Raw genomic sequence first — 47831 nt, 5'->3', positions numbered from 1 at the left:
TTTTATGCGCGAGTGGCTCAGTGGTGGAGCACCACCTTGCCAAGGTGGGGGCCGCGGGTTCGAATCCCGTCTCGCGCTCTATTTTTTTATAGCGGAAGCCTTTAGTTTCAAAGGTTTCCGCTGTTTTTGTATGTCTTACAGGCTGTAGACAGTTGTAGACAGCTTACAAAGCTTTAGATATGAGGTCATAAGTTTCCTGTTCCGTCAGTGGATTGTAGATATATCCTAGAGTGGTGTTCAGGTTGCTGTGTCCGAGCAATTCACGAATACAATCCAGAGGAACGCCGTTTGCATTTAGGTTGCTGGCAAAGGTTTTCCGCATTTTGTGGGTAGATTTTGTAGCCACTCCCTGACGTTCTGCGTATTTTTCAAGAACATAGGCAATCTGCCTTGATGTAAGCCGTTCACCATCTCTCATAAAGATGTAATCGCCGATATGTTCCACCTTTTGCAGGATATGGATTGCTTTTGGAACCAGAACAACAAATCTGTCACGATTTGTCTTTGTGTGTTCCACTACCTCATATTGGTTTGTAACCTGATTTCTGACTTCCTCACGAACAATATGCAGATGGTTGCTATTGCAGTAATCTTCCCATTTAAGGGCTACCAGTTCACCGACACGCAGACCAAGCAGGAAATTTAATTTCACAGCCAGAAAAGCAGTATCGCTGGTTTCTATATACATACGGTCAAGATACTGGTTTAAGTCCTTTAGTTCATCTGAATTATAGGTTTCTGTTTTTCCCGTCTTTCTGACTACCTGTTTAAATTTGACAAGGATTTGAACTTTGTCCATGGGGTTCTCTGTGAGATACTTCTTTCTGACAGCATATTCAAACATACCATTCAAGATTGTTTTGATGTTGCACCATTCTTTGCGTGGGAGATGAAACTCCCTAACAATGCGATTACACTCCGTTTCCAGCAATAACTCATTCACCTGCCGGATTTTTTTATTATGCAGGGCGGATGGTTCAAAATATTTTTTATAATGCTGTTTATGTCGTTTAATGGTGTTAGGGCTGTTTGTTACCGTCTGTTTGTATTCCAGCCATTCCTCATACAGTTCGTAAAAAGTCAGTTTGTCAATGTGCGAATTTTGGAAGTAAAGCGGAATCAGCTTGTCCAGCAGTTCCTCTTCCGTTTGTGCTTTGATATTTTTTCTTTTTCCGTCTGTTCCTTTATAGCAGGTTTGCCACCGTCCACCCTCTTTTGCTGGCGGTGTGATAGCATAAGTATGTATTTTTCGGATTTGTTCTCTTTTTGTAGACATAAGCATATCAAGCACACTGTCTGCGTTGATTATACCGCAGTCAAATGCTTCTTTCAAGATAACAAAATCCTTATTTGTCATATGTTTCATAGTCCACCTGTATCATAACGGTGGTGTATGATTCATAAATTTTTTCTGAATTATTTTTCTGGGTAATTTTTGAAGTTTAGATATTTAGATAGATATATATTTTTATATTATATAGTTATTTTTTGTGTTTGTATTTTTCGTTTATATATGTTTGATTTTATATATTGTTTATGTATTTTTTGTTGAACCATTACACCAAGTAGGGTTAATATGTTGCTTGTAAATTTGGCTTATGTAGGTACTGGAAAAATCACGCTCTGGATCAACGATTTTAACAGCGGATTCATGTACTTTTTGATAATTGGCTTTTGATAACGTTTCTATCGCGTCTCCATAACTTATCTTTTCTATGGTGGGTTTTTTGATTCCGCGGCTACATCGGTAGATATTTAATCCTGGCGGTAACAGTTTTAAGCGGCTGCCTTTGATAATGTGCTTGCTATCTCCTTGTCCTGTTTGTACTGTCCGGAGTTCACCTTGCAGTAAATCATGAGTTAGTGGTATACCACTTTCAATATCCAAGTCCGATAGATATGCAGTCAGATAGGCACCTATATTATCAATATTACTATCCAATGCTTTAATACTAACAAAGCCATGCCCCCATATTTTTGCAAGTGTTTCGTTTTCAATGAATGGAGGGATTTTGGGAAAAATTGCTATCATATGGAGATGGAAAGCACCTCTTCCCTGACCCTCTACACAAACAATGTATTCATAGGACATATCGTATCTATTTTTAATGTACCGCCGTAATCGTTTGTTAAAATCACGAAAATCTGTATATAACAGTTTCGTATCGTGCATATTTTCGCGATATGTTAAAGTGATAAAACGTATCCGTTTAATATTCTGTGGGGTTACATTTGTGTTGATTAAATCCCGAAGATTTCGCATGGTCTTTTCGAGATTTCGCAAGTTTTCTGTTCGGTCATGTGCATGATGGATAATTTTTTTTATTTCTCCAGTGGAGACAATCATATATTCTTTTTTTGAAATTGGTTTGATAGTGGCACCTGTATTTTGTCTGTCAGAAATAGTTATTTGCTTAATATTTCCCATTGACTTTAAACAGACAGGACGTTCACTATCAATATGCTTTGGCATTTCAATTTTATTTCTTTTTATCATGGCATAATGTCACCTGTTAATCGAGTTAAAGGAGCACCCTGCAAGCAGGGCACTCCCAGAGGCCTCTAGGCTATTGCTCCGCACCGCCTGACGGCCTCCTGTTTACAGCTTCACATATAACTTTATGTAGTTTTGGGGTATTTCTGGGAAGTACAGAACGGATTTTCTTTATCTGAATATCCGATATATAATAACCGACACCCACAGGGCAAGGTTCAATAATGTCCTTGTATTCATTGGCTATCATGGCAACACTCTCTTTGTTATTAGCCATAGAACCCATTAGAAAGCGATGGTTAAAATTTTCCCGTCCTAATAGAACGTCTGCGGAGGGACGCTGTAGTGCAAAACAAAGGTGGATTCGAAAACTTCTTGATAGATTTAGCATACGGGCAAGTTTACCTTTGATTTCTTCCTGTTCTTTCTTGGAAAGAGACATTAAGAGCGAAGGAAATTCGTCCACCATAAGCAGTACGAAGTGATTGGATGGTACTCTCTTGTACAAGCGGTTTTCAAACAATTCAAAGAATGTATTAAATCCAGTAAGAGCATGATCTACAGCATAATAATTTGCCATTCCCTCACAATAGGTATAATCCATTCCCTTATAATCCACAATGTATATACAAATATTAGGTATATATAGACTTAATTTCCCCAGAAGGGAAGCGGTAAGCACCGTCTTACCACTTCCGCTAGGCCCACAAACAAGGCATCTTTGTCCCTGAACCCTAAAGTCAGAAAAGTTTAAGTATTTCATGATACCAAGTTGAAAATACTCTTCATCAAGACAAAAGGGAATTTCAGTTTTAAAAATCATCATCGAATACCTTTAGCTGTTGTGCATTATGATACATATAGGCGGTATTTTCTTTTGTATCAATGTAGTTAGCAGCTTCTGGCGTATCTACAATAACAAGAGAAATATGCCATGCACCTGAAACCAATATTACTTCGTCCACAAATATCCTGGGGTACAATCGGTTGTGATATTCGACCGTAGCACGTCCAAGGTTCATACTTCCGTCAGCAAGCTTCGACTCCAGTTTGGAGGTTAATATTTCAGAAAACAGATTTTCTTCCAGAGCTGCACCATCTGACATAATCTTGAAACGGTAAACGCTACAGCCTTTCGAAGGCTCGTATTGAGAGCCTAAATCATCCTTTAAATCTCCGAATGTGGTTGGCGGAATCACGTGGAATGCTCGATGATTTTCTTTAAAAATAAGAAAAATATTTCTCAATAAAATCTTATTAAAAAAGAGAATGTTATTTCCTGCATTTTTAGTGGCAGGTGTTTCAGCTTTTTTTGCGACAGACTTGCTTTGTGTGGAAAATCCAACAACGGCAATGATAGCTGCTGTAGCAATCATGAACGCATCAAAATTTTTCATAATAAAATTGACGAGTAATACAGCCCCGATGATGACAACGATAATTGGCGGAACAAGAATAAAACAGTACTTTGCAAAAGTTTTCCAATCACTGGCAAGGTATGCATCTTGTATATTTTCTATCAAGCGTCTTATCATTGGAGAATCACCTCCTCAGCTGTAGCGGAAATACCGACTTTTCCGTTAACATTGTAAATTTTTCCAACAAAGCCTTTAAACGTGACGGAAATATCTTTTTCAGAAGCTTCCAGCTGTTCAGGCGTGATTTTTGGTACTTTGTCATTAGTTTTGACGGTGATCTTATCGAAGCCGGCTCTTGATGCGACGATGTAATTCCAGCCTTCAATCTCTGGAGTCCAAGTGCCGTCCTTAATCGTATGGCGTTCCTTGACTTCGGCTAAATAGCCGCCTTTTGGGAATACCTGATCTTTAGTTAAGCTTACTTTTACCATGGGTAAAACCTCCTCAAAAAATAGTGAATGCCCTTTTCCTAACCTTGATTTTGCGGAAAAAGGGCATACAAAAAGCGCAACTATCAGGGCTCGGAAAATCGTACCACTATAGACCTATAATAGGATATAGAAGTGGTAAACAATTTATAATTCCTGTATATAGGAACTATTTCCTGTCTTACTTGAGACAGGAAAACCCTACATGGTCATAAAGTAACCATGCACCTGATAGTGCGCTTTACACTATATTTATTTTGTAACATACTTCTTGAAAAAAGTCAACAAAATTTGGAAGATATTTTTTCAAGAGAATTATGAGTTAATATTAACAGTTTATAAATTTTGAAAAAACATGAGAGAAAGTATCCTTTTATTTATTCTATTTCCTGCTCCAATTCATTAAAAAGAGAGGACGAAAAAAATTCAGATAATGTAATTTCAAAACCATCACATATTTTTTTGACAGTAGAAAGTGTAATATTTTTTCGTTTTGTATCAAATATGCTGTAAATAGTAGAAGGCGTTACACCACACAGATTAGCCAATTCATTATATGTAATTCCTCGTTCTTTACAAAGCATTTCAATTCTTTTGGCAGTTGCTTCTTTGACATACATAAAAGTATAGTTCCTCTTTCCCTAATATAATATGTCAAAAGGATAACAATTTAAGCGTAATAGCGTGTACGCAGTTGCGTATATTGTAAAAATGTGCTATGATTAATGTGAATGAAATGGCTATTTTGATTTAGATAGTATATTGGAAATAATGAAAAAATAGAAACTATAAAAATAGTAATCTATTGAGTTCCTTTTTGGGCGATGATATACTTTTAAAATAAAAGGATGGGATTTATCATGATGAAAAATATGAAAACTTTTGCACTTATGGGTTTAGCAGCAGCTTTAGCATTTGGACATCCAGTAGCTTCTTATGCAGGACAGTGGAACGCTGGAACAGGAGAAAACGCTGGACACTGGCAGTATCAGAATGATGACGGGTCTTATCCGGCAAATTGCTGGCAGTGGATCGATGGTAACAATGATGGTATTGCAGAAAGTTACTACTTTGATCAGAATGGTTGGACATTAAGTAATGTTGTAACTCCAGACGGCTTTATGGTAAATGCAGATGGTGCATGGACTGTATTTGGCCAGCCGGTTACTAAAGTTGTAAATTCCAACGGTAGTATTGGCGGTTATGCTGAAGGCAGCAATGGTAGCGGTGTAACTATTGCTGAAAGTAGCGACAATTATGAGGAGTCTGTATCTGACGTGGATGTAGACGACGATTCTCGCTGGAACAGAGAAATGGCAGAAGAGTTTGTAGAACTCCTTAATGAATATAGAGAGAAGAAAGGCAATGAGCCTGTGGAGTTGACTGACGATGCTCAATACTATGCAGAAATTCGTGCTATGCAGCTTGAGGATAATTATACGCATAGTGTTGATGAAAATGACTATATTGAGAAGAATTGGTATGGTAACGAGTATATTACAAAAAATGTATACTCAGCTGAGGATGCTATTAAGTCTTATAAATCATCTAGCGCTCACTGGTCTGGATTAACTAATACAGAGGATGTTACAGAGTGCGGTGTTGGTTTCTATAGGATGAATAATGGTAAATATGCAGTATCTGTGAATTTCAACGACTTTAATGATGAAGAATGCGTATTTGCAAACTTTATCAAATAAATTAAATAACTCAAATAAGATAACAGCTATCTGAGTGTAGGTAGCTGTTATTTTATTACAAAGAAATAGAGGAGGTAAATATGTTTAGGTTTAAAAACAAGAAACTTTATGCACTATTTAGATCGTGCTTATCGTTATTACTTGTATTCTCTCTTTTAGCTCCGACTGTAGTGTATGCTAATTCTGGTGGTTCTCAGGGTGGTGGTTCTAAGCAAACAAGGCTGGATTGTAAGCGTATGCTTCAATCCAACCTAAGTCCATTTTGGTTTTTAGGTATAAGCACATGAAAAGCAGTAAAGGGGCAAGATGTATCTGCTTCGCAGCCCCCTTGACAGCTTTTTTCCAAAATTTAAAGTTGTAGACAGCCTGTAGACACACGACAGACAGTGTGCTTTTCTCCTCGTATTTATTAGCTTTTTTGACGGTGGTAGAGTTCGAATCCCGTCTCGCGCTTTTAATTTTGCCCGGTTTTACCGGGCTTTTTTCGTGTCATGTTGCATTTCGTGTTGCATGGCATTTTCTAAAACCTTATACCAGCCATCCGGATTGCGTTCTTTAAAGAGTTTTATGAGCTCTTCCGGTGATAGATTTTCTTTATCATTTGCAGAGGACTTCTCCGAATTTACAATGCTTTCAAAGTAGTTATCTATGGTATTGTCAACGCGCACACGCTCATCTGAGAAAGTCTGTGTATAGATCCTTTTCATTACCTCATCGGTTTTCCATCCGCCGCGCTCCTGGGCATATTTGTCCGGAATCCTGAGCAGAGCCATAACAGAGGCGTTAAGATGCCGGAGGTCATGGAATGTGATGGGGGACATCCCATTATCATGCTGAAGCTTAATCCAACGGTGATACAGCGCCCTGCCGCTCATAGGTACAAGCACATCACCATCTACCTGGTTGATTAGATTCTGTATGTATGGCGGGATCTGTAAGCGGCGGTTACGTGTTGGGTTTTTAGCCAGTTCTTTCCGTACTGGCTTATTGTTAATGTCTACAACCACCTCATGGATTGTAATGTAGTTTCCTGAGATAGACTTGGATTTTGTCAGCCCTCGGACCTCAGACATGGAGAAGGACAGCCAGGCAGCCAGCAATACAGGTAATTCGATATCAGTCCCCTTAATGATGTTCAGGACGGTTTTTGCCGGCGGAAGTTCCACCAGTCGGGGTGTAACAGTGGGGAGTTCTATCTGTTCGAAGTCGAGCTCATTTACACCGTATTTGTTCAGCACAGGGCGGATCAGGCCCCACTCATTGCGTACACGCTTGGCAGATATGGGTTTACCCTTTTTAGAGGGGCTGTTGGCCGGTCTGCGGGCTTCTGCGCTTAGAGCTTCCTGAAGGATTGTTATATCAATATCTTTGATGGGAGTATCCATCAGATCAGGAAAAGCATTCTTCTGGATGCACCGATAGTCTTGGAGCGTAGTGGGAGAACGGTTCAGGTTCTCTCTGGATTCAATATATTTGTCGATTGCCTGGGATAATGTGAGCTTTCCATAATCCTGCCGTTTCCGGATCTTGTCAGGTGTTTTGGACGCCTGAAACTGTGCAGCAGCCAGCTCAGCCCGTTTCCGTCCTGCCGGACTGGGGTCGTCATCAGTAAAAGATTCATAGATCCGTTTATTTTTCCATTTCTGGTTTTTTTCATCATATATCCGTTCCGTGTGGCTGTAGGCCAGACAGCGCCATGAGCCGGACGGAAGTTTCTTTGCAGTTGCCATATATCATTCCTCCTTAAAAATGGGTATAAAAAATACACCTGTACAGGTGTAAGGAGGTATGGTACAATGTAGGTGTTCAAGCTATATTGTATTGGCCTCCGTGGCCTGTACAGAAAATTTATTTAAAGCCGTTCAGTGTCGGTAGCACTGGGCGGTTTTTCATATTTTAGATCATTCCGTTCTTTTTTGCAAAAGCAATATTATTAATAAGTACAAGACCAATGGCAGCTTCTAATATAAGATATGCAGGGGCAATTTGAAGTGAATGTAAAGCAACCATAAAGGACAATGCATAAAAAAGAGAGGAAAGTAATATTAAGGCCTTATTTATTTTTTTGAATGCTATTAGGAAAGATATGCTTCCCAGAATTAAGCACCAACTGATTATCGCGGCATTGATATTTTGCTGAATTCCTCCGGCACTTCTTAAGACTGCAAATGCCATTAATACTCCGAATATCAATAGTAGTATATTAAAAATTCGGTAATTACCTTGTTTTTTAGGGTGTGGGTGTCCACAATTTGGACAAGATTTTGCTTTTTCGCTAATTTCTTTACCACATTCAGGACACTTAATCATACTCATACCTATTTCCTCTTTTCTGTTGATTTTTATTAAAACGCCATAGGCTATTTTAATACATCACTTTCCCGATCACCTTTCCCATGCAGACTACATTATCCCCTTCATGTATGGGGATATTTTTATAATTCTTATTTCTGGAAATCAGTTCTTTTTCCCCTAATTCTTTGATAAAGGCATTCCCATTTACTACAAATACGCCAATATCACCGATGTGCATTTCTGCGTCCCGTTGCACCAGTGCAATATCCTCATGGGAAAAATCCGGTTCCATGCTGTCGCCGTTTACGTCGATGGCAAAGTCGGCTGATTCATATTCTGGAAGTGCTGGGAGTTCGATATCATCTTCGGCTTCATTTCCCAATATGAAGATTCCTGTTCCGGCAGATACTCCGGCCCGGAAGTAGGGGAGGACAAGAATTTTGCTCTTTGGTTTAGGGTGAAATTCTACTATAGTATTAGCTTCCAGAGAGCCAGTATATAGATAACCCTGTTCCTCCTCCATTTTTTGGGCTTTTAAAAGACTGTCAGAGTAATCAATAACTTTCTTTTTGTTAATATCGGAAAGTTGCTCATAGTTTTCCATGAGTTTATTGGGTTTCCCATGGAATTTTAGAAGGTTCTGCGCAAGTTTGATTACTTTTTCATCGGACGCTTCTTTGCCGGAGAAAGATTCATCGTATTTTATCCAGCCCATAAGATATGCAGGGGAAACATTTAATACTCTAGCAGCATCTTCTATTTTATCTGATGGAATATTGGTGATAATATCATTTTCATATTTATATAGGCTTTGCTTTGATACATTAATTTTACTAGCAAAATCAACTTGACTTATGCCAGCCTGTTCTCGTAACTGTTTTAATCGTTTTCCGACTGTCATACAGAATCCTCCTTTGAAGTAACTTTATAATAGCACAAAAATGTTATAAAAGCAATAAAAAATATCTTGACAAGTTACAAAAATGTGGTATCATATAAGTATCTTAAAAAGTTACCAAGGAGGTGATGTGCGGTGATAAGAACAGATGAATTGAGAGGGATTATAGCCAAGAACGGTCTCTCTCAATCAGATGTGGCATTAAAAATTGGTATAACTCCAAAAACATTTTATGAAAAAATGAAGATAGGTGTTTTTGGGAGTGATGAAATTCAGATTATGATAGATGAACTTCATATTGAAGATCCAGCAGCAATTTTTTTTGCCAAAAAGTAACTTTTAAAGATACTACATTAAAAGGGGTGAGAATATAATACCAGGATATATGGTTCTTGTAATTCTAATAGTTTTCTTTGTTACAGGCATTGTGTTCTTTTTTAAAGGATTATATATCGCAGTGAAAACAAAGTGCCGAGATATTGACGGTATGTGTTATTGCCTTATAGGGGCAGTATTTTTAAATGCAACAACACAGATTTTATTAGTGGTGCTCGCATAATCACATAATTCGTTCCGCGATTTCTTGAAGGGGATAGGAAACGTTCTTTATCTCATTTGATGCTATTCGTGGTTTAACCAATTTTCCATATTTTTCTACATCAATGACAAAATGTTCAGTGTAAGTGTGAGTTATTGATTTGTATACAATATCAAAAACAGCTAATCCGCCGTTATATTCATACAACTTGAATGGAGCCAGAATTTTTTGGTTAGGGGCAATGGTATTTCCAATAAGGCTATTAAATATGGCAGGTAAATTGGCTAGATTAGTAGGGTGATTCTTGATGGAATCGCTGTAGGTTATTGAAAGAATAGTTGCTGCTGATGCTCCAAAATTTTTGATTATAAAGTATCCGGTAGGTTGCCCCATGTGAGAGTAGTCAAAATAGATAGAAATAGTAGGCCGATTGGCTTCTTCAATTATTTTATTATTTTGTCGCAATGTAAGTATGGATATAACAATTGCAACTATGCTTGCAGCGGTAGAAACAATAATTCCGCATATCTGAATCCAGTCAGATGGGGACAGGGAAGAAAAAAATGAAGTGGTTTGAGGAATGGCTGATGAGGTAGTGGCAATGGTAGATAACATTTCTATAGTCTCCTTTGTAATTTATATGTGAGATTGTAGCACAGAAATGTAAAATCCACTAGGGTTTAAAGTTTAGGAAGGAGGCACATAAAATGCACGAGTTACAGATTTTTAGCAATGAGGAGTTCGGTCAGATCAGAACGGTCGAGATTGATGGAGAAATTTATTTTGTCGGTAAGGATGTAACAGAGATTTTGGGCTACTCAAATCCACGTAAAGCGATTATTGACCATGTAGATGAAGAGGACAAAACGGATGGGGTAACGATTCGTGACTCCATCGGAAGAGAACAAAATCCTGTATGTATCAACGAATCAGGTCTTTACAGCCTCATTCTTTCCAGTAAGATGCCAAATGCTAAGAAATTCAAGCGTTGGGTAACTTCCGAGGTTCTTCCAACGCTCCGCAAGACAGGCTCCTATGAGATGCCTAATATGTCCACTGAAATGAAAGCCATCCTGATGATCGATCAGAAGCAGGTGAAGATGGAACAGCGCATGGACAGACTGGAATATGACATTCCTCTGTACGGCTCCGAAGCGGATGAGCTGTCCAGTCATGTAAAACGCAAAGGCGTGTCCGTATTAGGGGGAAAGCAGTCGGAAGCTTATAAGGATACAGAAATCCGCTCCAAGGTGTATCGAGATATTTACGATCAGGTTAAGAGAGAGTTCGGTATCTATGATGACAGCGGTCGGCCCCAGTCATACAAAGCGCTGAAACGGAAGTACATAGCAGACGCCCATGAGCTGATTGACTGCTATGAGGTTCCCACTTATTTAGAGGAACTGATTAACGAAGCGAATTCTCAGATGAATTTAGGGATAGCGTAAGGTAGAGGAACTACTAAGGGAGACTGAGGATGGGAGGTGAGAATATAATGTCCTACAATTGGGAAGAAGAACATGAGCGAGCACAAAAACGAATCGAAGAACAGAATAGGAAAATAACGCATATGTTGTGGACAATTTTCCTGAGTATGATTACTTCCATTGTAGTTACCCTTTTATATAAAGGGTGATGACTGTAGTTATTACAGAAACCACAATAGGGACAACCACAGATTTGAAAAGGAAGCTTACCATTTTTTCAAATGTAAAGTACCAATAATGCAACCCCTTATATGTCAGGCACATATTTTGGTAATCAGCACCGTAAGTCGGCAGGAATTTAATATATTTTTTTGATTCTAAGTCATTTACCATTCCAGATATTTGACCTGAAAAAATTCGTGCATTAATGTTTTTATCTGTGTCATATAGGGAGAAACACTGATTATCAGGATCGTAGAAAAAAGTCTGCTCTGTTCGATCAGTTAAGATAGCTATAGTTTTTAATAATTGCTTTTGTTTGTAAGTCATATTTACCTCTTTTGTGTTTTTTAAAATTAAAATTATAAACAAAGTATAGGGCAGAAAAGAGGAAATGGCAAGGAAGTTTAAAGATTAAGAGAGGAGGTATCACCCATGACAGCAAGGGAGTACATGGCCTATAGCAGGCAGCGGAGTGATAACATTAAGGCTATTATCGCAGAGCATAAGCAGCGTAAGGGCATGACCGATGCGATGGTAGCCAAGGCGGCAGGCATCAATCCGGGGACATTCGTCCAACGAAAACGGAATCCCGGAACGTTCCGGCTGAATGATCTCTGGGCGATCTGCAACGTACTGGACGTGCCGCAGGAGCAGAGAAATACGATTTTATAGGAGGGAATCATGCAACCAGAAGCAATTAAATATGAGGCCCCAGTGGAGGGCATTGTAGTCACTCGGGAGGAGGAACAGCAGATCCTCAAGCTGGGCCAGATCGCCGGAGAGCAGCTCAGACAGAGCCATAAGGATGTGCGGATGTTTGGCAGGCTGTCTACCGTGATGGCGTTCCTGTTGGGCGCGGAGACGGTGCTGCTGTTGGTGGCTTCCGGGATGATAACACTGTGAGAGGAGGTGAGGAAGGATGAAGAAGGATGCTTGCGGTACTTGCCGTAATAAGAACCGGTGTATAGAGCGGAGCAGGATGTACCCGTGCCTGAGTTACAGGAAGAAAAAGGACCTGCACAGTTGCAGCTGTGGCAGGCCCAGAAACTAAAAATCAACACCCTCTATTATGAGGGAGAACAGGAGAAAAATCAATGGTAAACACAACAATTTTATATGAGGGAATCAAAAAAACAGTTGAAAGCGAGATTGCTTTTGCAATCTGTCTGACAGGCAATAAGGAGAAGAATGGAGTGGACACAACGGTGATCTGCATAGGTGAGAGAGAAAACATATCCTCAGATGACCTTACTAAATGTCTTGCCAAAAGTATGGTGGATGCAGTTAGCAGTATGGCTGTTGATGATTTGGGTGCTGTTCATGTATTGACAGAATTAGCTCGTATCGTAGGTGAAGCAGCGAAGGAGAAATGCCTGGAAAGGCTGTCCAAATGACCCGCCCCACTACATACCCCGGCAGCCAGGTCAGGATTACATCCCCGTTTTACTTCCTGGCCTGCTCCTGTGGTGTCTGGATGTGGTCCCTCCTTGGGGAGATCACACCATGTCCGAACTGCGGAAAGATTATGAGGAGGGAGGGTGCTGCGGATGGCAGTCACTAAGCATATATTTGCCAGCCGGGAGGAATGGCTTAAGGGCCGGAAGAACCATATCGGCGGGTCGGATGCCAGTGCCTGTGTAGGTATGAACCCGTACAAAGACAACGTGCAGCTGTGGGAAGAAAAGATGGGGCTGGTGATGCCGGAGGATATTTCAGATAAGGATTATGTCCGGTACGGCACAGAAGCAGAAAAACATCTACGGGCACTATTCTCCATGGATTTCCCGGAATATCAGGTATTCTACGATGAAGATAATATGTTCATCAACGACCGGTACCCGTGGATGCATGCTTCTTTGGATGGTGAGCTGGTGGATGAGCAGGGACGGCGCGGGATACTGGAAATCAAGACCACTAATATTCTACAGAGTATGCAGCGTGAAAAATGGAATGGTAAGATACCGGACAATTATTATTGCCAGGTGCTCCATTATCTGGCAGTGACAGAGTATGATTTTGCAGTTTTGAAAGCCCAGCTTAAGAGCGAATGGCATGGGGAACTGCGGATTACAGTCAAGCACTATTTCATCGAAAGAAAGGACATTGAGGAGGATATCCGGTATCTGGTGGAAGCAGAACAGCGTTTCTGGACTTGCGTAGTGGAAGGCCACAGGCCGGATTTGCTTCTCCCGACGATATAAAGGCAGAGGAGGAACGTATGGAATTAAAAATCTATAATCCGCAGGAAGGCGGATATTTAAAGAAGATCGAATGGAATTTCGAGGAGCTGAAGGAAGAGGTTACAGCCAAAGCTAAGGAATATGCGGCAACCGTCTACACAGATGAAACCATCAAGGCAGCCAAGGCCGACCGGGTCACGCTGAATAAGTTTGTAGAGGCCGTGAAGGGAGAGCGGACTGCGATCCGCAAGAAGCTGCTGGAGCCGGATGAGCTGTTTGGTGAGCAGATCAAGGAGCTGACCGGGATCGTCCAGGGTGCCATTGATAAGATTGATACTCAGATCAAGGATTATGAGAGCCGCCAGAGGGAAGAAAAGACGGCAAAGATCAAGGAGTTCTATGAGGCCAATATCCATGATATCGGCCAGTGCCTCCCCTTTGACCGGGTGATGAAGCCCCAGTATGCCAATGCATCCACTACCATGAAGTCCATCAAAGAGGAGATCCTTGCACTGATCCAGAAGGTAGATGAGGGTCTGGCGATCCTGAATGAGGTGGACAGCCCTTATGCTGGGGATATGAAGCAGGTATTTTTACAGACCTATGATATCGGCGCCGCCATGGCAAAACGGAACCAGCTGGAGGCGGAAGCGGAGAACCGGCGCCTGTACATGGAGGAGCAGGAACGCCGGAAGGCAGAACGTGAGGCCGCCCGAAAGGCAGAGGCCGACCGGGTTATGCAGGCCGGAAGAGCAACCGAACCGGAGCCACCTAAGGAAATGCCCCAGAAGATGGAAACCGTAGAGGAGCCGGTCAATGTGATCGACTTCCGGGTATATGCCACCATGGCGCAGCTGATGAAACTTAAGGCATTTTTAAACGATAACGGCATCCGGTTTGAGCCGGTACCGAAGAATTAAGGAGGATAAGGAGTTATGGCAGTAAATAACAATCTTGCAAACAGACAGAGGAGAATGGGGCTTACGGCATATCTGACCCAGGATGTAGTAAAGGACCAGATCAATAAGGTAGTAGGGGGAAAGAACGGCACCCGTTTTATTTCCAGCATCGTTTCTGCTGTCCAGGTCAATCCGGCATTGCAGGAGTGTACCAACAGCAGCATATTAAGCGCAGCGCTTCTGGGGGAATCGTTGAACCTTTCCCCCAGCCCCCAGCTGGGCCAGTATTATATGGTGCCGTATGATAACCGGTCAAAGGGAGAGAAAGAGGCCCAGTTCCAGCTTGGGTATAAGGGCTATATCCAGCTGGCTACCCGCAGCGGCCAGTATAAGAAACTGACTGTGCTGGCGATCAAAGAAGGGGAACTGATCCGGTTCGATCCCTTGAATGAGGAAATTGAGGTACGCCTGATCGAAGACGAAGAAGAACGGGAAAATACACCGACCATGGGATATTACACCATGTTTGAGTATACCAACGGCTTCCGCAAGGCCATGTACTGGAGCCGGGAAAAGATGGAGAACCATGCCAAGAAATACAGCCCCGGATATAAAAAGGACCTGGAGAAAGGGACAAAGTGGACATTCTGGGCGAAGGATTTTGATGGCATGGCGTATAAGACAATGCTTCGCCAGTTGATTAGCAAGTGGGGAATCATGTCGATTGACTTAATACAGGCGATAGACGCAGATATGGCAGTAATTCGTGAGGATGGCACCAAAGAGTATGTAGAAAGTGATGCTGATATGGTGGTTGCAGATGTGCCGTCAGAGGAAAAGGAACAACCAGAATCCATACAGGCAGCTGCTCCTGAGCCAGCATCCCCGCCGGTACCACAGCCTCAGGATGCAGCCAGTGCATTCTTTGGATAAGGAAAGGAGGTGAGCACAGCATATGGCGATCACGTTTGATACGATAGCGAACGGGGAGCTGGCAGAAAAGTTCCAGATGGCCCTGACCCAGATCGGACGCAACATCATGGATCCCAATACGGATCCGGAAGCTGTCCGGGGAATGACGGTAAACATTAAATTCAAGCCCGCTGGCCGTGGAAACCTGAAGGTTGATTTCTCAGTCAGCACCAAGCTGGCAGGATTCAAAAAATCTGAGACCGTATTCCTGGTAGGCCAGGATGGGCGGACTGGGCGGATCAGTATGTCGGAGCCGGGAAGCGGCCTTCCGCAGGTAACTTCCATAAGGGAGACACCTGCGGCAGCTTATACGGATGTCCGGCAGGAACCGGAGTTTGACCCGGAAACAGGGGAGATCTTTGAAGAGCCGGTACAGGCCGGGCCGATTGACTTAAGACAGGCATACGGAAGATAAGGAGAGAGAAATGGCATCAGAAAAGAAATGCTGTGGAACCTGCAGGTATCATCTGCGTGATGATGATGTGGATTTCATCTGTGACTGTGAGGAGTCGGAAGGATACGGAGACTATACTATGTCTCAGGACTGCTGTGACTGTTATGAACCAAGAAACATAGAAGAATAAGGAGGACAAAACCATGTTAGAGGGATTAAAGGATGCATTAGAACACGTTGAAGGGCTGGCAAGGGAAAATGAGAAGACCGAGGTTATTGAGATCTGCGGACATACATACGCCAACAAGAGCTTAAAGCGTTATGACAACGCAGATAAGGCGACGGAGCTGGAGGCTTCCAGTCTTACCGCCCTTCTTGACTACATCGGGGCCTGCCATGAGGAGTTCCCGAAGGATACGGATATGATTATCCATATCGTAAATCCCAAGCGGGTGCGTCTGATCACTGCGCTGGATGCGGAACGCACAAGAGAGTGCCTGTTTGAGGTAAATGCAGAGGTAAATGAATTCCGTTTCGGCCACTGGTACGATCAGGAGGCATTCATGATCGAGCTGCAGGCCAATTTCCAGCCGAGCGAAGATCTGGAACTGGTCCAGAAGATGGCCGGGAATGTGGAGCGCAAGAACGATCAGAGCTATGCAGATGACGGGATCTCCCAGGTGGCTGTTATGACGGTAGGTGCAGCAGCAAAGGCAGATGTGAAGGTGCCGAACCCGGTGACACTGGTCCCGTACCGTACCTTCCAGGAGGTGGGACAGCCTGCCAGTGCGTTCGTGTTCCGCGTGGGTGATAAGGGAGAACCTACCTTTATGCTCCAGGAGGCACAGAACGGCCTCTGGAGGAATGAGGCAGTAGCAAATATCAAGGAATATCTGGCGCAGGCAGTGTCCCATATGCAGCCAAATGTAAGAGACCATATTACAATCATCGGATAAGCAGTGCAGCCTTTTGGTGGGATTTGATATGTCACGGTATTAAATGACCAGAGGTGTTGGCCGGGGCGGCCGGGTTTGTACCTTTTGACCGCCGCCCCTTTTTGAAAGGTAATAGCATGGGAAAATCACAGAGAGAAAAAGGCAAGCGCGGGGAGCGTGAGCTGGCAGGGCTTTTGAGGGAGTACGGTTATGACTGCCGCAGGGGGCAGCAGTATTGCGGGACCTCCGGTGATGCGGACGTGGTAGGGCTCCCAGGCATCCATATAGAGTGCAAGCGGGTAGAGAAGCTGAATCTTTTGGATGCGGTATCACAGGCGGTCAGAGACGCCGCCAAAGGGCTTCTTCCGGCAGTGTTCCATCGGAAAGACCGTTGCGAATGGCTGGTGACGATGCGGTTCGTGGACTGGATGGAGTTATACAGGGACGCTCAGGCCTGGAGGGAATTAAAAGCGAAAGAGAGGTAGGTGACAGCCTACATGGAGATCAATTATCTGGCAGAGATCATAGCCTTCGAACGATGGCTCGAAACTAACTACTTACCGATCCCGTCGCAGTTGTTATGGTACAAGATGATGAACTATTTCAACCGGAGCGGGTGGAGCGAGTGGGTTATAGTAGATAACCTGAGATTGATGGCAGCCATGTCAATGGGTCGAGAAGCCACATTCATCAAGGCGAGGGACGAACTCATAAAGGCTGGCCGTATCATCTACCAGAAGGGCAGAAAAGGAAGCCCTAATAAATACAAAATGGTGTATTTCACTTTCAAAAACGTAGTAAAAAGCGAAGTATATAGCGAAGTAAAAAGCGAAGTATTTCCCGTAGTAGAAAGCGAAGTACAAAGCGCAGACATATATAAACATAAACAAAAACAAAATAAAAAGAGTACCTCTGAAGAGGTACCAGAAAAGCCGGACGACTTTTCCTCCCAGATCACCACGATTCGAGAATTATATAATTCCGTTTGCGGGTCGTATCCCCGCCTGGTGAAGCTGTCGGAAGCGAGGAAGAAGGCGATCCGTGCGAGACTGAGGGCAGGATATACCGTTGAGGACTTCCGCCGGCTTTTTGAGGCTGCGGAGGAAAGCGACTTTTTGAAGGGCAAAAACCGCAGGAACTGGTCTGCTACGTTTGACTGGCTGATTGCTGATGCCAATATGGCCAAGGTGTTAGACGGGAACTACCGGAACCCGACAGAGGGGAAACCTGCCTGCGAAAAGACTCCCGGTCCATCGTCCAACCGGTTCCACAACTTTGAACAAAGGGATGTGGACTATGATGCGATCATGATGGAGCGGACGAGGGAGTTTTTGAGAGAGGGGGAGACAGATGGAAGATGAGAATACCATGGTTCCTGAGACAGGAACCATTGACCATACAGGCCCGGAGTGGTACCAGATGGAGATCCCACTGGATGAGATCGGGCGGTACATACATACAGACCTTAAGACGGCCGCCAGAAGTGTGATATCCATCGGGTACTGGCTGATGTATGTGCGGGATCGTAATCAGTTCCAGGAATACGGATACAGCGATATCAATGAGTATGCTGCCAGGCAGTTCGGTTTCAGCCGGTCAACCACCAAACGCTATATAGACCGGTGCATCCGGTTTTCCAAGGGAGGCAACAGCCCCATACTGGATGATCGGTACAGGGATTTCAGCAAAGCACAGCTTCAGGAGATGCTTGGGCTTGATGATGAGCAGTTGGAGCAGGTAACTCCAGATATGACCGTGCGCCAGATCCGAGCCATGAAACAGCCTAAGGAAATCCCGTATGTGGAGCTTCCGGGGCAGATCAGTATTACAGACTTTCCGGGGATTGAGCCGGAGGCTGCTCCAGATGTGACGGATGTACCGCCGGAACCAGAAAGAGCAGCTATGCAGAGCTGTGAGATATCGGTGGAGGACTTGATGCCTGAAGTGGAGCCTCTGCCGGTGGAGAGCGTTGCGACGTCGCAACGGGAAAACTGTCCAGCCCATCAGCTATCGGCCTATGGGACACCCAAGCGGGAATATCCGGCAGACAGCCTGATTGCTACAGAAGGATGTGAGGGAGGCCATTATTGTGATTCCTGCTCTATGGAGTGTGGGATCCGGCAAAAAGACCGGTGGTGTGTAGAGGCACCCTGCGGGAATCCGTTTCCGTGCGAGATTAGAGATCTGGATGGAATCCGTGAACTTGTAGGAGATACTTGTGAGTTCGTGAACCACGATCTGGCTTATCACCGGGCCGGAGACGGGGAGCCAAGCCCATGCTGTAAGCACTGCAAGAGTCCTTGCGAATATATTTGTGGTCGGGCTATGAGGGCGCTGGATCAGGAGCCGGAACGGCTTGCTGCAAAAGTGCAGCAGAATGAGGAAATCTGCTGCGAAAATAGCAGCGGGGAAGAACCGGGGGAAGTTGCGACGTCGCAACCAGAGGAAGATACTGAGCTTACAGACATGGGGCTGCTTCGGGAGATGCTGGAAAAGGAAAAAGCACTCCTGGATGAGATGGTGAAGGTCAATGCAGTGGAAGAGCTTCCGCCGAAACTGCTCCGGAAAAAGAAAATACTGGTGGCAGCCCTTGCGGGGATGCTGTACGACCTGGAAATGCCGGAGCCGGAAGAATCCGAACAGCCGGAGCTTCCGGTCATGAAGAATAATGACCAGCGCAAGGCATGGCTGAGAGATTATAAGTCATGGGGGCTATGGTATGCAGATGAGCATATCGGAGCCCGGTATTACAAGTATGATTTTGATAACGGGGCAAGGCTGATTGTGGAAGTATACACCCAGCATAATGAGTTCACCGGTCAGGATTTTGAATCCTCATACCTTCATCTGGTTGGAGGACCGGAGCCAGAGAAGCATCCGTCTGGGGCTTATGGAAGATGGCAGCGCCATGAGACGTACAGCCGGTATCCAGACAGTGAGACAGAACTGGTGGAGTTTTTGAAGGCATTGCAGAAAGGAAAATAGATATGGCTAAGATATGGATGCAGGGCAAAGAAAGATTTATGTGCCGGGTATGTGAGAATGAGGAGATTGAGCCGGGGCAGAAATACTGCCAGATATGCGGCGAGGCACTTGAGTGGGAGGAGGAAGGCGAGAATGAAGAGATTAACACAGAAAGATGAGCAGGGAAATTGGAGCCTCAGGGGAGTGCCGTGGGAGCATCTGTATGAAGGGAAGATCATCACAAAGGAGTTATGGAAACGCCTGTATGGAGCACTCTGGAAGCTGATGGAGTATGAGGATACCGGTCTGACACCGGAAGAAGCAGAGGCGTTGGAAAAACAAACTAAGAAAGTTGCTCTTAGAATTTGCGGGGCAATGGGAGAAAAATACGAATGCCCTGAATGCGGTAGCGGGCTAAGAGATGCAGATCTGTTTGCAGGGCATTGTAAATGGTGTGGACAGGCTATTAGAGAAAATTAAGATTTAACGGAGGTGAAAGGCCATGAAAATAGGAGATATTGTTAGAAGCAATAAGACTGGGCGTGAATATATAGTAATTTCAAAACCACGAAATAAACAAGGATTTGTATGTAGAGAGATTAACCCTGAAAACACCAGTTATTATTTCTTTGATGAAGAAGTAACGGTTGTTAGTGAAACAAGCATTTCAGATCTGAATAGATGTGCAGTGGAAAATATAAAAAATCATATTATTCTGAAAATGGAAGAAATGAAAAAAGCAGAAGAACAAGCAATCAAAGAAGAGAGAATACAATCTCAAATTGATATGTATCATGATTCATTTTGTTTGTTGGCAGGATTTTTAGCACAACTGTATTAGCTAAACTGACATTTAGCGCAGGAGGGACCAATATGGAAGATCTAAATAAGGCAATAGGAAGGGCAGTAGAGGTGTTTGCGAACCTGGCTAAAAGCATAGTAGAACTGGCAAAGTCAATCGCCAATATATTATTTCCGGTCTTGAAAAGCAATAACTGGCGAAAGCTGCACGGACTACCCATGAGGAGGCGAAGGAGGCCATGTGGAAAAAGAAAAATCCATACCTGGAATATATGATTGTCCTATTACGAGGGCAGAAAGAAGGGATGCAGCTTGGGGATTGTAAAGTCAGAAACCCAGAGACGAGCGAATCGACAACAACGAGCCAGAGCAGTGGCAGCTAGTGACATGGATGCGATCCGAGGGCCGAAGCTGGAAGTATGGTCCGCGCGGATGCCAGCGTATGCGTATACGTCGCTGTGCCCAGATGAGAGATACAGGAGGTAGAAAATTGAATGTACTTAAGAACGTGATAATCATCCTGTGGGCCATCACAGGAACGGTCAATCTGATCCAAGGCAACATTGACCGCTGGGATTACCTGATGGTATGGGGTTCCCTGATGGCGGTGCTGATGATTTGGAGGTGATGTTATGCCGGGGCCAGTATATTATGACCTGTATGATTGCGGAAAACTTGTGGGGCGGTACAGCGGCATTGAGCTGCAAAAGAGATTTGGATGGAAGTGCAGGCCACAGGTCGATAAGTACAGCGACATGGGAGTACTGTACCAGAAGCGGTACCTGATTGTCCGGGTAGAAGCAGAGATGTGGGCGGCTGAGTGGGATGAGGCCAGACAGAGAATTTTGAGGGCGAGGAGGTGATACCGTTGGACAAGCAGATATTGGAGCAATACATAGATGCCTGCGAGCTGATTAAGGACACCAAGGATGAGATCCGGAAGCTGAGGAAGCATCGGAGCCAGATCCAGCAGGACAGTGTCAAGGGCTCTGCGCATGAGTTCCCGTACACGTTACAGACCTATCATTTGGAGGGGCTTGGGTATGCAGCTGTTAAGAATCCGGATGAGTTGGATCGTATGGAGAAGTTACTGGAGGAGCGGATCCGGAACGCAGAGAAGATTAAGCGTCAGGTGGAAGCATGGCTTAATACAATCTCACCCAGAATGCAGCGGATTATCCGATATAGGATATTTGAGGAATTGACTTGGGCGCAGGTAGCTGTGAAGATGGGACGGAAGGCCACGGAAGAGGGAATACGAAAAGAATTTATCCGATTTATGGAAAGTAATTAAAATTTGTCCGTTTTGTCCACAATGTCCGTTTTCAAAATGTTATAGTGTACCATGAAGCCAAAGGCATACCGCCGGCGGCTTTCATTTAACCCGACGGTCGCCCGGTGTCACAGCCCGGTGGCCGGTTCGTCTGGCTCTGGTTCCATCCCAGGGCTGGACGCCCCCTTCTCCGGATCTTTAGCTCAGTCGGTAGAGCAGTTGGCTTGCAAACCACATCGTCCCGGGTTCGATTCCTGGAGGGTCCGTTTGGATGGATAAACCATTTTGTATTTTCTCCTTTGTATGGGTCCCTGCTTCGGTAGGGATTTTTCTTTTTGAATAAAATAAATTTACAAAAAGAGATTGACAAATTAACTATTTTAGTTAATAATATAGGCAAGGGTGATCACCTTAAACGGAGGAAGGAATAGGAGGATGAAGTCATGTTAAATAGTTTTGGCAAGTTTTGTCGGAAGATAAGAATTGACAATAATAAACTGCTTTACGATATGGCGAACCAGTTAGGTGTATCATCAGCATTTCTATCAAAAGTGGAGAACGGAAAAGGTAAACCTCCGGAAGAATGGAGAAATATCCTTATCAATGAATACAATTTGAATGATGGTGAAATAAAAGAGCTAGATAAAGTTATGTTCGAGGCCAGAAATCAGAAAAGTATTGATATGTCAACGTTTAGGGCATCTGATAGAGATATGATGATCTCTTTTGCACGAGCAATGGAATCGTGGGATGAGGATAAAAAGAAGGAACTAAGTAACTGGTTGAAGAGAAATCAAGAATAGGAGATGATGATGTTTGGGGAATTTTTCTGTAGCACCTATGTCTAGGAAAGATATTAGGGGATTGGTAAAAGAATTTAGGGAAATGTTTGGTTTAGAGCAGGTTTTATATTTTCCGATAGTGCAGTTTATAGAATGGGTTTTGGGACGACTTGGGCTAGAGCTTGAAATAGTTTCAATTTCCGATATGCCACAAGCGTATGGTGTGACGAATCCAGGTACGGAAACAATGAAAATACGAGAAGATGTTTATGAAGGTGCGATTAAAGGTAATCCAAGAGACCGTTTTACATTATGTCATGAATTAGGGCATTATTTGATACATTTCCCGGAACGTGTTACATTTGCCAGAGGTACAGTGCCTGCATACATGAATCCCGAGTGGCAAGCAAATGCTTTTGCTGGGGAATTAATGGCACCATATGATCTTGTAAAAGGTATGAGGATTGAAGAAATTGCTGAAAAATGCGGAATGTCAATAACTGCAGCATCTATCCAATACAGACAATATTATTGATGTGATGGAGAAATCCTTTACATAGAAAAAACCAAGCACACAAAGTACTTGGTCATTTGTTGAAAGTGTTACCACTGTTCAACTGGTTTATAATCTAATTTGGCGATTTGATTATATCACAGTGGTACCTCTTTTGCAAGTGAAAACTTGAGAAAGGAGGTGTTTTCATGTGGATTTTCAGAGCTTGGATCACTGGTAGAGACGGTGAGAAGATTTATGCAAAAGACCATGGAAAGAGAGCTTTCAGGTTTTGGGTGGGTCCAGGGCCAGAGCCGACTAAGAAGAACTAGTTAACTCTAAAGAGGCACTTTACCAGTTGGGTGTCTCTGGTTTCAAGAAAGGAGCCAGAGATATGGCAAAGACAAAATCAAGTGTTAGAGGAACACAGCAGAAAAAAATTGTGGTTGTAAAATCATATACAAGAAGTGATGGAACTAAGGTTGATGGTCACAGACGATCTACGCCTAATTAAGCGATTCTGGAGAAGCGTCTGCTAATGTGGAGGCTTCTCTTTGTTCTCAATTTTGATACGATAAAAAGAAAAGGAAATAAGTTACTATGGAAGTTCAAAGATTATTTGTGAGAACACCATTTATATATTTAATAAGTGGGAAGTACTATGCGTTGGGCTACAAAACTTGTATGCTGTTAGGGGAAAGGTATATAACACTTCCAAAACATTATGATCGATATGTTAGTGCATTGAATGATAATTCTATTTCAAGAAAAGACGCGTGGGAAATATTTTATAGGTTAATTGATATTGCATTGTCAGTACAAAATATGCATATATCAGAGAAAGCAGAATTTGAAAAATTAGGATTAAATGCTGAACAAATTCATGAGTTGGAAAAACAACTAGATCAGCAAAAGATGTTTTTAAAAGAATACTCATTCGCAGATTACCTAAAAAATATTCCTTCGCAGATTAGCTAAAAACAGAACGTAGTATGAGCCGCCACCGTGCGGCTCTTTTTCTATACCAAAAAACAAACACGAATGAGAGGTGGTGAGGCTTGGCAAGGGCACCAGATGAACGTCAGGAGCAGGCAAAGGAGCTGTTCCTGCAAGGTATGAAACTGATTGATATTTCCAAGGCTTTGGAGGTTCCAGTGGGGACGATCCGGAGCTGGAAGAATCGATATAACTGGGATGAGAAATCTAATGCAACGTTGCATAAGCGCAAACGCAACGTTGCGAAAGCAAAGGGCGGTCAACCGGGCAACCAAAACGCCATTGGAAACCATGGCGGAGCTGCCCCAGAAGGCAATAAAAACGCAGTCACCACGGGAGAGTTTGAGACTCTCCTTTTTGATTGCTTGGAACCCGAAGAAAAGCAACTGGCCGCAGCGGTTCCAAATGACAAGGAGCAGCTTCTCTTCCAGGAGATCCAGCTGCTGACCGTCAGGGAGCGCCGGATGATGAAACGGATTGAGAACCTGCGTCAGGTTGAAACAGAATCGAGCATTGCGGGTACATATGAGCTTAATGTACCTTCTGGAATGACGGTGACCAAATACAAGGCTGGAATCGAAAAGGGCAAGATTACTGATATGGGTGAATACTCTGGAGTTCTTGGCCAGATCCAAAACATAGAGGATGCTCTGACCCGTGTCCAGGCCCGCAAACAGGCTGCCATTGATTCCCTGCACCGCTTCGGCGTAGATGATGCCCGTCTTGAGATCGAGCTTATGAAACTGGATATGGCAGCCCTTAAACTGGGAGGACAGGAAACTGAGATAGAGGACGATGGATTTTTAGAGGCGCTGAATACCGAGGCCGGAGATCTGTGGGGTGATTCCGATGACGATTAAGGAGCGGATCAGCCAGACAAAACAGAAGATTGAAAAGCTGAAAGGCCAGCGGAATATCCTGACAAAGGTTCAGATCTTCAAGTTTCAGCCCTTTTCACGCAAGCAGAAGCAGGTCCTGACATGGTGGGTGCCGGACAGCCCTGTAAAGGATTATGACGGCATTATAGCAGATGGGGCTATCCGATCCGGTAAGACCGTCTGTATGTCCCTGTCCTTTGTGATGTGGGCTATGAGTAGCTTCTCTGGACAAAACTTTGCCATGTGCGGCAAGACGATCGGGTCATTCCGGCGTAACGTCTTATTTTGGCTTAAGCTGATGCTTAAAAGCCGGGGCTACCAGGTGGTGGATCACCGGGCCGACAACATGGTGGAGATCAGCCGGGGACAGGTCACGAACTACTTCTACATCTTCGGCGGCAAGGATGAGAGATCCCAGGATCTGATTCAGGGTATTACCTTGGCTGGCCTGTTCTGTGACGAGGTGGCGTTGATGCCAGAGAGTTTCGTCAACCAGGCAACGGGCCGCTGTTCTGTAACTGGTTCAAAATACTGGTTTAACTGCAACCCGGACGGACCGTATCACTGGTTTAAGGTAAACTGGATTGATAAGGCCGTCGGCTATCTGGGAAAGAAAAAGGTCGCCAGGATCCGCGAGGAGGCAAAAGCTGCGGGGAAGGAGCCGGATCTTAAAAAGCTGCTGTATGTCCATTTCACCATGGACGATAATCTGAGCCTGTCAGAGGAGATCAAAGCCAGATACCGCAGCATGTACACCGGCGTATTCTTCAAGCGCTATATCATGGGGCTCTGGGCCATGGCAGAGGGCGTTATCTATGATATGTTTGATCCGGATAAGCACACCCGGAAAATACGGGACATAGCCCCTCTTTTGATTGACGGAGGACGCTATGTAAGCTGTGACTATGGTACACAGAATGCAACAGTATTTTTGCTCTGGAACAAAGGTATAGATGGCATTTGGTACTGTATCCGTGAATACTACCATTCAGGGCGTGAGACAAAACAGAAATCCGGATCCGCCTATGCGGATGATTTTGAGGCTTGGCTGGATGGGACAGCAATACAGGGTGTGATTATTGACCCGGCGGCCACTTCATTTGCTGCAGAGCTCAATGAGCGCGGTTATAAAACGATTAAGGCGGCCAATGAGGTGACCGACGGAATTCGGCTGACCATGAGCCTGTTAAACCGGGGAAAAATCATGTTCAGTCGGTCCTGTACCAATACCATAAAGGAGTTTGCGTCTTATATCTGGGATGTAAAAGCAGCGGACCGGGGAGAAGACGCTCCAGTAAAGCAGCACGATCATGCCATGGATGCTGTGAGGTATTTCTGCTACACGATCCTGAATAATAAGAGGGTACGCATAAAGAAGAAATCCTCTTATGGCCTGAGTTAGGAAGGAGAGGCTATGTATATATACACAATGCCCCGGGATGCCTGGGATGAAAGCAACCCGGATAAACGGGCAATTTACACTCTGATTATGAAGCACCGGAGAGAGGCGGAAAAGCTTAGGGTCCTGATGCAGTATTACGGAGGAGAACATAAGATCCTGTCCGAGAACCGGAAAAATAAACTGGTCTGTAACCATGCAAAAGATATCAGTGATACAGCCAGCGCTTATTTTATTGGGAATCCAATTTCGTATAAATCGGATACGGATATTGCAGATTTGACGGATCTTTTAGAAGCTGCCGGAGCGGACGAGGCCGATGGGGACAATGGTTTGGATCTGTCCATTTACGGGAGATGCTACGAATATATTTATCCCAAGGAAGATAAAACCATCCTCGCCGTGAAAAATCTTTCTCCCGAAAATACATTCATGGTTTATGACGATACGATCGAGCAGGGGGAGCTCTTTGCGGTATATTATTATATCAGGAAAGATGATACAGACAAACGGGATATAACCTATGTTGCCACTGTTCTGACTCCAAATTTTAAATGGGTACTAAATATTGAAGCCATAGATACCCCTCAGGCCCTTTTAGAGGAGCCGGAACCCCATTATCTGAGGGAAATCCCGATCATTGAGTATCTAAACAATAAACTGGCAATTGGAGACTATGAGCTTCAGATCCCGTTGATTGACGCATACAATGCCCTGATGAGCGACCGTATTGCTGATAAGGAGCAGTTTATTGATTCCATCCTTGCCATTTATGGGGCTTTGCTGGGGGATCCGGATGCTGTGGATGAGGATGGGAACACGGCAAAGGACAAGATAAAGAAAGATAAGCTGCTGGAACTTCCGGCAGATTCGAAAGCGGAGTACCTTACCCGTACATTTGATGAGACTGGGGTAGAGATCCTTAAGAAAGCGATCGAGCAGGATATCCACAAATTCAGTCACATTCCCTGTATGACGGATGAGAGCTTCGGGGGAAATGTTTCTGGTGTGGCTATGGAATTTAAGCTTCTGGGGCTTGAAAATATCACGAAGATTAAAACCCGATATTATAAAAAAGGGCTTCGCAAACGTCTGAGGATCTTTGCAGGGTGGCTTTACACGAGCAGGCAGATCACAGTTAACACAGCAGGAATCACCCCTACGTTTACCAGGGCGTTGCCGAAGAACCTTCTGGAGATCAGTCAGATTGTGGCGAATCTGTGGGGGAAGGTCAGCCGGAAAACACTGCTTTCTCAGATCCCCTTTGTGGGCGATGTGGACGAGGAACTCGCGGCAGTAGAAAAGGAGGCAGAAGAAGCTGTCAAACAGCAGCAGACCATGTTTGGCCTGGGAAGCAATACGCCGCCCGAAGATCCGGAGGATGTAGATGAGTAGCCTGAAATACTGGGAGAAGCGACAGGCGCAGCGGATGTTTGAATATATGCAGTCAGCAGAGGATACAGCAGACGAGATATCAAAGCTGTACCAGAAGGCGTCCGGATATATATCCCATGAGCTGGACCGTATTTTTGAGAGATATAAACGCAAGCACCATTTAACGGATGTGGAAGCATACAGGCTTTTGAATACACTGGGGGATAAAACCTCTCTTGACGGACTAAAACAGGCACTCAAGGTTCCGGGAAGAGGGCAGACAGCCGCAGACCTGCTGGCAGAACTGGAAAGCCCTGCTTACCAGGCAAGGCTGGAACGTCTGCAGCAGCTTCAAAACCAGATCGACCTTACTATGCAAGAGATTTATAACCAGGAAAAAGTGAGGAATACCAGCCATTATGTAGATCTGGCGAATGAGGCGTATTATAAAAGCATTTTTGATATCCAGCAGCGTACAGGGATGGGATTTTCTTTTTCTCTGATTGATCCCAAAATGATTGAGACTGTAATCAACAGTAAGTGGTCTGGGGAAAATTACTCGAAACGAATTTGGAACAATACGCAGGCTCTTGCAAAGGATTTGAAGCAGGAATTGCTTGTAAGCTTGGTAACTGGTCGCACTGACCGGGAAACAGCTGATATCATTGCCAATAAGCACGCTCAGGGAGCCAGCAATGCCCGCAGGCTGGTGCGGACGGAATCCTGCAATCTTGCAAACCAGATGGAGATGCTGTCGTATGAGGAGTGTGGGATTGAGACTTATATTTATGTGGCTACGTTGGATTTGAAGACCTCCGAGGAATGCCGCAGGCTGGACGGGAAGCGCTTCCCTGTTGCAGAGCAGCAGCCAGGGAAGAATTGTCCTCCTATGCATCCGTGGTGCCGGTCAACAACCATCTGTGATATTTCTGCTGAGGAACTGGCTCAGATGAAACGCCGGGCCAGAGATCCGGAAACAGGGAAAACAATTACGGTTCCGGCGAATATGACGTATGATGAGTGGTATCGTAAAAATGTGAAGGGAAGAGCTCAGGCTGAGTATAAAGAAACAGCAGTTAAAAATCACAGCACGGACCGAAAACAATATAAAAGATACAAAGCAGTTTTGGGAGACGATATTCCAAAATCACTGGATTCTTTCCAGAAAATAAAGTATACTGATAAAAAGAAATGGAACACGTTTAAATATGAATACCGGATTGTTAACCAGTATGATGTGGTATCGGGAAGTGTATCTCCCCAAAAGATTGTGGAGCTAAACGAAAAAAATCAGCAGTTTAGGAATGAATTTAAATCGGGTGTTGGGAAGAAAGGAAATGCCGCGGCTCTCGAATTTAATGGAAAGACGTATTACGCAAACAGCAGTATACAGAGTACCGTAAGCAGAGGGTATTCAAAATATAAGGGAAACCCTGCTGATCTGATTTTATTAAAACCTAAAGCAGAAAGAGCTTTTAAAACGTTTCCCGTAAAATCATCTTCTCCACCTTATGGTTCTTGGGATCGATGTATAGACAGTGAAGCAAAGCTGATGGAATTTTTACATGACAGCAATGACGGGAGAATATCAGAAGCTTACTTGCTGTCTGACTTCCCCATGTGTGACAGCTGTAAAAATGTATTGGAACAATTTAAGCAGCATGACAGCAATATCCATTTAAATGTAGTTGAAAGGAAAAAACATGGAAGCACTTGAAGATATTAAAGACTATATTGATGATGCATTTGATGTGTGGCCGGAACTTGAATGCGGACTGGATGGTTTGCTGGGGTATGTAGGCGAGTATAATGAGTGCTTTAATACTGGAAAAGAAAATGTGGATTGGGCAGAACATATTATTCTGTTTTCGCATACGGCATTGAAAAGGGGGCATGATTTACCTTTGGAAATAAAAGAAGAGTGCCGAAGGGCAGTGAAATATCTGGAGAGGGAGAAAGTGTCAGTTCTCGAAACTGAAATTCAGCTTTTACGAAAAAAAGGAATTTAAAATTGAATCAATAGAAGTGCAAAAGCCACCAGTCAGTAATGGCCGGTGGTTTTTTATACCCATTTTATGTGCGACGTCGCACAGGAGGTGAGGCGATTGATTGAGAAAATGATCATATGGTTTCGGCAGCGCAGATGCTGCCATCAGTACCAAAAACACTGGTGCCGTACATCCGGCCAGCATGGCGGCTATGTCCGGCGCTGCGTTAAGTGCGAAAAAATAATAAGTCATAGAAAGATTTAAGATAGTCATAGAATTAGTCATAGACACGCAGGCAGGACCTGGGTGTTATTTTTATGCTCCGAAATGAGCTTAAACTACGCAATGGCTTGGACTTAACTGGATGGGCTGGGGCAGAGAGGAGTAAGAATGAAAAGACGTACATTAGAAACAAAACGGATTCCCATGATGCTGCAGTTATTTGCAGAGGGCGGCAATACTTCTGGAGCAGAGGGCGGTGATGGGACAGGAGGAGCAGGCACCGACGGATCAGGAGGGGATAACCAGCCTTCTTTTGATGATCTGTTAAAGGGCGGCTATCAGGCAGAGTTTGACCGGAGAGTGCAGAAAGCAATCGACACTGCCTTAACCAATGCAAAAGAGAAATGGCAGGCGCTGACGGATGATAAGCTGTCTGAGGCAGAAAAGTTAGCTAAGATGACCAAAGAGGAAAAAGCGCAGTATATGCAGCAGAAAAAGGAGAAGGAGTTGGCTGACCGGGAAGCGGCTGTGACACGGTCAGAGCTGATGGCGCAGGCGAAGAATACGCTGGCAGAAAAGAAGCTTCCTGCAGGGCTCGCAGGGGTGTTAAATTACACAGACGCAGATTCCTGCAATCAATCCATTTTAGCTGTGGAAAAGGCATTTCAGGAGGCGGTACAGGCTGCGGTGGAAGAACGCTTAAAAGGTGGAAATCCACCTAAAAAAGCACCTCAGGGGGATCCGATGGAAGAGCTGGAAAAAGAAATTTATAACGCTATGAAAGGATGATGTGAATTATGGCAATCAATACACTTGCAACTGCAACTTTATTTCAGACCAATTTGGACAAGATTGCGATCCAGGACGCTGTTACAGGCTGGATGGATGCAAATGCCGGGCAGGCAATCTACAATGGTGGTGCAGAGGTAAAAATCCCCAAGATGACAGTACAGGGAATGGCGAACTATGACCGTGACAAAGGCTATGTTCAGGGCGGCGTGACGCTGGAATACGAGACCCGGAAAATGACTCAGGACCGTGGCCGCAAGTTCCAGCTGGATGCAATGGATGTGAACGAAAACAATTTTGTGACAACGGCATCCTCTGTTATGGGAGCATTCCAGAGAGAACATGTAATCCCGGAGATTGACGCATACCGCCTGTCAGCCCTTGCTACGCAGGCCATTGGATACCAGAGCGGGGCTTTGGTTGAGTATGACTATACTCCGGCAGAGGGAACTGTGCTCCGCAAGATTAAAGAGGGAATCAGGGCGGTCCGGGATAATGGATACAACGGCCCTCTGGTGATTCATGCAATTTCAGAAGTAACAATGGAACTGGAAATTGCCCTTGCCGGTAAAATTTCTGCAGTTGACTTTGCAAAAGGCGGAATCAATACCAAGGTTCCGGCTGTAGACGGCGTACCGATCATTGAAACTCCGGCTAACCGTATGTACACCACCATTAAGATCAACGATGGAACAACTGAAGGACAGGAAAAAGGCGGATACGAGAAGGGAGAATCGGCAAAGCAGATCAATTTTATAGTCCTTCCCAGAACCACCCCTATTGCGATCACCAAGCAGGATAAAATGAAAATCTTTAGCCCGGATAAAAACCAGGACGCAGATGCATGGAAAATGAATTACCGCCGGTTCCATGATATCTGGGTATTGGATAATCGGTTAAATTCCATCTGGGTGAACATTAAGGAGGCAAAAGGCTGATGAGATACATCCGAGGAAACGTTGAGAGAGAGGCAGGGACGAAAGAAATGTGCTCCCGTCTGGAAGCGGAAGGATATAAAAAAGTTATTTTAGAACAGCAGCCGGAAGGGCAGCTGCCTGAGGAAGAAACGATCCCATTGGAGCAGATGAGCGCGGCACAGCTGAAGCAATATGCAAAAGGCAAGGGAATCGAGGGAGTGAACAGCCTTACAAAGGCGGAACTTCTGGCGGTATTGAAGGAAGTGGATTAAATGGACCAGCTTGCATGGTTAAGTAAGATGACAGGGGAGAGCGATGATGAATTGCTCTCCCTTCTCTTATCGGATGCAGAGGAATTTGTGCTGGGCTATACAAACCGCAGCGAGGTACTTCCGGAACTAAAGAAAACCATCCGGGATCTGGCTCTGATTGCTTATAACCGCATGGGGACAGAAGGGGAGACCGGACGGAGCGGAGGCGGGGAATCGTATACGTTTGATGCCGCCCCGAAACAGGTCTATGATGTGCTGAACCGGTACCGTCTGGCAAGAGTAGGAGGCAAAAGATATGAGGCTAAAATGCAGTAGGGTGAGACAGTTTTACCACAGGGCAGCCGTTCCTAAAAAGGATCCGGAAGGAAGCTCATATATGGAATATGCCCCGACAGATACGTTCCGGGCGGAGGAATGGCCGGGAGGCGGAAAGCTCCAGGCCGAGAGGTATGGACAGCGGCTGTCAAATATACGGAACCTTCGGATTGACGGCAGGTACAGGGAGATATCTGATTCCGGAAAGGTGTGTTACCAGATAGAAGGAGGCCCGATGATTTCTGCGGATGATGGTATTTGTTTTAATGTACCGGGAAGCCAGGAGCCAGATTACCGTATAGTGGCTATTTACCCTTATCGCTTCCTCACACTGGAGGTAGAAAAACTATGATCGAAGGCCACAAGGAATTAGGACGGAAATTTGCGACGTTGGAGCAGATTGCAGACCAGCAGATGGAGAGAATTGTAAAAAATCAGCTGAAGCACGTACAGGCAGCGGCGAAACTGCTCTGCCCGGTAAGCCAGGGGGAGCTAAGGAACAGCATCCGGTCCAGTGTCCAGCGTGTGGATGACCGGGTTGTAGGGGCGGTATATACCAACAAAGCATATGCCCCGTATGTGGAATTTGGTACTGGCCCAAAGGGAGAGGCAGACCATGCCGGGATTTCCCCTGCCGTTTCCCCGGCTTACAGCCAGTCTCCCTGGTGGATCCATGAAAGCCAGATAGACAAAGAAACGGCAGAGCGGTACCACTGGTTCTATCTGGATACGCCGAATGGACGTTTCTACCAGTGTACGGGCCAGCCGGCACAGCCCTTTATGTATCCGGCCCTGAAAGATAATGAGGAACGTATTGTGCGCAATATGCAGAACCATATTGCGAGAGAACTGAGAAAGGAAAGCAAATGATTAACGTAAAAGATCAGGTATATCAGGCCCTGCTTGCAGTATCGAAGAATGTAACGGACTGTTACCCGAAAAACTGGGAGCAGGATCTTGCGATTCAGTATATGGAGGAAGATAACCGGGTGATTGAGTACACGGATATGAAAGAGCAGAAGGCGTATGTGCGGTACCGGATTGACATCTGGAACAGGAAAAGTACTTCCGCTGCTGCCGTAGCTGTGGATGCCGCAATCGCTGTGCTGGGATTAAAGAGGACGCAGTGCCAGGATGTGGATGATCCCAGCGGAATGAAGCATAAGCAGATGAGATACGAGATGATTATTGATGTGGAGACCGGACAGGTCTACCATATGGCATAAGAAATGAGGTGAAATGTATGCTGGCAAACGGATCAAAACTGGGATACAAAAAGAAAGATTCTGAGGAAGAGTATAAAGACCTTCCCGGCCTGAAGGAAATCCCGGAAATGGGTATTGAGCCTGAAAAGGTGCAGAATACCTGCCTTACGGATAAAGTTCATCAGTATGAGAATGGGATCGGTGATGCGGGGGATCTGACTTACAAATTCAAATATGACAATTCAAAGGCAGACTGCCCATACCGTGTTATGAGGGCCGCCCAAAATTCCGGGGAAGTGCTGTCATTCAAGGAAACACTGCTTGATGGTACGGAAACTGAATTTGACGGGCAGGTTTCGGTCAAGAGGACCGGAGGCGGAGTAAATGGCGTGATTGAGTTCAATTTGTCAATTTCGCTGCAGAGTGATTTAAAAGTAACTGATCCGGTATAAAAGAAAGAGGAGGAAACGCAATATGTCACAGTTATTTGGTATGGATGAGGAACTGGAGAACGAAGGCAAAAACAAGGTAGAAACCATGGAGGAGATTAAAACCAGGAAACGCCCCTTTGCGTACTGGAAGGTGGGGGAAAATGAGTTAAAGCTTAAGCTCACAACTGCCCAGGTTTGTAAGCTGGAGGAAAAGTACAGGACAAACCTTCTCTCCCTGCTTACCGGCGGCAGTGATATCCCACCTCTTGGGATTATGCTCACTGTGATCCAGATGGCGGCCATCCCCTGGAGCCATGGATTAAAGCTTAAGCACCTGCAGTCCATGTTCGATCAGTATGTGGAAGAAGGTGGTACCCAGATCACGCTGTTTGCAGATGTTATCATGGATATCCTGATCGTAAGCGGTTTTTTTACGGAGAACCAGAGGGAGGAAGTACAGGAGAAGCTGGAGGACGCAAAGATCAACCTGTAACCCTGACGGATCTGGTCTGGGAACTGTATCCTATCGCCCTGGACTGTGGAATCCGGCCGGATGACTTTTGGTGTTATTCGGTCGGGGAGATCCGCGACCTGATGGAATCTTATGCACGGAGGGAGCGGAGCCGGATGAAGGAGCGTATTTCTGCCCGGTTCCAGACCGCTTCCCTGATCGGGCTCCATATGCAGAAGCTGTTTGATGATAAGGATGAAATCCATATCCCCCATACCTGGGAGGTATATCCAGAGCTGTTTGCCGGGGAACAGAGGACGTGGGAGGAACAGCAGAAGAAGGAGCAGCTGGAGCGGGCAAGGGCGTCCCGAAAGGAATATGCCGCAAGGTACAATGAAATGCGCAGGCAGGGCCTGTGTTGAGAAAAACAGACAGGAAAGGTGGTGAGGACAACGGACGGAAGTGGGATTACTCTGGAGAAATTAAAGGTTATCATTGAAGCATATACGAAGCCTTACAGGGAGCAGATGGAAAAGGTAAGGGCCCAGACATCCCAGGTGGCAGACCGGATAGAACGTCAGACAGCCAGGATTTCCCAATCATGGAAGAAGGTAGGGGCTGTGGTTGCTTCGGTATTAAGTATTGGAGCAATCGTGGCATTTGGAAAATCCTGTATTGATCTGGGAAGCAATCTGGCGGAAGTACAAAACGTTGTAGATGTGACCTTTGGCTCCATGTCCGGCAGGGTGGACGCTTTTGCGAAAGACGCGGCAAAATCGTTTGGTCTGTCGGAGACGATGGCTAAAAAGTATATGGGTACCTACGGCGCGATGGCAAAATCCTTCGGGATCGCGGGAAATGCAGGCTATGAGATGTCGGCTGCGATCACGGGGCTTACCGGTGATGTAGCATCCTTTTACAATCTGTCTCAGGATGAGGCTTACACGAAGCTGAAATCAATCTTTACGGGAGAAACAGAAAGCTTAAAGGACCTGGGCGTGGTTATGACTCAGACGGCCCTTGACCAATACGCACTGAATGAGGGGCTTGGAAAGACAACCAATAAGATGACCGAGCAGGAGAAGGTACTGCTCCGATACCGGTTTGTCATGTCCCAGCTGTCGGATGCTTCCGGTGACTTTGCCCGGACAAGCAATTCCTGGGCCAATCAGGTGCGGGTCCTCCAGCTGCAGTTTGAGTCCTTAAAGGCAACTATTGGACAGGGTCTTATCAATGTATTTACCCCGGTTATTACCGTAATCAATGCGATTTTGGAGAAGCTCCAGACATTGGCTAACTATTTTAAGGCATTTACAGAAGCCATTTTCGGTGATGCATCCGGAAACGCCGGAGGGGTATCCGGTTCCATGGATTCGGCTGCCGGATCTTCCGGGCAGATCGCAGACAACATGGGAAGCGCTGCGGGATCAGCCAAGGAACTCAACCGGCAGCTTGCCAAGTTCGATGAGCTGAACAACTTAAGCTCCAACCGTGGATCTGGAGGCGGTGGAGTTGGTGGCGGAGGAGGAATCCTTGAGGATTTGGATCTGGGAATGGAAAATGTACAGGCTCAGGCGGATCTGATATCCAGTAAGATCATTGATGCGTTTAAGGCTGGGGACTATTATTCCGTTGGTGCTTATATTGGAGCTGCCATTACAGACTCTCTTCGCAGTGTCAACTGGAATGAAGCGTATGAATCAGCAAGAGGGTTTGGAAGTGGCTTTGCCCGATTCTTAAATGGGCTTATTTCTCCGGAGCTGTTTGGTGAGGTAGGAGTAGCAATAGCAAGTGCCTTAAATACGGCTATTTATCTTGCGCTGGCTTTTGGATCTGACTTTGACTGGACGAATTTGGGACTTTCCATTGCAAGCAGTATTAATGAATTCTTTAGAACATTTGATTTTGCTTCTTTTGCAGAAAGTATTAATGTCTGGGTTTTTGGGCTGTGGGAAACACTTGATACAGCATTAGAGAATGTGGATTGGAGCCAGGTAATTGCCGGAATGCTGGAGTTTTTAGGCAATCTTGAGATTGAAACGGTCGGGATTATTATTGGTGTGCTGCTGATTAAGAAAATTTTGAAGGTCGCCTTCGGATTCAATCTTACATCTTTCCTCGTCAAGTTGTTAAAAGAAAAGCTGAAAAAAGTCACTTTGGAAGATATACAGCTTAAGATTAATGCTATTTCTTTAGGTATAAAGGAAATCTTACTTACTGAAATTAAGCGGATTTCTTTGGTTGGCGGCTGGGGGCCTGCTGTAGATGTACTCGGCAAAGAGATAATTGATGCCATTGACACGTTTATCCGTGAAAATTTCGGTCAGAGCGTACTAAACGCAATGGGAGAGGGCTTATTGATTGCAGAGGGTGCAGGTATAGGTGCATTTCTTGGCGGCCCTATAGGAGCCTTGGTTGGCGCTATTGTCGCCCTTGTGATTGATACAGTTCAGGGTGGCGAATGGGTCACAAAACTCTGGAAAGGGATCGGAGATACTCTCTTTAACTGGGATTTTTCATCTTCTCTTTTGGAAAAGGCAAAGGGATTTTTTGATAAGGCCTTTCAGGCTGACAATTTCCTTGAATTTGGTGAAAACATAATTGCAGGCCTTGCAGCAGGTCTTGCAGCAGGTCTTGCAGCAGGGGTATCTTTTTTGAGTGAACCCATTGTAGATCTGTTTAACTGGATTGTAGAAGGGATCTGTTCCATTTTTGGTATCGCATCTCCAGCAAAAAATATGGAGATATATGGACAGTATATCCTGGAGGGAATCATAGGTGGTTTTACTGCAACATTCCCAGAATGGACCGAATCCCTGAACCAGTGGTTCAACGAGCATATAGCCCCATGGTTTACGTTGCAGAAGTGGAGCGAATTATACGAATCCATTAAAACCAGCCTGAAAACAAAGTGGCAGGAAACGGTGGGACAGTGGGATACAGATGTAAAGAACTGGTGGGACAGCCATGTTACCAAATGGTTTAAGGTAGAAACCTGGAAAGGAGTTTCATCTGGTATTAAAGATGGCCTCGAATCATCCTTTGATGCAGCTATTGAGGGGGTAAAGGCATTATGGAATAAATTCGCCAGCTGGCTGAATGAGAAACTTACCTTTACTATCGATCCTGTTACCATTATGGGGCAAACCCTCTATGAAGGCGGGAAGATCAGCCTGGGTAAGGTTCCAACCTTTGCAGCTGGAGGCTTCCCAGATCGAGGTGAGCTGTTCATAGCCAATGAAGCAGGACCGGAGATGATCGGACGTTTTGGCCGCAGGTCTGCGGTGGCAAATCAGGACCAGATCACGGATGGAATTGCAACGGCCGTATATGCGGCAAATACGGAACAGAATCAGCTGCTGCGAGAACAGAATGACCTGTTGAGGGCAATTTTAGCAAAGCCTGGAGTCAATAAAGATGATGTGGTAGATCTTTGGAGATCCGGGGCTGGTGAGTACAGAAAGCAGACTGGGAGGCAGCTGGCCTTGGATTATTAAATACGGCGGGGCATTTGATGTCCCGCTTCTTTGCGTAAAAAATGAGGAGGTAGTACATTATGTCCGCATATCAGGGGTGGCTGTTAAAGTTTGACGGCCGCATATTTCCGGAAAAATATATTGCACATGGCTCCTACAATGCCACGCCGAACCAGAAGCAGGACGAGGATTCTTACCAGGATGGTTACGGAAGGCTTCATAGAAATGTACTCCCCCATACCAGAAGCAAGATCGAGTGGACAACGCCGTTTATGCATTTGGACAGCAAGATTGATATGCAGTCCTATTTTCCTGACCGTGTAACCATGGAAGTTGAGTATTGGAACGATGAAACGAACACATATACAAAAGGGACGTTTTATGTACCGGATATCCAATTCCCATATTATGATGCAAGCGGAACAGACATACGGTATAACCCTATCCGTATTGCGTTGATTGAGTACTAGGGAGGTGGTGGAGTGTTAGAGATTGCAGAGGAAATCAAGCAGAGATTCCGGGGAGACAATAACTGCGAGGAGACAGTAAGAACGTTGGAGCTGTCATTCTTCAATCGGAATGTGGACACCCTGTATCCCTCCAATGATTTATATCCTTCCGGTGATTTGTTCCCTGCAGATGCGGGAAGTCCATGGCTTACAATTGGGATGGACCGCATTTGTGCGGAGACTTTGAGTTTGACCGAAAGCCTGAGCTCCGGCGATAACATTGTTTGGGGAAGCTGCGAGTCTGCAAAACTGACGCTTACAGTAGCAGACGTAGAGGACGATATAAAAGGAAAAGAGTTTACGGCTACATTATCCATAGGCGATTACTCAATGGCTTATGGGATTTATACTGTGGACAGTGTGATCCGTCAGGCAGACCGGAGGAAGCGGAAAATAACCGCATATGACCGCATGAAAAAATTTGACACCGATGTATCAGGATGGTATCAGGCCATGTATCCGGAAGAATCCTCGGTACATACCCTCAAGGAACTGAGGGATAGTCTGTGTGATTACATCGGAGTGAGCCAGAAGTTTGTACAGTTGCCAAATGATGACCTGGTGATCGGTAAGACCATTGATCCTGAAACACTGTGCGGCAGGGATGTACTGCGGGCGATCTGTGAGATCAACGGAGTGTTCGGCCATTTTGACCGGACCGGCGCACTGGCGTATATAAGCCTGCAGAACACGGGTGTCTATCCATCTGAAACGCTGTATCCGGGAAATGACCTATTCCCCCAGTCTGGCTGGCAATCTGCGGAGGATCTGGAATACTATAAGACAATCACATATGAGGATTACCTTATTGATGGGATTGACCGTGTCCAGATCCGGCAGGAGGAGGGAGATATCGGGGCAGTAGTGGGATCCGGCAGCAATGCTTATGTGGTAGAAGGGAATTTTTTAACCTATGGCATGGGGAGCGCTGATCTTACAAAGCTGGCATGGTCCGTCTATGATCTGATTGCTGGGAAGACATACCGCCCAGCAAAAATTGTATCGTATGCCATGCCATGGATTGAGGCAGGGGACGGCATACGGGCCATTACAACCGATACTGAGATAGCTACCTTTGTGCTGCATCGGACCATGAGCGGGATCCAGGCAATGATGGATACTATGCAGGCCAAGGGCACAAAACAGCAGGGGCAGAGCTTTGGAATCTCCAATGAAATTATACAGCTCAAAGGAAAGACCGCAGTTATTGTGCGCAGCGTGGAAGAGGTATCCGTAAAACTCTCTGACGTGGAGAAGAATACAACCGCCCAGCTGAAAGTGGTATCAGATGCAATTGAAGCAGAGGTAAAGCGAGCGACCGGGCAGGAGGTGGAGCTTGCCGGGGCCATCAAGGTGATGGCCGGACAGATTGAGCAGAAGGTCAGCGCAGGGGATCTGGTGGCTAAGATCAACCTGGAGGCAAATAAAAGTGGTTCTAAAATCGTAATGGAAGCAGGCCATTTCGTGCTGAAGGGCACTAATTTCTGGGTGAATGAAGACGGCTCCGGCGGTGCTGCTAACGGGAATCTCACATGGAATGCCGCCGGTAAATTGGTGGCAATTGGTATGGAGCTTCGGGGTACTGCAAATACCAGTTCGATCGGGGCGGATGTGATTAACTGTAATCACTTGGAAGCAGATAAAATTAATTGTGATGGGGATTCCAATTTTTTAGGCGAGGCACAATTCATCTATATTTCCTGTCGCTCCATCTACAGCTCTGTTGCAGGAGAGTCGCGGTCTGATAAACGTCTAAAACGGGCAGCAAGACGGATTGACCCAGAAACAGCAGGAAAACTGATTTCTAGGCTGCGCCCCATTACCTATAAGACGAAGCAGGGAGGACTTCCGGGTATTGGATTCTATGCCCAGGAAGTGGCAGAGGCTTTACGGGAGTTGGGACTGGACTACCCCCTGATTGGCCGAAAGCCGGATGATGGGTATATGACCCTTAGATACCAGAATTTCATTCCTTTGCTTGCAGGAGCTTTTGCAGCGCAGCAGAGGGAACTTGAGCAGATAAAGGAGGATTTGTATGGCAGAAAATAAAGGGAAGCTGCTGGTCTATTCCCAGAAGGATATGCAGATGGTGATGGATTTTGTTGACGGTCTCCAGTATACGGGTCTGGCAATGGCAAGGAAGGTAAGCACCATCGGGACCATCCTGGAATCCGGCAGGCCGCTTGATGAGATCGTAAAGAAGGGAGGGAATACAGATGGGGATTCTCAGCAGAATGAAACAACGGGCAACTGAAATGGAAAAGAGTTATTTCCCGTACACTTGGAAAGATAAGCCCAGTATTGAATCGCCGATCAATTCTGTTAATCTGAACCATATTGAAAGTGGAATCAATGAGTTGGATAACCGTATTGTGGTTTTATCCAAGGATAAAGCAGAAAAGACGGAGCTTGCCAATGTGTTTATCAATTTTGAGTTTAATGAGAACAGCGGCGTAATGACGTTTACCCGGTTCGATGGCAGCAAAGTGGAAAAGGATACTGCCATGGAGAAGATTGCCCTTAACTGTTATCTGGAGGGAGATAATTTTGTCCTGGAACTGGCAGATGGAAGCAAACAGACAGTTTCCCTCTCCAAGTTCATTGATACATACACGTTTAAAAGTACGGATGTTATCCGAATGAATGTGAATGGGAAAGAGGTATCTGCGGATATTCCGGATGGGAAAATTACACTTGAGAAGCTAGAAGCTACTGTAATGTCTGCTATCCGGCAGTATGTCCTTGATGCGCAGACGGCGAAGGGAGTAGCGGAACAGGCAGCGAGTACGGCACAGGGCTGGGCTATTGGCGGGGAAAGCTTTGAAAAGAACAATGCTAAATATTTTTCAGACCAGTCCAAGCGGTATGCAGTTGGTGGCGTGGAAGATGGGGATGAGGCGGACAATGCTCAGTATTACTGTGAAGAGGCGAGGAAGGCCGCAGAGCAGGCGGCTGGATCAGCAGGATTTGATGGTACCGCAGCCAGTGTATCAGCGGTAGACACTCATGATCTTACAGGCGCAGGGGTCGGGAAGAAATCCACGGTACAGGACCTGCTGGATGCGATTGTGCAGAAGATGGTTGAAAAGGTTGTTACCTCTGACACCTTCCAGACGGTGCTCGCTAAATATCTGGTTAATAACGGACTTACTACAGAGGCAGGGAAGTTCGGGCTGGACGCGGCGTTTGGAAAGAACCTTCAGGATCAGATTACTCAACAAAATAGCAATATCACATTTGAGAAAACTTTGGATACATCTACATTAACACTTGATGCGAATGTTGCAGCCTTAAGTGGAAACTGGATGAGGTTAGGTCATCAAGTTACTGTTTATGCTATACTTAATGTCGGATCAAACGGAATACAAAGAACTCAGACATTTACTAAAGAAATACCTTCTGAATTTCTCCCAATCCATAGTGCAGGTTTCTTATTATTCAATAATGCAGATGAGAATAAAACGTTTTGTGCATATGTAGAACAAAAGGGGATTCGTGCAACTGAACAAGCCGCAACCCCGGGAATATGGTACGCTTCTGCTAGTTGGTCAGTAAGATGACTATATAGCCTCTATAGGCCCATTAAGCTCTTCTTTGCAAATAGTAATGAGATACTAACAGAATTAAATTTGATCGATGTATTACTGATATTTGCAATTGAAACGCTACTTTCTGTGAAAGCCCTGATTAATAGAGCTTGATTTCCAGTCACCCTAGAAAAGCCACCTACCAATATATAGCCGCTCGGAGTTGCGACATTGTGCGGTATGGTAACTGATGATATCCCTTCTACAGTTCCCGATAGTGGCTCGCTATTTTTTAATATGAGTGCAGATTTTAAATTGCTATTTTGTGAAGTAGAGTAACCTGTAAACAGGCCCGATTAAGGGCTTATTTTTATGCCTTTATAGAGGCGGAAAGGACTATAAAATGAAAGATACAATGATTTTAAAGGACGGAACTGCTGTAGAACTGGAGGCAGGAGCATCCCTTGGTGCAATTCAGGTAGCTGCATTAAACAAAGCAGAAATGTTAAAGACCTGGGAGAAACTGACAGGGGAGAATCTGGCAGAAGTGAAAATTCAGAACGGAGTCGGATTGACAGTTGGAACCTATAAGGATTTGGTACTGGTGTCCGAAACTTCTGTAGTGGCGGCAGACGGGACAGTAATTACCAAATATTGCTTACGGGAGAAGACAGAGGTGGAGAAACGCCTGGATAACGTGGAGGCAGGTCAGGCAATCCAGGACGAAGCCATTGTTGATCTTGGAGAAGTATCCAGCCTGCTCGCAGAACAGATAGAGGGAGGTGAGGTATAATGGCAGCTTTCTATGGCAATCGGATTCGTGCCGGGCTTATGAGCGTGGAAGAGGTACCGAAACTGTGGCGGGCAAAAACAGAGTTATGGTTACAGCAGAATCCGGAAGATTAAGAAAATGAGGTGAGAGAATGAAAGAGAAATCATTTGAATATGTAATTAGCGCCGCCGCAGGCGCATTTTTTAGTTTCTTTGGAATTTTGGCAGTACCTCTGGCATTGCTTATCCCTTGTAACATTATTGACTATTTTACAGGGCTGGCGGCCTCGAAAGTGAACGGTGAAAAGATCACAAGCAAAAAATCAATTACGGGAATCGTCAAAAAGGTAATGATGTACATACTTATTTTTGTCGGTTTTGGAATTGACTGCATGATATCTTATGTAACTGCTACGCTCCACATCGAGATGCAGTTTCCATTGCTGTTTGCGGCCATGGTTGCCTCCTGGTTGGTTGTTAATGAACTGATTAGCATTACGGAAAATTGTGAAGCTACAGGGCTTGTTATTCCGATTCTGAGCCCCGTTCTGAGGTTTGTAAAACGGAAGATTGAGACTGCGACAGAAATCCCAGAAGAAGATAAAAACGGCGACAGTGGGAATTTATAAGGAGGTGATCCATCTATCTCCCGATCTGGTCAGGGTTAGAACCAGAAAGTAACTACTATACAGCATTTAGAAGAAAGAGAGGATAAGAAAATATGGCAAATTTAACAGGCAAACATCAGGACAAAATTCCAGGGATGGGAGGATACGTAAACGCAGGCCCAGATCTGCAGCCCAAACAGCCGACACCGTATCTGTACGATGCCCCGTGTGATGTACCGCATCCGGACAAGCATCAGAGTGGGGTGGGTGGCCCATCTGACCGCAACAATAACGGCGTGGATGACAGCGAGGAGTAAGCTGTGCGACGTCGCAACGCAGACAGGCCCTGGGAGTATCTTGGGGCCTTTTTTTAATTTGGAGGCAGATATGGAGATACGAAAAGAGATTAAGCAGATAAATTGTTATGCAGGTCAAAACCGTCCAGCATGGATTGTGATCCATGAGACAGATAATTACAAAAAAGGTGCCGGAGCACTTAAACACGCCGAAGCCCATCGAAACGGTAACCTCTCTACATCGGTCCACTGGTATGTGGACGATACGGTGGCAGTGCAGACGTTGGATTATAAGGATGGGGCTTATGCCGTGGGTAAACAATACGGTACGCCTCTGGTAGCCGGAGTTACCAATACCAACAGTATAAACATTGAGATCTGCGTCAATCCGGACTCGGATTACGATCAGGCCCGGGCAAACTGCATTGAGCTGGTAAGGCAGATCATGGCAGAGCTGGAGATTGATGCCGACCATGTGATCCGGCACTATGATGCTAAGCGTAAACATTGCCCCCGTAAGATGCTGGATCAGCCGCAGCTATGGACGGATTTCAAGGCGGCCCTGAATCAGCCTACATATGCGACAGGCTGGCACCATGACAGTAACGGATGGTGGTACGCAGACACGCCCCACACCTATTATAAGTCCTGCTGGCAGGTGATTAACCATCACAAGTATTATTTTAATCAGGATGGCTACGCATTAACGGACTGGCATCAGATCGATGGGAAGTGGTATTATTTTGAGCCGGCGGCAGGCCACCCATTGGAATGTGCCTTGTATGTAACTGACGCCAGCGGGGTACAGGGGCCGGGTGAGTTTTAAACCGGATCAAACAAGTGAATATGGAATGTTCAGCCTTGGGATGTTTCCCAGGGCTTTTATTGTACGAAAAATAAACACATAGGAAGGATGGAGTTTATGTTAGTAGAAATTACCGGGAAAAGATATGAAGAAAGATTGATTACCACAAGCCTTAAAGTGGCAGAGCATTTTGAGAAAGAACACAGGCATGTATTGGACGCTATTAGAAATCTCACGGCCGAAAATTCGGCAGCCAGTTTTTTCACCCTGACTACATACAAAAACCGTGGAAAAGAATATCCTATGTATGAAATGGACAGAGATGGATTTTCATTGCTTGCTATGGGATTTACAGGCGAGAAAGCTTTAAGATGGAAACTGGACTATATCAAAGCTTTCAATACTATGGGAAAAGAACTCAAGAGAATCTATACAGAACGGCAACAGTGGCAGATTGAAAGGGACAAGGGAATTATTGTCCGCCATATCCTGACCGATACCATAAAAATGAAAGTGACTGACAGTCCTCATAAGAAATTCATGTATCCCAACTATACCAAGCTCATCTATAAGACTATCTTTGGAAAGACCATGAAGGAGCTCCAGGAGCACTATGGGGTGAAGAGGAAAGGAAGTATTCGGGAATATGTGACAGCGGATGAACTGAAACAGATTGAATCTATGGAGATGCTGGTGAGCAGCCTCATAAACTGCGGCTGGGGATATGACCAGATCAAGGGCTTCATCCAGGAAAACTCCGTGAGGATGCTGGCTGGTTAAAGCACTGTGGGAGTTTCCGCCACAGAAGGAAAATTGTATTGTTATCCTTTGCACCCAGACGTCGATTTATTCTGTCAGACTGACGCCTGATCAGGATGGGGCGCTGCGGTGGCCGGGGCTCATTGAGTAAAAAATATATGGCAAAGTAAAAGCGGTTATGGTATAATCTGGATGTTGTCCTACCGACACCTGGCAACGGGAGGAGGTGTTTTGATGGAAGTTTTCGTCACCTTTTTCGTCACTGTCGCGGCAGGCGTGGTTTGCCACCTCGTCTGCAAATGGCTGGACAGAAAAGATAAGGACAACAAATAGCCTACTGGGTGCTTTGCCAGTATAAAAGAAAAGAAGAAGCCCTCAACTGTGGTGCAACACGGTTGGGGGCTTCGCTCTTTGTTCTGTTGGACTAATCGTCACCTTTTTGCCTATTGGCATTATAGCATATGCAATTCTGAAATGCAATATCCCTATATCTAAATCCCATTGTTTTTCGTGTTGCATTTTCGTGTTGCATAGTAGTTAAAATACTGCTATAAATTGTATTATTAACCACAAAATTTGAATATATTATAATAAGGAAACAACGCATTTATAAGGAATCTTGGATTTAAGCGGTTTTTGGATGCATAATCTTAGGGGTTCGAATCCCGTCTCGCGCTTTTTTTTATGGCTGGAATTGCTTGATTTTTCGAGGGTTCCGGCCTTTTGCGTTCTCTAAAAATCGGTAGACAATTGTAGACAATATAAGTGTTCTGTTTTATGTCAGAGGTACAAAAGTGTGGTATAATTTATTAAATAGTTCTGTTTGCTTTTGTAATCAGATTGAATTTGGAAGGAAACTCATGTCAGGTAAGGTGTAATTTACTGCCTATACCGAGTTTCTGGAGACGAAGTGGTAATATTGAATTAAGCTAACAGTTAAGGAGGAGGCATGAATATGATCGAATCACAGTTAAACGGAAGAATGTTGGTGAGTGATCCGCGGGATCGAGAGATATTTAATACGCAGCTGCTTTATTTTACCTGTTCATCGCTGTCTGAGGATGGTGAAAGGGTTTATATGATCAGCGATAAGACCGGCTCTCCCAATGTGATCGTGAGAGATTTGGTTACAGGAGAAGAAACGTATTTAACAGATAATCATAAAGGAATTTTAAAGAGCTACGTTTACTTTGACGGAACTCCTGGAGAGGGATTGGGAAAGGCCAGCGTGTGTCTGGATTATAAACGGGAAGTTGTGTATTACATACAGGATAATATGATTTATAAGACAGAACGGAGCGGAAACAGAAAGATACTCGCACAGGTGCCTGAGAACCGTGTAACGGCATTTACACATATAAGCGGAGACGGAAAACGCTTGTGTGTTCCCATGACAGACGGTCGCTGTCTGGAGTTCGATCCTGTCACTGAGGGAACAGGATTGGATCGAAGACCTGCTTACGATATAGATGGGAGAGTGCAGCAGGAGCATTTAAGCAGCTATCTTTGTGTTTATGATACAGAAAATGGGACACTTCTTTACGAAAAGGAGATTCCTCTGTGCTGGATTACGCATGTACAGTTTCATCCTCTTGATTCAGAGCTGATTATGTATAACCATGAATGGGCAAGCTTTGATTGCGGAATCAGGAGAATTTGGATCTATGATCACCGCTTGGATCAGCTTTATCCGGTCCGAACGGAAGGAAAGGATACGCTTGGAAATACAAAAGGATATGAACGCAAGGCAGGAGACTGGGTTTGCCATGAGATGTGGAGTGATGATGGTTCCTCAATTATTTATCATGGTGGTTATGAAAATGGTCCTGCAATGGTAGGAAAATATGAATTGGCTTCCGAACGCTATTGGGAAATTGCCCTTCCGGATGATTATAATGCTTATGGACATTTCACAATGGATCATGAAGGAAATCTAGTATGTGACGGATATTTTAAATATCCCTGGGAAATAAAAGCGGTGAGGGAAAACAGTACGGATAATGGCCCTGATCCCCATAAGAAGGATGGAGAATATATCAGTAAAGTAATACCAAATTGGAACGATGGCAGTCTTACATGGATTCCGCTCTGTAAACATAAAAGCGACTGGCTGGGACAGGATGCCCATCCACATCCAATTTACAGTCATAGAGGAGACAGCGTGTTTTTTAACAGCCGCAGCGGAAAAACAGTAAATGTATATTGCGTGTCTGCCTATACACTGGCTCACCAGTCAAAATAATCGACTTCATTCAAGCCCAAATCACGCATAATACAAGCGTGTTTGGGCATCCTCATAAAGGGGAAAATAAAAAATAAAATAAATTTAAAAAAACTGTTGACATTTGGCAATACATCTGGTAAGATAATCTTCACTGTCGGGAACGACAGAAACACAAAAGAAACGACATTAAAAAATGTCAAAATAAATTTAAAAAAGTTGTTGACAAATGAAAAACAATCGGTTATAATAAATAACCGTTGCGGACGAAAAGTCAAACAACAAAGAAGTTCCTTGAAAATTGAAGATTAAACAGTATGTAAAACCCTGAAAATTCTAACAATTCAAAAGGTTTGGTTTAGACCTTAGGATTTGAGAAAATTCAGAACAAAAACCAAGTAAAAGATAACATTAGCCAAGCTAAGTAATCTTGAATAAGAATCAACTTTAAACATGAGAGTTTGATCCTGGCTCAGGATGAACGCTGGCGGCGTGCCTAACACATGCAA

The 47831-nt window shown here is 44.8% G+C and carries 63 protein-coding genes, 2 tRNA genes and 1 rRNA gene; 55 read left to right on the top strand and 11 right to left on the bottom strand.

The genetic code is table 11. From position 1 onward, the window contains the following. The first annotated feature begins 6 nt into the window (after positions 1–6). Positions 7–78: transfer RNA gene (locus BN3656_RS00370), tRNA-Gly, on the top strand. Positions 79–163: 85 nt separating this feature from the next. On the opposite strand, the gene BN3656_RS00365 is transcribed toward BN3656_RS00370, so the two are convergent. The 6 genes from BN3656_RS00365 to BN3656_RS00340 all read right to left on the bottom strand — a co-directional run bounded on the left by BN3656_RS00365 (position 164) and on the right by BN3656_RS00340 (position 4960). Then, positions 164–1357 (bottom strand): tyrosine-type recombinase/integrase, encoded by a 1194-nt coding sequence (locus BN3656_RS00365; RefSeq protein ID WP_207653706.1) that lies wholly within the window; start codon positions 1355–1357, stop codon positions 164–166. A gap of 177 nt (positions 1358–1534) precedes the next feature. Beyond that, positions 1535–2497, bottom strand: coding sequence for a hypothetical protein (locus BN3656_RS00360; RefSeq protein ID WP_066542956.1), 963 nt, complete (start codon positions 2495–2497; stop codon positions 1535–1537). Positions 2498–2567: 70 nt separating this feature from the next. Then, positions 2568–3320, bottom strand: coding sequence for an AAA family ATPase (locus BN3656_RS00355; RefSeq protein ID WP_143331319.1), 753 nt, complete (start codon positions 3318–3320; stop codon positions 2568–2570). Beyond that, positions 3307–4029 carry a hypothetical protein gene (locus tag BN3656_RS00350; RefSeq protein WP_066542951.1) on the bottom strand — a complete coding sequence of 241 codons (723 nt, stop codon included), beginning with the start codon at positions 4027–4029 and terminating at the stop codon, positions 3307–3309. Before BN3656_RS00350 ends, BN3656_RS00355 begins: the two co-directional genes overlap by 14 nt. Continuing rightward, positions 4026–4343: a hypothetical protein gene (locus BN3656_RS00345; protein WP_066542949.1), complete on the bottom strand. Its 318-nt coding sequence runs from the start codon at positions 4341–4343 to the stop codon at positions 4026–4028. Before BN3656_RS00345 ends, BN3656_RS00350 begins: the two co-directional genes overlap by 4 nt. Before the next feature lie 374 nt (positions 4344–4717). Beyond that, a complete protein-coding gene (locus BN3656_RS00340; protein ID WP_066542946.1) occupies positions 4718–4960 on the bottom strand; it encodes a helix-turn-helix transcriptional regulator in 243 nt (80 codons plus the stop codon). Between the two features lie 240 nt (positions 4961–5200). Here BN3656_RS00340 and BN3656_RS00335 point away from each other — a divergent pair, with 240 nt between their 5' ends. Continuing rightward, positions 5201–6040: a CAP domain-containing protein gene (locus BN3656_RS00335; RefSeq protein WP_066542943.1), complete on the top strand. Its 840-nt coding sequence runs from the start codon at positions 5201–5203 to the stop codon at positions 6038–6040. Positions 6041–6510: 470 nt separating this feature from the next. Here the strand turns inward: BN3656_RS00335 and BN3656_RS00330 are convergent, their stop codons facing one another. The 3 genes from BN3656_RS00330 to BN3656_RS00320 all read right to left on the bottom strand — a co-directional run bounded on the left by BN3656_RS00330 (position 6511) and on the right by BN3656_RS00320 (position 9236). Continuing rightward, positions 6511–7770: a tyrosine-type recombinase/integrase gene (locus tag BN3656_RS00330; RefSeq protein WP_081422786.1), complete on the bottom strand. Its 1260-nt coding sequence runs from the start codon at positions 7768–7770 to the stop codon at positions 6511–6513. Positions 7771–7936: 166 nt separating this feature from the next. Beyond that, complete coding sequence (locus tag BN3656_RS00325) at positions 7937–8356, bottom strand: zinc ribbon domain-containing protein (RefSeq protein ID WP_066542940.1); 420 nt, start codon at positions 8354–8356, stop codon at positions 7937–7939. A 49-nt stretch (positions 8357–8405) separates the two neighbouring features. Beyond that, complete coding sequence (locus BN3656_RS00320) at positions 8406–9236, bottom strand: XRE family transcriptional regulator (RefSeq protein ID WP_066542936.1); 831 nt, start codon at positions 9234–9236, stop codon at positions 8406–8408. 132 nt (positions 9237–9368) lie between these two features. On the opposite strand from BN3656_RS00320, the gene BN3656_RS00315 reads away from it, so the two are divergent. Then, on the top strand, positions 9369–9569 hold the full coding sequence (locus BN3656_RS00315; protein WP_066542934.1) for a hypothetical protein: 201 nt from the start codon (positions 9369–9371) through the stop codon (positions 9567–9569). A gap of 223 nt (positions 9570–9792) precedes the next feature. On the opposite strand, the gene BN3656_RS00310 is transcribed toward BN3656_RS00315, so the two are convergent. Then, entirely contained in the window at positions 9793–10386 is a 594-nt protein-coding gene (locus BN3656_RS00310) for a hypothetical protein (protein WP_066542933.1), read from the bottom strand. Positions 10387–10478: 92 nt separating this feature from the next. Here BN3656_RS00310 and BN3656_RS00305 point away from each other — a divergent pair, with 92 nt between their 5' ends. Further along, positions 10479–11219, top strand: a complete 741-nt coding sequence (locus BN3656_RS00305; RefSeq protein WP_081422785.1) for a BRO family protein — start codon at positions 10479–10481, stop codon at positions 11217–11219. A 165-nt stretch (positions 11220–11384) separates the two neighbouring features. Here BN3656_RS00305 and BN3656_RS00300 read toward each other — a convergent pair whose 3' ends face one another. Then, the gene (locus tag BN3656_RS00300; protein ID WP_066542932.1) at positions 11385–11747 is read right to left on the bottom strand and encodes a hypothetical protein; all 363 of its coding nucleotides are present in this window, start codon (positions 11745–11747) and stop codon (positions 11385–11387) included. A 105-nt stretch (positions 11748–11852) separates the two neighbouring features. On the opposite strand from BN3656_RS00300, the gene BN3656_RS00295 reads away from it, so the two are divergent. From BN3656_RS00295 to BN3656_RS00065, 51 genes are all read left to right on the top strand, one after another. Then, positions 11853–12092 carry a hypothetical protein gene (locus BN3656_RS00295; RefSeq protein WP_066542931.1) on the top strand — a complete coding sequence of 80 codons (240 nt, stop codon included), beginning with the start codon at positions 11853–11855 and terminating at the stop codon, positions 12090–12092. Between the two features lie 9 nt (positions 12093–12101). Continuing rightward, positions 12102–12323, top strand: a complete 222-nt coding sequence (locus BN3656_RS00290; protein ID WP_066542929.1) for a hypothetical protein — start codon at positions 12102–12104, stop codon at positions 12321–12323. Positions 12324–12514: 191 nt separating this feature from the next. Continuing rightward, complete coding sequence (locus BN3656_RS00285) at positions 12515–12814, top strand: hypothetical protein (RefSeq protein WP_066542927.1); 300 nt, start codon at positions 12515–12517, stop codon at positions 12812–12814. A 153-nt stretch (positions 12815–12967) separates the two neighbouring features. Further along, complete coding sequence (locus BN3656_RS00280; protein WP_066542925.1) at positions 12968–13621, top strand: YqaJ viral recombinase family protein; 654 nt, start codon at positions 12968–12970, stop codon at positions 13619–13621. Positions 13622–13638: 17 nt separating this feature from the next. Continuing rightward, positions 13639–14520 carry a DUF1351 domain-containing protein gene (locus BN3656_RS00275; protein ID WP_066542923.1) on the top strand — a complete coding sequence of 294 codons (882 nt, stop codon included), beginning with the start codon at positions 13639–13641 and terminating at the stop codon, positions 14518–14520. Positions 14521–14535: 15 nt separating this feature from the next. Beyond that, complete coding sequence (locus tag BN3656_RS00270) at positions 14536–15432, top strand: recombinase RecT (RefSeq protein ID WP_081422784.1); 897 nt, start codon at positions 14536–14538, stop codon at positions 15430–15432. A gap of 22 nt (positions 15433–15454) precedes the next feature. After that, positions 15455–15886, top strand: a complete 432-nt coding sequence (locus BN3656_RS00265; RefSeq protein ID WP_066542917.1) for a hypothetical protein — start codon at positions 15455–15457, stop codon at positions 15884–15886. A 10-nt stretch (positions 15887–15896) separates the two neighbouring features. Next, positions 15897–16055 carry a hypothetical protein gene (locus BN3656_RS16545; protein ID WP_167544843.1) on the top strand — a complete coding sequence of 53 codons (159 nt, stop codon included), beginning with the start codon at positions 15897–15899 and terminating at the stop codon, positions 16053–16055. 13 nt (positions 16056–16068) lie between these two features. Then, positions 16069–16821 carry a hypothetical protein gene (locus tag BN3656_RS00260; protein ID WP_066542912.1) on the top strand — a complete coding sequence of 251 codons (753 nt, stop codon included), beginning with the start codon at positions 16069–16071 and terminating at the stop codon, positions 16819–16821. A gap of 116 nt (positions 16822–16937) precedes the next feature. Next, positions 16938–17285 carry a hypothetical protein gene (locus BN3656_RS00255; RefSeq protein WP_066542911.1) on the top strand — a complete coding sequence of 116 codons (348 nt, stop codon included), beginning with the start codon at positions 16938–16940 and terminating at the stop codon, positions 17283–17285. Positions 17286–17297: 12 nt separating this feature from the next. Continuing rightward, entirely contained in the window at positions 17298–18161 is an 864-nt protein-coding gene (locus tag BN3656_RS00250) for a hypothetical protein (protein ID WP_066542910.1), read from the top strand. Beyond that, positions 18151–19785 (top strand): hypothetical protein, encoded by a 1635-nt coding sequence (locus BN3656_RS00245; protein WP_066542909.1) that lies wholly within the window; start codon positions 18151–18153, stop codon positions 19783–19785. The genes BN3656_RS00250 and BN3656_RS00245 overlap by 11 nt, the downstream gene beginning before the upstream one ends. 2 nt (positions 19786–19787) lie before the next feature. Beyond that, positions 19788–19943, top strand: a complete 156-nt coding sequence (locus BN3656_RS16540) for a hypothetical protein (protein WP_167544842.1) — start codon at positions 19788–19790, stop codon at positions 19941–19943. Then, on the top strand, positions 19918–20244 hold the full coding sequence (locus BN3656_RS00240) for a hypothetical protein (RefSeq protein ID WP_066542908.1): 327 nt from the start codon (positions 19918–19920) through the stop codon (positions 20242–20244). Before BN3656_RS16540 ends, BN3656_RS00240 begins: the two co-directional genes overlap by 26 nt. Positions 20245–20266: 22 nt before the next feature. Next, entirely contained in the window at positions 20267–20605 is a 339-nt protein-coding gene (locus tag BN3656_RS00235) for a hypothetical protein (protein ID WP_066542900.1), read from the top strand. Between the two features lie 32 nt (positions 20606–20637). Next, positions 20638–20841: a hypothetical protein gene (locus BN3656_RS00230; protein ID WP_066542899.1), complete on the top strand. Its 204-nt coding sequence runs from the start codon at positions 20638–20640 to the stop codon at positions 20839–20841. A 214-nt stretch (positions 20842–21055) separates the two neighbouring features. Next, a complete protein-coding gene (locus tag BN3656_RS16535) occupies positions 21056–21193 on the top strand; it encodes a hypothetical protein (protein WP_167544841.1) in 138 nt (45 codons plus the stop codon). Positions 21194–21197: 4 nt separating this feature from the next. Then, complete coding sequence (locus tag BN3656_RS00225) at positions 21198–21428, top strand: hypothetical protein (RefSeq protein ID WP_066542898.1); 231 nt, start codon at positions 21198–21200, stop codon at positions 21426–21428. Next, positions 21425–21859, top strand: coding sequence for an RNA polymerase subunit sigma-70 (locus BN3656_RS00220; RefSeq protein ID WP_347460573.1), 435 nt, complete (start codon positions 21425–21427; stop codon positions 21857–21859). The genes BN3656_RS00225 and BN3656_RS00220 overlap by 4 nt, the downstream gene beginning before the upstream one ends. A gap of 171 nt (positions 21860–22030) precedes the next feature. Then, positions 22031–22104 (top strand) — tRNA-OTHER (locus tag BN3656_RS00215). A gap of 177 nt (positions 22105–22281) precedes the next feature. Continuing rightward, positions 22282–22641 carry a helix-turn-helix transcriptional regulator gene (locus tag BN3656_RS00210; protein ID WP_066542895.1) on the top strand — a complete coding sequence of 120 codons (360 nt, stop codon included), beginning with the start codon at positions 22282–22284 and terminating at the stop codon, positions 22639–22641. A gap of 13 nt (positions 22642–22654) precedes the next feature. Continuing rightward, positions 22655–23155 carry an ImmA/IrrE family metallo-endopeptidase gene (locus BN3656_RS00205; protein ID WP_066542893.1) on the top strand — a complete coding sequence of 167 codons (501 nt, stop codon included), beginning with the start codon at positions 22655–22657 and terminating at the stop codon, positions 23153–23155. A 558-nt stretch (positions 23156–23713) separates the two neighbouring features. Next, on the top strand, positions 23714–24091 hold the full coding sequence (locus BN3656_RS00200) for a hypothetical protein (protein ID WP_066542884.1): 378 nt from the start codon (positions 23714–23716) through the stop codon (positions 24089–24091). Positions 24092–24171: 80 nt separating this feature from the next. Next, positions 24172–24969, top strand: coding sequence for a phage terminase small subunit (gene terS, locus BN3656_RS00195; RefSeq protein WP_081422783.1), 798 nt, complete (start codon positions 24172–24174; stop codon positions 24967–24969). After that, a complete protein-coding gene (locus tag BN3656_RS00190) occupies positions 24959–26389 on the top strand; it encodes a PBSX family phage terminase large subunit (RefSeq protein ID WP_066542965.1) in 1431 nt (476 codons plus the stop codon). The genes terS and BN3656_RS00190 overlap by 11 nt, the downstream gene beginning before the upstream one ends. A 12-nt stretch (positions 26390–26401) precedes the next feature. Beyond that, entirely contained in the window at positions 26402–27781 is a 1380-nt protein-coding gene (locus tag BN3656_RS00185) for a phage portal protein (RefSeq protein ID WP_066542882.1), read from the top strand. Continuing rightward, positions 27774–29477 (top strand): minor capsid protein, encoded by a 1704-nt coding sequence (locus BN3656_RS00180; protein WP_081422782.1) that lies wholly within the window; start codon positions 27774–27776, stop codon positions 29475–29477. The genes BN3656_RS00185 and BN3656_RS00180 overlap by 8 nt, the downstream gene beginning before the upstream one ends. Then, positions 29464–29769 carry a hypothetical protein gene (locus tag BN3656_RS00175; RefSeq protein ID WP_066542880.1) on the top strand — a complete coding sequence of 102 codons (306 nt, stop codon included), beginning with the start codon at positions 29464–29466 and terminating at the stop codon, positions 29767–29769. The genes BN3656_RS00180 and BN3656_RS00175 overlap by 14 nt, the downstream gene beginning before the upstream one ends. A gap of 369 nt (positions 29770–30138) precedes the next feature. Beyond that, positions 30139–30759 (top strand): DUF4355 domain-containing protein, encoded by a 621-nt coding sequence (locus BN3656_RS00170; protein ID WP_066542873.1) that lies wholly within the window; start codon positions 30139–30141, stop codon positions 30757–30759. A gap of 8 nt (positions 30760–30767) precedes the next feature. After that, the gene (locus tag BN3656_RS00165; RefSeq protein ID WP_066542871.1) at positions 30768–31697 is read left to right on the top strand and encodes a hypothetical protein; all 930 of its coding nucleotides are present in this window, start codon (positions 30768–30770) and stop codon (positions 31695–31697) included. Next, positions 31697–31948, top strand: coding sequence for a Rho termination factor N-terminal domain-containing protein (locus BN3656_RS00160; RefSeq protein ID WP_066542869.1), 252 nt, complete (start codon positions 31697–31699; stop codon positions 31946–31948). The genes BN3656_RS00165 and BN3656_RS00160 overlap by 1 nt, the downstream gene beginning before the upstream one ends. After that, positions 31949–32263 carry a phage head-tail connector protein gene (locus tag BN3656_RS00155; RefSeq protein WP_066542867.1) on the top strand — a complete coding sequence of 105 codons (315 nt, stop codon included), beginning with the start codon at positions 31949–31951 and terminating at the stop codon, positions 32261–32263. Then, positions 32244–32615 carry a hypothetical protein gene (locus tag BN3656_RS00150; protein WP_066542863.1) on the top strand — a complete coding sequence of 124 codons (372 nt, stop codon included), beginning with the start codon at positions 32244–32246 and terminating at the stop codon, positions 32613–32615. The genes BN3656_RS00155 and BN3656_RS00150 overlap by 20 nt, the downstream gene beginning before the upstream one ends. Then, entirely contained in the window at positions 32612–33133 is a 522-nt protein-coding gene (locus BN3656_RS00145) for an HK97-gp10 family putative phage morphogenesis protein (protein ID WP_066542862.1), read from the top strand. The genes BN3656_RS00150 and BN3656_RS00145 overlap by 4 nt, the downstream gene beginning before the upstream one ends. Continuing rightward, positions 33130–33489: a hypothetical protein gene (locus BN3656_RS00140; RefSeq protein ID WP_066542861.1), complete on the top strand. Its 360-nt coding sequence runs from the start codon at positions 33130–33132 to the stop codon at positions 33487–33489. The genes BN3656_RS00145 and BN3656_RS00140 overlap by 4 nt, the downstream gene beginning before the upstream one ends. Positions 33490–33506: 17 nt before the next feature. Further along, complete coding sequence (locus BN3656_RS00135) at positions 33507–33920, top strand: phage tail tube protein (protein ID WP_066542859.1); 414 nt, start codon at positions 33507–33509, stop codon at positions 33918–33920. 22 nt (positions 33921–33942) lie between these two features. Then, positions 33943–34392 (top strand): DUF6096 family protein, encoded by a 450-nt coding sequence (locus BN3656_RS00130; protein WP_066542858.1) that lies wholly within the window; start codon positions 33943–33945, stop codon positions 34390–34392. Between the two features lie 101 nt (positions 34393–34493). Continuing rightward, positions 34494–34772: a hypothetical protein gene (locus BN3656_RS00125; RefSeq protein WP_066542856.1), complete on the top strand. Its 279-nt coding sequence runs from the start codon at positions 34494–34496 to the stop codon at positions 34770–34772. 21 nt (positions 34773–34793) lie between these two features. After that, positions 34794–37847 (top strand): hypothetical protein, encoded by a 3054-nt coding sequence (locus BN3656_RS00120; RefSeq protein ID WP_066542854.1) that lies wholly within the window; start codon positions 34794–34796, stop codon positions 37845–37847. Positions 37848–37906: 59 nt separating this feature from the next. Then, entirely contained in the window at positions 37907–38296 is a 390-nt protein-coding gene (locus BN3656_RS00115) for a DUF6711 family protein (protein ID WP_066542853.1), read from the top strand. Between the two features lie 12 nt (positions 38297–38308). After that, positions 38309–40384 carry a tail fiber domain-containing protein gene (locus BN3656_RS00110; protein WP_066542851.1) on the top strand — a complete coding sequence of 692 codons (2076 nt, stop codon included), beginning with the start codon at positions 38309–38311 and terminating at the stop codon, positions 40382–40384. Then, positions 40371–40589, top strand: coding sequence for a hypothetical protein (locus BN3656_RS00105; protein WP_066542848.1), 219 nt, complete (start codon positions 40371–40373; stop codon positions 40587–40589). Before BN3656_RS00110 ends, BN3656_RS00105 begins: the two co-directional genes overlap by 14 nt. After that, on the top strand, positions 40552–41895 hold the full coding sequence (locus BN3656_RS00100) for a hypothetical protein (RefSeq protein ID WP_066542846.1): 1344 nt from the start codon (positions 40552–40554) through the stop codon (positions 41893–41895). The genes BN3656_RS00105 and BN3656_RS00100 overlap by 38 nt, the downstream gene beginning before the upstream one ends. A gap of 370 nt (positions 41896–42265) precedes the next feature. Then, the gene (locus tag BN3656_RS00095) at positions 42266–42655 is read left to right on the top strand and encodes a hypothetical protein (RefSeq protein ID WP_066542845.1); all 390 of its coding nucleotides are present in this window, start codon (positions 42266–42268) and stop codon (positions 42653–42655) included. Further along, the gene (locus tag BN3656_RS16960) at positions 42655–42768 is read left to right on the top strand and encodes a CD1375 family protein (RefSeq protein ID WP_278282871.1); all 114 of its coding nucleotides are present in this window, start codon (positions 42655–42657) and stop codon (positions 42766–42768) included. Before BN3656_RS00095 ends, BN3656_RS16960 begins: the two co-directional genes overlap by 1 nt. 17 nt (positions 42769–42785) lie before the next feature. Continuing rightward, positions 42786–43262 (top strand): phage holin family protein, encoded by a 477-nt coding sequence (locus BN3656_RS00090; RefSeq protein WP_066542844.1) that lies wholly within the window; start codon positions 42786–42788, stop codon positions 43260–43262. A 92-nt stretch (positions 43263–43354) separates the two neighbouring features. Continuing rightward, positions 43355–43558, top strand: coding sequence for a hypothetical protein (locus BN3656_RS00085; protein WP_066542842.1), 204 nt, complete (start codon positions 43355–43357; stop codon positions 43556–43558). Positions 43559–43628: 70 nt separating this feature from the next. Beyond that, positions 43629–44363, top strand: a complete 735-nt coding sequence (locus tag BN3656_RS16775; protein WP_066542840.1) for an N-acetylmuramoyl-L-alanine amidase — start codon at positions 43629–43631, stop codon at positions 44361–44363. 96 nt (positions 44364–44459) lie between these two features. After that, on the top strand, positions 44460–45122 hold the full coding sequence (locus tag BN3656_RS00075) for a Rha family transcriptional regulator (RefSeq protein WP_066542839.1): 663 nt from the start codon (positions 44460–44462) through the stop codon (positions 45120–45122). Between the two features lie 934 nt (positions 45123–46056). Then, positions 46057–47343, top strand: coding sequence for a PD40 domain-containing protein (locus BN3656_RS00070; RefSeq protein ID WP_081422780.1), 1287 nt, complete (start codon positions 46057–46059; stop codon positions 47341–47343). A 428-nt stretch (positions 47344–47771) separates the two neighbouring features. After that, a 16S ribosomal RNA gene (locus BN3656_RS00065) occupies positions 47772–47831 on the top strand; the annotation flags it as partial.

The sequence above is a fragment of the Clostridium sp. AT4 genome (assembly GCF_001517625.2).
Lineage (GTDB): Bacteria > Bacillota > Clostridia > Lachnospirales > Lachnospiraceae > Enterocloster.
This window is presented reverse-complemented; position numbering and strand designations above follow the sequence as displayed.

Excerpts from the sequence above, each read along its gene's own strand:
- BN3656_RS00175 (WP_066542880.1), top strand. The coding sequence starts at position 29,464 with ATGGAAGCACTTGAAGATATTAAAGACTATATTGATGATGCATTTGAT.
- BN3656_RS00180 (WP_081422782.1), top strand. The coding sequence starts at position 27,774 with ATGAGTAGCCTGAAATACTGGGAGAAGCGACAGGCGCAGCGGATGTTT.
- BN3656_RS00345 (WP_066542949.1), bottom strand. The coding sequence starts at position 4,343 with ATGGTAAAAGTAAGCTTAACTAAAGATCAGGTATTCCCAAAAGGCGGC.
- BN3656_RS00255 (WP_066542911.1), top strand. The coding sequence starts at position 16,938 with ATGGGAAAATCACAGAGAGAAAAAGGCAAGCGCGGGGAGCGTGAGCTG.
- BN3656_RS00200 (WP_066542884.1), top strand. The coding sequence starts at position 23,714 with ATGGAAGTTCAAAGATTATTTGTGAGAACACCATTTATATATTTAATA.
- BN3656_RS00070 (WP_081422780.1), top strand. The coding sequence starts at position 46,057 with ATGATCGAATCACAGTTAAACGGAAGAATGTTGGTGAGTGATCCGCGG.
- BN3656_RS00280 (WP_066542925.1), top strand. The coding sequence starts at position 12,968 with ATGGCAGTCACTAAGCATATATTTGCCAGCCGGGAGGAATGGCTTAAG.
- BN3656_RS00325 (WP_066542940.1), bottom strand. The coding sequence starts at position 8,356 with ATGAGTATGATTAAGTGTCCTGAATGTGGTAAAGAAATTAGCGAAAAA.
- BN3656_RS00250 (WP_066542910.1), top strand. The coding sequence starts at position 17,298 with ATGGAGATCAATTATCTGGCAGAGATCATAGCCTTCGAACGATGGCTC.
- BN3656_RS00330 (WP_081422786.1), bottom strand. The coding sequence starts at position 7,770 with ATGGCAACTGCAAAGAAACTTCCGTCCGGCTCATGGCGCTGTCTGGCC.
- BN3656_RS00185 (WP_066542882.1), top strand. The coding sequence starts at position 26,402 with ATGTATATATACACAATGCCCCGGGATGCCTGGGATGAAAGCAACCCG.
- BN3656_RS00090 (WP_066542844.1), top strand. The coding sequence starts at position 42,786 with ATGAAAGAGAAATCATTTGAATATGTAATTAGCGCCGCCGCAGGCGCA.
- BN3656_RS00260 (WP_066542912.1), top strand. The coding sequence starts at position 16,069 with ATGTTAGAGGGATTAAAGGATGCATTAGAACACGTTGAAGGGCTGGCA.
- BN3656_RS00210 (WP_066542895.1), top strand. The coding sequence starts at position 22,282 with ATGTTAAATAGTTTTGGCAAGTTTTGTCGGAAGATAAGAATTGACAAT.
- BN3656_RS00115 (WP_066542853.1), top strand. The coding sequence starts at position 37,907 with ATGTCCGCATATCAGGGGTGGCTGTTAAAGTTTGACGGCCGCATATTT.
- BN3656_RS00230 (WP_066542899.1), top strand. The coding sequence starts at position 20,638 with ATGGAAGATCTAAATAAGGCAATAGGAAGGGCAGTAGAGGTGTTTGCG.
- BN3656_RS16960 (WP_278282871.1), top strand. The coding sequence starts at position 42,655 with ATGGCAGCTTTCTATGGCAATCGGATTCGTGCCGGGCTTATGAGCGTG.
- BN3656_RS00285 (WP_066542927.1), top strand. The coding sequence starts at position 12,515 with ATGGTAAACACAACAATTTTATATGAGGGAATCAAAAAAACAGTTGAA.
- BN3656_RS00100 (WP_066542846.1), top strand. The coding sequence starts at position 40,552 with ATGGGGATTCTCAGCAGAATGAAACAACGGGCAACTGAAATGGAAAAG.
- BN3656_RS00145 (WP_066542862.1), top strand. The coding sequence starts at position 32,612 with ATGATCGAAGGCCACAAGGAATTAGGACGGAAATTTGCGACGTTGGAG.
- BN3656_RS00095 (WP_066542845.1), top strand. The coding sequence starts at position 42,266 with ATGAAAGATACAATGATTTTAAAGGACGGAACTGCTGTAGAACTGGAG.
- BN3656_RS00225 (WP_066542898.1), top strand. The coding sequence starts at position 21,198 with ATGCCGGGGCCAGTATATTATGACCTGTATGATTGCGGAAAACTTGTG.
- BN3656_RS00160 (WP_066542869.1), top strand. The coding sequence starts at position 31,697 with ATGAGATACATCCGAGGAAACGTTGAGAGAGAGGCAGGGACGAAAGAA.
- BN3656_RS00105 (WP_066542848.1), top strand. The coding sequence starts at position 40,371 with ATGGCAGAAAATAAAGGGAAGCTGCTGGTCTATTCCCAGAAGGATATG.
- BN3656_RS00275 (WP_066542923.1), top strand. The coding sequence starts at position 13,639 with ATGGAATTAAAAATCTATAATCCGCAGGAAGGCGGATATTTAAAGAAG.
- BN3656_RS00150 (WP_066542863.1), top strand. The coding sequence starts at position 32,244 with ATGAGGCTAAAATGCAGTAGGGTGAGACAGTTTTACCACAGGGCAGCC.
- BN3656_RS00235 (WP_066542900.1), top strand. The coding sequence starts at position 20,267 with ATGAAAATAGGAGATATTGTTAGAAGCAATAAGACTGGGCGTGAATAT.
- BN3656_RS00270 (WP_081422784.1), top strand. The coding sequence starts at position 14,536 with ATGGCAGTAAATAACAATCTTGCAAACAGACAGAGGAGAATGGGGCTT.
- BN3656_RS00300 (WP_066542932.1), bottom strand. The coding sequence starts at position 11,747 with ATGACTTACAAACAAAAGCAATTATTAAAAACTATAGCTATCTTAACT.
- BN3656_RS00310 (WP_066542933.1), bottom strand. The coding sequence starts at position 10,386 with ATGTTATCTACCATTGCCACTACCTCATCAGCCATTCCTCAAACCACT.
- BN3656_RS00140 (WP_066542861.1), top strand. The coding sequence starts at position 33,130 with ATGATTAACGTAAAAGATCAGGTATATCAGGCCCTGCTTGCAGTATCG.
- BN3656_RS00340 (WP_066542946.1), bottom strand. The coding sequence starts at position 4,960 with ATGTATGTCAAAGAAGCAACTGCCAAAAGAATTGAAATGCTTTGTAAA.
- BN3656_RS16540 (WP_167544842.1), top strand. The coding sequence starts at position 19,788 with ATGGCTAAGATATGGATGCAGGGCAAAGAAAGATTTATGTGCCGGGTA.
- BN3656_RS00335 (WP_066542943.1), top strand. The coding sequence starts at position 5,201 with ATGATGAAAAATATGAAAACTTTTGCACTTATGGGTTTAGCAGCAGCT.
- BN3656_RS00365 (WP_207653706.1), bottom strand. The coding sequence starts at position 1,357 with ATGACAAATAAGGATTTTGTTATCTTGAAAGAAGCATTTGACTGCGGT.
- BN3656_RS00130 (WP_066542858.1), top strand. The coding sequence starts at position 33,943 with ATGTCACAGTTATTTGGTATGGATGAGGAACTGGAGAACGAAGGCAAA.
- BN3656_RS00240 (WP_066542908.1), top strand. The coding sequence starts at position 19,918 with ATGAAGAGATTAACACAGAAAGATGAGCAGGGAAATTGGAGCCTCAGG.
- BN3656_RS00135 (WP_066542859.1), top strand. The coding sequence starts at position 33,507 with ATGCTGGCAAACGGATCAAAACTGGGATACAAAAAGAAAGATTCTGAG.
- BN3656_RS16775 (WP_066542840.1), top strand. The coding sequence starts at position 43,629 with ATGGAGATACGAAAAGAGATTAAGCAGATAAATTGTTATGCAGGTCAA.
- BN3656_RS00245 (WP_066542909.1), top strand. The coding sequence starts at position 18,151 with ATGGAAGATGAGAATACCATGGTTCCTGAGACAGGAACCATTGACCAT.
- BN3656_RS00155 (WP_066542867.1), top strand. The coding sequence starts at position 31,949 with ATGGACCAGCTTGCATGGTTAAGTAAGATGACAGGGGAGAGCGATGAT.
- BN3656_RS16545 (WP_167544843.1), top strand. The coding sequence starts at position 15,897 with ATGGCATCAGAAAAGAAATGCTGTGGAACCTGCAGGTATCATCTGCGT.
- BN3656_RS00295 (WP_066542931.1), top strand. The coding sequence starts at position 11,853 with ATGACAGCAAGGGAGTACATGGCCTATAGCAGGCAGCGGAGTGATAAC.
- BN3656_RS00320 (WP_066542936.1), bottom strand. The coding sequence starts at position 9,236 with ATGACAGTCGGAAAACGATTAAAACAGTTACGAGAACAGGCTGGCATA.
- BN3656_RS00350 (WP_066542951.1), bottom strand. The coding sequence starts at position 4,029 with ATGATAAGACGCTTGATAGAAAATATACAAGATGCATACCTTGCCAGT.
- BN3656_RS00305 (WP_081422785.1), top strand. The coding sequence starts at position 10,479 with ATGCACGAGTTACAGATTTTTAGCAATGAGGAGTTCGGTCAGATCAGA.
- BN3656_RS00355 (WP_143331319.1), bottom strand. The coding sequence starts at position 3,320 with ATGATGATTTTTAAAACTGAAATTCCCTTTTGTCTTGATGAAGAGTAT.
- BN3656_RS00290 (WP_066542929.1), top strand. The coding sequence starts at position 12,102 with ATGCAACCAGAAGCAATTAAATATGAGGCCCCAGTGGAGGGCATTGTA.
- BN3656_RS00170 (WP_066542873.1), top strand. The coding sequence starts at position 30,139 with ATGAAAAGACGTACATTAGAAACAAAACGGATTCCCATGATGCTGCAG.
- BN3656_RS00190 (WP_066542965.1), top strand. The coding sequence starts at position 24,959 with ATGACGATTAAGGAGCGGATCAGCCAGACAAAACAGAAGATTGAAAAG.
- BN3656_RS00360 (WP_066542956.1), bottom strand. The coding sequence starts at position 2,497 with ATGATAAAAAGAAATAAAATTGAAATGCCAAAGCATATTGATAGTGAA.
- BN3656_RS00125 (WP_066542856.1), top strand. The coding sequence starts at position 34,494 with ATGGAATCTTATGCACGGAGGGAGCGGAGCCGGATGAAGGAGCGTATT.
- BN3656_RS00265 (WP_066542917.1), top strand. The coding sequence starts at position 15,455 with ATGGCGATCACGTTTGATACGATAGCGAACGGGGAGCTGGCAGAAAAG.
- BN3656_RS00165 (WP_066542871.1), top strand. The coding sequence starts at position 30,768 with ATGGCAATCAATACACTTGCAACTGCAACTTTATTTCAGACCAATTTG.
- BN3656_RS00075 (WP_066542839.1), top strand. The coding sequence starts at position 44,460 with ATGTTAGTAGAAATTACCGGGAAAAGATATGAAGAAAGATTGATTACC.
- BN3656_RS00085 (WP_066542842.1), top strand. The coding sequence starts at position 43,355 with ATGGCAAATTTAACAGGCAAACATCAGGACAAAATTCCAGGGATGGGA.